Annotated in this window: 53 protein-coding genes, 3 pseudogenes and 1 riboswitch (2 of these 57 cut by a window edge); of the genes and pseudogenes, 27 read left to right on the top strand and 29 right to left on the bottom strand. The window is 72.1% G+C overall.

Features of this window, described 5'->3' with window-relative positions; translation table 11 throughout:
• The 5 genes from PSQ21_RS34495 to PSQ21_RS34520 all read left to right on the top strand — a co-directional run.
• Positions 1–2: a 2-nt sliver of a phosphatidylinositol-specific phospholipase C/glycerophosphodiester phosphodiesterase family protein gene (locus PSQ21_RS34495; protein WP_274035365.1), read on the top strand. The gene continues 877 nt to the left of window position 1, outside the view; just 2 of its 879 coding nucleotides fall inside the window; its start codon lies beyond the left edge, outside the window; only part of the stop codon is in view: it crosses the left edge, with 2 bases visible at positions 1–2.
• Between the two features lie 118 nt (positions 3–120).
• Positions 121–315 carry a hypothetical protein gene (locus tag PSQ21_RS34500; protein ID WP_097871981.1) on the top strand — a complete coding sequence of 65 codons (195 nt, stop codon included), beginning with the start codon at positions 121–123 and terminating at the stop codon, positions 313–315.
• A 102-nt stretch (positions 316–417) separates the two neighbouring features.
• Complete coding sequence (locus PSQ21_RS34505) at positions 418–1,158, top strand: hypothetical protein (RefSeq protein ID WP_274035367.1); 741 nt, start codon at positions 418–420, stop codon at positions 1,156–1,158.
• Positions 1,159–1,453: 295 nt separating this feature from the next.
• Positions 1,454–1,843, top strand: coding sequence for a hypothetical protein (locus PSQ21_RS34515; protein ID WP_030081948.1), 390 nt, complete (start codon positions 1,454–1,456; stop codon positions 1,841–1,843).
• A gap of 75 nt (positions 1,844–1,918) precedes the next feature.
• Positions 1,919–2,098, top strand: coding sequence for a hypothetical protein (locus PSQ21_RS34520; protein ID WP_274035368.1), 180 nt, complete (start codon positions 1,919–1,921; stop codon positions 2,096–2,098).
• Between the two features lie 217 nt (positions 2,099–2,315).
• Here PSQ21_RS34520 and PSQ21_RS34525 read toward each other — a convergent pair whose 3' ends face one another.
• Positions 2,316–2,987, bottom strand: a complete 672-nt coding sequence (locus tag PSQ21_RS34525) for an endonuclease (RefSeq protein ID WP_274035369.1) — start codon at positions 2,985–2,987, stop codon at positions 2,316–2,318.
• On the bottom strand, positions 2,984–3,166 hold the full coding sequence (locus tag PSQ21_RS37920) for a DUF6480 family protein (protein ID WP_397989471.1): 183 nt from the start codon (positions 3,164–3,166) through the stop codon (positions 2,984–2,986). Before PSQ21_RS37920 ends, PSQ21_RS34525 begins: the two co-directional genes overlap by 4 nt.
• A gap of 82 nt (positions 3,167–3,248) precedes the next feature.
• Here PSQ21_RS37920 and PSQ21_RS34535 point away from each other — a divergent pair.
• Both PSQ21_RS34535 and PSQ21_RS34540 read left to right on the top strand, forming a co-directional pair.
• Positions 3,249–3,635 (top strand): annotated as a pseudogene (locus PSQ21_RS34535) (hypothetical protein); the annotation flags it as partial.
• Positions 3,636–3,852: 217 nt separating this feature from the next.
• Complete coding sequence (locus tag PSQ21_RS34540) at positions 3,853–4,044, top strand: DUF6381 family protein (RefSeq protein WP_097872103.1); 192 nt, start codon at positions 3,853–3,855, stop codon at positions 4,042–4,044.
• A 103-nt stretch (positions 4,045–4,147) separates the two neighbouring features.
• On the opposite strand, the gene PSQ21_RS34545 is transcribed toward PSQ21_RS34540, so the two are convergent.
• The gene (locus PSQ21_RS34545) at positions 4,148–5,155 is read right to left on the bottom strand and encodes a PHP domain-containing protein (protein WP_274035371.1); all 1,008 of its coding nucleotides are present in this window, start codon (positions 5,153–5,155) and stop codon (positions 4,148–4,150) included.
• 118 nt (positions 5,156–5,273) lie between these two features.
• A complete protein-coding gene (locus PSQ21_RS34550) occupies positions 5,274–6,782 on the bottom strand; it encodes a helix-turn-helix domain-containing protein (RefSeq protein ID WP_274035372.1) in 1,509 nt (502 codons plus the stop codon).
• A 183-nt stretch (positions 6,783–6,965) separates the two neighbouring features.
• Here PSQ21_RS34550 and PSQ21_RS34555 point away from each other — a divergent pair, with 183 nt between their 5' ends.
• Positions 6,966–7,583 carry a hypothetical protein gene (locus PSQ21_RS34555; RefSeq protein WP_274035373.1) on the top strand — a complete coding sequence of 206 codons (618 nt, stop codon included), beginning with the start codon at positions 6,966–6,968 and terminating at the stop codon, positions 7,581–7,583.
• A gap of 160 nt (positions 7,584–7,743) precedes the next feature.
• Complete coding sequence (locus tag PSQ21_RS34560; protein ID WP_274036090.1) at positions 7,744–10,284, top strand: SpoIIE family protein phosphatase; 2,541 nt, start codon at positions 7,744–7,746, stop codon at positions 10,282–10,284.
• 29 nt (positions 10,285–10,313) lie between these two features.
• On the opposite strand, the gene PSQ21_RS34565 is transcribed toward PSQ21_RS34560, so the two are convergent.
• The gene (locus PSQ21_RS34565; RefSeq protein ID WP_274035374.1) at positions 10,314–11,705 is read right to left on the bottom strand and encodes an FAD-dependent oxidoreductase; all 1,392 of its coding nucleotides are present in this window, start codon (positions 11,703–11,705) and stop codon (positions 10,314–10,316) included.
• A 483-nt stretch (positions 11,706–12,188) separates the two neighbouring features.
• Positions 12,189–12,347: riboswitch (cyclic di-AMP (ydaO/yuaA leader) on the top strand.
• A gap of 3 nt (positions 12,348–12,350) precedes the next feature.
• Between PSQ21_RS34565 and PSQ21_RS34570 the strand changes: the two genes are divergently transcribed.
• On the top strand, positions 12,351–13,196 hold the full coding sequence (locus PSQ21_RS34570; RefSeq protein WP_274035376.1) for a transglycosylase SLT domain-containing protein: 846 nt from the start codon (positions 12,351–12,353) through the stop codon (positions 13,194–13,196).
• Positions 13,197–13,368: 172 nt separating this feature from the next.
• Here the strand turns inward: PSQ21_RS34570 and PSQ21_RS34575 are convergent, their stop codons facing one another.
• Complete coding sequence (locus tag PSQ21_RS34575; protein ID WP_274035378.1) at positions 13,369–16,320, bottom strand: CARDB domain-containing protein; 2,952 nt, start codon at positions 16,318–16,320, stop codon at positions 13,369–13,371.
• A gap of 164 nt (positions 16,321–16,484) precedes the next feature.
• Positions 16,485–17,423: a UbiA family prenyltransferase gene (locus PSQ21_RS34580; protein ID WP_274035379.1), complete on the bottom strand. Its 939-nt coding sequence runs from the start codon at positions 17,421–17,423 to the stop codon at positions 16,485–16,487.
• Positions 17,424–17,541: 118 nt separating this feature from the next.
• On the opposite strand from PSQ21_RS34580, the gene PSQ21_RS34585 reads away from it, so the two are divergent.
• From PSQ21_RS34585 to PSQ21_RS34620, 8 genes are all read left to right on the top strand, one after another.
• Positions 17,542–18,594, top strand: a complete 1,053-nt coding sequence (locus PSQ21_RS34585) for a type III polyketide synthase (RefSeq protein ID WP_274035380.1) — start codon at positions 17,542–17,544, stop codon at positions 18,592–18,594.
• A gap of 15 nt (positions 18,595–18,609) precedes the next feature.
• Positions 18,610–19,146: an isoprenylcysteine carboxyl methyltransferase family protein gene (locus tag PSQ21_RS34590; RefSeq protein ID WP_274035381.1), complete on the top strand. Its 537-nt coding sequence runs from the start codon at positions 18,610–18,612 to the stop codon at positions 19,144–19,146.
• On the top strand, positions 19,143–20,159 hold the full coding sequence (locus PSQ21_RS34595; protein WP_274035382.1) for an FAD-dependent monooxygenase: 1,017 nt from the start codon (positions 19,143–19,145) through the stop codon (positions 20,157–20,159). The genes PSQ21_RS34590 and PSQ21_RS34595 overlap by 4 nt, the downstream gene beginning before the upstream one ends.
• 157 nt (positions 20,160–20,316) lie before the next feature.
• Positions 20,317–22,014 carry an MFS transporter gene (locus PSQ21_RS34600; protein ID WP_274035383.1) on the top strand — a complete coding sequence of 566 codons (1,698 nt, stop codon included), beginning with the start codon at positions 20,317–20,319 and terminating at the stop codon, positions 22,012–22,014.
• Between the two features lie 3 nt (positions 22,015–22,017).
• On the top strand, positions 22,018–22,473 hold the full coding sequence (locus tag PSQ21_RS34605) for a VOC family protein (protein WP_274035384.1): 456 nt from the start codon (positions 22,018–22,020) through the stop codon (positions 22,471–22,473).
• Positions 22,474–22,567: 94 nt separating this feature from the next.
• Complete coding sequence (locus PSQ21_RS34610) at positions 22,568–22,966, top strand: DUF6221 family protein (protein ID WP_097868975.1); 399 nt, start codon at positions 22,568–22,570, stop codon at positions 22,964–22,966.
• Between the two features lie 344 nt (positions 22,967–23,310).
• Positions 23,311–23,514 (top strand): cold-shock protein, encoded by a 204-nt coding sequence (locus PSQ21_RS34615; protein ID WP_003964323.1) that lies wholly within the window; start codon positions 23,311–23,313, stop codon positions 23,512–23,514.
• A 180-nt stretch (positions 23,515–23,694) separates the two neighbouring features.
• Positions 23,695–23,823, top strand: coding sequence for an LPFR motif small protein (locus tag PSQ21_RS34620; protein WP_003964321.1), 129 nt, complete (start codon positions 23,695–23,697; stop codon positions 23,821–23,823).
• Between the two features lie 104 nt (positions 23,824–23,927).
• On the opposite strand, the gene PSQ21_RS34625 is transcribed toward PSQ21_RS34620, so the two are convergent.
• The gene (locus PSQ21_RS34625; protein ID WP_274035386.1) at positions 23,928–24,176 is read right to left on the bottom strand and encodes a hypothetical protein; all 249 of its coding nucleotides are present in this window, start codon (positions 24,174–24,176) and stop codon (positions 23,928–23,930) included.
• A 325-nt stretch (positions 24,177–24,501) separates the two neighbouring features.
• Between PSQ21_RS34625 and PSQ21_RS34630 the strand changes: the two genes are divergently transcribed.
• From PSQ21_RS34630 to PSQ21_RS34640, 3 genes are all read left to right on the top strand, one after another.
• Complete coding sequence (locus PSQ21_RS34630) at positions 24,502–24,729, top strand: DUF5133 domain-containing protein (protein ID WP_274035388.1); 228 nt, start codon at positions 24,502–24,504, stop codon at positions 24,727–24,729.
• Between the two features lie 26 nt (positions 24,730–24,755).
• A complete protein-coding gene (locus PSQ21_RS34635; protein ID WP_274035389.1) occupies positions 24,756–25,847 on the top strand; it encodes a glutamate--cysteine ligase 2 in 1,092 nt (363 codons plus the stop codon).
• Between the two features lie 83 nt (positions 25,848–25,930).
• On the top strand, positions 25,931–26,494 hold the full coding sequence (locus PSQ21_RS34640; RefSeq protein WP_274035391.1) for a type 1 glutamine amidotransferase domain-containing protein: 564 nt from the start codon (positions 25,931–25,933) through the stop codon (positions 26,492–26,494).
• Between the two features lie 8 nt (positions 26,495–26,502).
• Here PSQ21_RS34640 and bla read toward each other — a convergent pair whose 3' ends face one another.
• The gene (gene bla, locus PSQ21_RS34645; protein ID WP_274035392.1) at positions 26,503–27,468 is read right to left on the bottom strand and encodes a class A beta-lactamase; all 966 of its coding nucleotides are present in this window, start codon (positions 27,466–27,468) and stop codon (positions 26,503–26,505) included.
• 54 nt (positions 27,469–27,522) lie between these two features.
• Positions 27,523–28,551 carry a S66 family peptidase gene (locus tag PSQ21_RS34650; protein WP_274035394.1) on the bottom strand — a complete coding sequence of 343 codons (1,029 nt, stop codon included), beginning with the start codon at positions 28,549–28,551 and terminating at the stop codon, positions 27,523–27,525.
• Positions 28,552–28,700: 149 nt separating this feature from the next.
• On the opposite strand from PSQ21_RS34650, the gene PSQ21_RS34655 reads away from it, so the two are divergent.
• The 3 genes from PSQ21_RS34655 (at position 28,701) to PSQ21_RS34665 (ending at position 30,894) form a co-directional block, all read left to right on the top strand.
• Positions 28,701–29,594 carry a siderophore-interacting protein gene (locus tag PSQ21_RS34655; protein WP_274035396.1) on the top strand — a complete coding sequence of 298 codons (894 nt, stop codon included), beginning with the start codon at positions 28,701–28,703 and terminating at the stop codon, positions 29,592–29,594.
• Positions 29,595–29,821: 227 nt separating this feature from the next.
• Positions 29,822–30,379: an FABP family protein gene (locus tag PSQ21_RS34660; protein WP_274035397.1), complete on the top strand. Its 558-nt coding sequence runs from the start codon at positions 29,822–29,824 to the stop codon at positions 30,377–30,379.
• Positions 30,380–30,465: 86 nt separating this feature from the next.
• A complete protein-coding gene (locus PSQ21_RS34665; RefSeq protein WP_274035398.1) occupies positions 30,466–30,894 on the top strand; it encodes a DUF4190 domain-containing protein in 429 nt (142 codons plus the stop codon).
• A 599-nt stretch (positions 30,895–31,493) separates the two neighbouring features.
• On the opposite strand, the gene PSQ21_RS34670 is transcribed toward PSQ21_RS34665, so the two are convergent.
• From PSQ21_RS34670 to PSQ21_RS34705, 8 genes and pseudogenes are all read right to left on the bottom strand, one after another.
• Positions 31,494–32,483 (bottom strand): zinc-dependent alcohol dehydrogenase family protein, encoded by a 990-nt coding sequence (locus tag PSQ21_RS34670; protein ID WP_274035399.1) that lies wholly within the window; start codon positions 32,481–32,483, stop codon positions 31,494–31,496.
• Positions 32,480–33,364, bottom strand: coding sequence for a carbohydrate ABC transporter permease (locus PSQ21_RS34675; protein WP_274035400.1), 885 nt, complete (start codon positions 33,362–33,364; stop codon positions 32,480–32,482). The genes PSQ21_RS34670 and PSQ21_RS34675 overlap by 4 nt, the downstream gene beginning before the upstream one ends.
• Entirely contained in the window at positions 33,361–34,323 is a 963-nt protein-coding gene (locus PSQ21_RS34680; protein WP_274035401.1) for a carbohydrate ABC transporter permease, read from the bottom strand. Before PSQ21_RS34680 ends, PSQ21_RS34675 begins: the two co-directional genes overlap by 4 nt.
• Positions 34,320–35,687, bottom strand: coding sequence for an ABC transporter substrate-binding protein (locus tag PSQ21_RS34685; RefSeq protein WP_274035402.1), 1,368 nt, complete (start codon positions 35,685–35,687; stop codon positions 34,320–34,322). Before PSQ21_RS34685 ends, PSQ21_RS34680 begins: the two co-directional genes overlap by 4 nt.
• 148 nt (positions 35,688–35,835) lie before the next feature.
• Positions 35,836–36,597 carry a DeoR/GlpR family DNA-binding transcription regulator gene (locus tag PSQ21_RS34690; protein WP_274035403.1) on the bottom strand — a complete coding sequence of 254 codons (762 nt, stop codon included), beginning with the start codon at positions 36,595–36,597 and terminating at the stop codon, positions 35,836–35,838.
• Between the two features lie 338 nt (positions 36,598–36,935).
• The gene (locus tag PSQ21_RS34695) at positions 36,936–38,027 is read right to left on the bottom strand and encodes a Rieske 2Fe-2S domain-containing protein (protein ID WP_274035404.1); all 1,092 of its coding nucleotides are present in this window, start codon (positions 38,025–38,027) and stop codon (positions 36,936–36,938) included.
• 210 nt (positions 38,028–38,237) lie between these two features.
• Positions 38,238–39,137, bottom strand: coding sequence for a TIGR03620 family F420-dependent LLM class oxidoreductase (locus PSQ21_RS34700; protein ID WP_274035405.1), 900 nt, complete (start codon positions 39,135–39,137; stop codon positions 38,238–38,240).
• Positions 39,138–39,246: 109 nt separating this feature from the next.
• Positions 39,247–40,439, bottom strand: a pseudogene (locus PSQ21_RS34705) (erythromycin esterase family protein).
• 58 nt (positions 40,440–40,497) lie between these two features.
• Here PSQ21_RS34705 and PSQ21_RS34710 point away from each other — a divergent pair.
• A complete protein-coding gene (locus tag PSQ21_RS34710) occupies positions 40,498–41,238 on the top strand; it encodes a TioE family transcriptional regulator (RefSeq protein WP_274035407.1) in 741 nt (246 codons plus the stop codon).
• Between the two features lie 75 nt (positions 41,239–41,313).
• Here PSQ21_RS34710 and PSQ21_RS34715 read toward each other — a convergent pair whose 3' ends face one another.
• The 8 genes and pseudogenes from PSQ21_RS34715 to vph all read right to left on the bottom strand — a co-directional run bounded on the left by PSQ21_RS34715 (position 41,314) and on the right by vph (position 50,444).
• The gene (locus PSQ21_RS34715) at positions 41,314–42,972 is read right to left on the bottom strand and encodes an acyl-CoA dehydrogenase family protein (RefSeq protein ID WP_274035408.1); all 1,659 of its coding nucleotides are present in this window, start codon (positions 42,970–42,972) and stop codon (positions 41,314–41,316) included.
• Between the two features lie 82 nt (positions 42,973–43,054).
• Entirely contained in the window at positions 43,055–43,660 is a 606-nt protein-coding gene (locus PSQ21_RS34720) for a TetR/AcrR family transcriptional regulator (RefSeq protein WP_274035409.1), read from the bottom strand.
• Between the two features lie 171 nt (positions 43,661–43,831).
• Positions 43,832–44,863 carry a TolB family protein gene (locus PSQ21_RS34725; protein WP_274035411.1) on the bottom strand — a complete coding sequence of 344 codons (1,032 nt, stop codon included), beginning with the start codon at positions 44,861–44,863 and terminating at the stop codon, positions 43,832–43,834.
• Positions 44,860–46,167: an MFS transporter gene (locus tag PSQ21_RS34730; protein ID WP_274035412.1), complete on the bottom strand. Its 1,308-nt coding sequence runs from the start codon at positions 46,165–46,167 to the stop codon at positions 44,860–44,862. Before PSQ21_RS34730 ends, PSQ21_RS34725 begins: the two co-directional genes overlap by 4 nt.
• 145 nt (positions 46,168–46,312) lie before the next feature.
• Positions 46,313–47,599: a discoidin domain-containing protein gene (locus tag PSQ21_RS34735; RefSeq protein WP_274036092.1), complete on the bottom strand. Its 1,287-nt coding sequence runs from the start codon at positions 47,597–47,599 to the stop codon at positions 46,313–46,315.
• Positions 47,597–48,448 (bottom strand): annotated as a pseudogene (locus PSQ21_RS34740) (chitosanase); the annotation flags it as partial. The pseudogene PSQ21_RS34740 and the gene PSQ21_RS34735, both read right to left, overlap by 3 nt.
• 541 nt (positions 48,449–48,989) lie before the next feature.
• Positions 48,990–49,430, bottom strand: a complete 441-nt coding sequence (locus tag PSQ21_RS34745; RefSeq protein ID WP_274035413.1) for a hypothetical protein — start codon at positions 49,428–49,430, stop codon at positions 48,990–48,992.
• A 159-nt stretch (positions 49,431–49,589) separates the two neighbouring features.
• The gene (gene vph, locus PSQ21_RS34750; RefSeq protein WP_397989532.1) at positions 49,590–50,444 is read right to left on the bottom strand and encodes a viomycin phosphotransferase; all 855 of its coding nucleotides are present in this window, start codon (positions 50,442–50,444) and stop codon (positions 49,590–49,592) included.
• A gap of 1,052 nt (positions 50,445–51,496) precedes the next feature.
• On the opposite strand from vph, the gene PSQ21_RS34755 reads away from it, so the two are divergent.
• The gene (locus tag PSQ21_RS34755) at positions 51,497–51,874 is read left to right on the top strand and encodes an ArsR/SmtB family transcription factor (protein WP_274035415.1); all 378 of its coding nucleotides are present in this window, start codon (positions 51,497–51,499) and stop codon (positions 51,872–51,874) included.
• Positions 51,871–52,380, top strand: a complete 510-nt coding sequence (locus tag PSQ21_RS34760; protein ID WP_274035416.1) for an SRPBCC family protein — start codon at positions 51,871–51,873, stop codon at positions 52,378–52,380. Before PSQ21_RS34755 ends, PSQ21_RS34760 begins: the two co-directional genes overlap by 4 nt.
• 262 nt (positions 52,381–52,642) lie before the next feature.
• Here the strand turns inward: PSQ21_RS34760 and PSQ21_RS34765 are convergent, their stop codons facing one another.
• The 3 genes from PSQ21_RS34765 to PSQ21_RS34775 all read right to left on the bottom strand — a co-directional run.
• Positions 52,643–53,422, bottom strand: coding sequence for a S1 family peptidase (locus PSQ21_RS34765; protein WP_274035418.1), 780 nt, complete (start codon positions 53,420–53,422; stop codon positions 52,643–52,645).
• An 853-nt stretch (positions 53,423–54,275) separates the two neighbouring features.
• Entirely contained in the window at positions 54,276–55,085 is an 810-nt protein-coding gene (locus tag PSQ21_RS34770; protein WP_274035419.1) for an SAM-dependent methyltransferase, read from the bottom strand.
• An 89-nt stretch (positions 55,086–55,174) separates the two neighbouring features.
• Positions 55,175–55,900, bottom strand: the 3' portion of a protein-coding gene (locus PSQ21_RS34775; protein WP_274035421.1) for a SpoIIE family protein phosphatase. 924 nt of this gene lie beyond the right edge of the window; 726 of the gene's 1,650 nt are visible here — the last part of the coding sequence; the start codon falls outside the window, past its right edge; its stop codon occupies positions 55,175–55,177.

A 55,900-nucleotide genomic window follows, 5' to 3' on the forward strand; every position in this document is an offset into this window, starting at 1 on the left:
AACGCCTCCCGGCCGGAACGTACCCGTTCGGCGGACGCGCCAGTGCGCCGAACAGCTCCTCCGCTGCGCCACACTGGCGGCCGAATGCCGCAAATCCGGCGCGGCGGAGGAGGTTTGGCCATGGCTGTTTCGATCTCGGTGGTCCTGCTCATGCTGATCCTGGCAGTGATCTTCCTGCGCAACGGCGGGCTGAAGATCTCCCACGCACTGGTCTGTGTCCTGCTGGGCTTCTTCCTGGCCGGTACGAGCATGGCGCCGACCATCCACGACAGCGTCGGGGCCACCGCCGACCTGGTCAGCGGCCTCCACCCCTGACCCCGGGCCCCACCCCCTGGACGCGGACCCCCGCACGGTCCGGGCCCGGCCCGGACCGTCGGCCGGTCCCCGCCCGGCCCGGACATCCCGCACAATGGGCAGATGTCTTTTCCGCCCTCCGGCCGGCACGCGGGCGCCGCCCACCACGAATACTGCAACACCGGCCTGTGCTGCCGGTGCCAGATGCGGACCTGGACGACGAAGGCGGGCAACGAGCGGCTCTGCGGGCCGTGCGCGGCCTGCTGCCACGAGTGCGGCCGGGCGCCCGCGCCCCATCTGGACGGGCTCGACGGCGGGCTGTGCGCCGAGTGCCGCGGACTGTGCGGCCGCTGCCACGCCCCCAAGCGCCCCGACGGGTCCTGCGCCTGCGACCGCTGGCGGGAGAACGCCCGGAGCAACCCGCCCGGCTACGTCCTCCAGGCCCTGCCGCCCCAGCTCCTCCAGGCGCTCGGCGGCCGGCTGCCCAGCACCGTGCACGACCTGATCCACCAGGAACTCGCCGTCCGCAGCTCCGGCCTCCTGCGCGAACGCATCGAACGGCGCTGGAACCTGCGCTGGGCCCACGCGCTGGGTGAGAAGGACGAGGACGGCCGACGCCGGTGGAGCGCCCAGGACATCGCCGAACAGCTCCTGCGGCCCGGATCGTGCACCGACCCGCAGTGCGAGGACGGCTACCTCCTCACCACCGACGCTCCGTGCACCCGCTGCCGGCAGCCGCTGCACCGCTTCGTCACCTCGGTCGCCGACCACACGGCGACCCCGGAGCACGCACGTTCCACGGCGGCCGGAATCCGCCGGGCGATGCTGGAGAACCGCTCGCGCCCGAAGCGCCCGCCGCGCTGAACGACACCGCCTGCCGGCCGGACGGCGGTTCCCCGCATCGGCGTCTGGGGTGCGGAACGCACCGGCCGGACAACGCATCGGCGCGCTGCCGTCGGCCACCGCCCGACCGATGGAACATCAACGGGCCGTGGTCCGTCCGCGGCCGCCGCGGGAGACCGGCCGCGGGCGGTGTCGGCTCGACGGCGGGCGATTTCGGGTCACACTCCACGGACCTGCCCCTTCCCGGCCGCGGTGAGGCCGCGACAACCGGACGCAAGTCCACTCGACCGGACGTTGCGACCGGGCTGCACGCCCTATGCTCGCGCCCATGGAGCAACGGGAAGTCGTGAAGCGCGTGATCGGCATCCTCACAGAGGCGCGCGAAATGCAGCGTCTGCTGGAGGCGGACCTCGAACGGGAAGACCTGGACGCGGGAGCGGGCGCCGTCACCGCCCTGCTGAACGAGACGATGCCCCACATCGCCATCCCCGACGACTTCTCCGTCGAGGAGGTGGTCACCGTCGTCGGGCGCGAGGTCGGCGGTGCGGTCGAACAGCTCGTGAGCGCATTCACCCTCGCGTTCACGATGCTGGCCCAGGTCCACGACTCCGGGCAGACCGACGTGTCGTCGGCGGACGTCCTCCAGGACCTCGCGCTGCGGGTCGAGGGCGGCGGACCGGACGAGGACGAGGACCCTCTGCTGTAGCGGCCCGCGTTCTGCCGCGCGGGTATGCATAGTGGAGGGAGAAGCGCGTATCTCCCTCGCGGCATGGAGGCAGCTGTGGGTAAGGGCACCGACATCGCCCGCGCCAAGGCGCGGAGGCTCAAAGGCATGATCAAGGAATCGGACGGCATCGCCCTCGAGAACGAGTGGCTGAAGGCCCAGGGCAGGAAGGAACAGGCCGAGGCCCGCCGCGACGAGGCCCTGGCACGCGCGGCGCGGGCGGCCTCCGACCGCTGAGAGAGGCGAAGGCGCCCGTGGCCGTCGTGCACGGCACGGGCGCCTTCGCGAGCGAGCCCGCACGGCCCGGGCCTTCCCGCCGCGCGCGAATGCTGCGGCCCCTCCCGCTACCTGCGGACGCTGGGGCCCCTCCCGCTACCCGCGGACGCTGTGGCCCTCCGGCTGCCCGCGAACGCTCCGGGCCTTCCCGCCGTCCGCGAACGCTCGGGCGCGGGGTTCACTTCCGCGCCCGGGCGGCCTCTCGGACCCTCTCGACGACCTCCCGGTCCAGTGCCGCCCTGACCAGCGCCGCGGCGAACGCGGCCCGGTCCCGGCCGCGTGCCGCCTCCGCCAGCGCGCCGCTGGAGGTGGGCAGACCGAGCCGCTCGGCGCCCTGGAGACCCTTCGCACCGACCAGGAAACCGGTCTCCGGCCAGAGGTCCTGCACCTCGCGCAGGAAGATGTCGGCCCCGGCCGGTCCGATCCCCCGGACACGCCGGAGCTCCCTCCGCAACGCCTCGCCGTCGCCGTCCGCCTCCGCGCGCAGTCGGCGCAGGTCGCCCTTCCAGACGTCGAGGACGAGGTGCGCTCCCTCCCCGAGCTGGGTGGCGGTCCGCTCGTCGTAGCGGCGGTAGCCGCCCTCGCCCAACGCGTCCACGCGCCGCTGCCAGCTCGCGTCGGCCATCCGGCGTGGGGTGCGCAAACCGTCCGCGAACAACGCCCGCGCGGCCGCCACGGCCACCGACGCCCGGATCCGGGCGCTCAGCAGATGACTGAGCACCAGCAGCTGGTAGAGCGGCTGCGGAGTGTCACGCAGCCGGATGCCCGCCTCCGCCGCATACGTCCGCCCGTACGCCTCCAGCAGCGCGTCGGTGATCCGGCGCGCCGACGCGGACACCTCGCGGCTCATCCGTAACCGAAGATCCGGGCGAGGAAGAATCCGGCGACCACCAGCGCACCGACCACGATCAGGGTGATCCAGACGCCGGGGTGCTCCCACAGCCCTCCGTCCGCACGCTCTTCGTGGGCCTCCCCGATGGAACCCTCGGCCGGCGGTGTCTCTCCTGGGGGATTCAGTAGAACAGCCATGCCCCCAGGGTCTCTCCCTCCGGGCCCCCGCGCACGCCGTCGGGGGTTCCGCGCCCGGTTGCGGGGCCGTACGGCGGGGCCCTCTCCGGTGGGGCTGAGCTGGTGGAGCCTCGGCCTCACGATCTTCACCTCACTGCCGATCGGGCGGTTGGTCCGGGTCAACGAGTTCGTGCCCGAGGTGGCGATCAGCGCGATGCTGGTCCTCGGCGTCTCCCAGGTCGCCGACACCGCGTGGGACCGGGTGTGGGAGACCCTGATGGCCGCCCGGATGTGCACGATGCCGCGCGGCATGGGCGAGGAGGTCGTGGGGAACAACCCCGTGCCCAGGGCCGCCGCCCGGCTCCACGAGGCCCGGAGGCTCGACCACGACCTCGTGGAGGTCGACGCCTCCCTGCGGCAGGCGGAGGAAAGTCTCACCCTCAACCCCAGGGTGAGACAAGGGCTGCTCCACCGGGTCGTCCTGCGCACCGCACGCCTCGGCGAGGAGCTGGACCGCCGTTCGGCTCAGGCGCACGCGCGTCACCCCATAACGCGCGCACTCCTGCGGCGGCTGGGCCGGCAGCCTCCTGAACCGCCGCGGTCGGAGCGACACCCCGGTCCGGGCGCGTGCCCGGCCGCGCGGGATGCGGAGGTGGCCGGTCGCTGGTTCGCTGGGGGCAGAGGTCCCCAGCGTCCAAGGAGTGGTGATGAGCGGTTCGGACGAACCCGCCGACCTGGCTCGGCAGATGCGTGAGAAGGCCCAGCAGCTCGCGGAGGCCGCGGAGCGCGCGAGCGACCCGCACGAGCGCGAGCGGCTGGAGAAGAAGTCCCGGACCATCCGGGACCGGAGCGAGCAGCAGAGCGCCATGGAGGCCGGGGACATCTACCCCGAGAAGTAGCCCGGCCGACGTCTGCCCGCCACCCCGGAGGCTCTGCAGCCCTCGGGGCGGGCGGGCGGACGCGCGTGCGGACCCGGGCGGGCGCGTGTACCGGCCGCACGGCTCAGCCGGCCCACTCCAGGAGCCGTTCCGCGCTCCAGGTCGTCACCACCCGGTCGGCCGGCACCCCGCACTCCTCGGCCCGGGCGCACCCCGACCGCTGCCAGTCGAGCTGCCCCGGGGCGTGCGCGTCCGTGTCGATCGCGAACAGCGCCCCCGCCGCGACGGCCGCGCGCAGCAGCCTCCGGGGCGGGTCCTGCCGCTCGGGACGGCAGTTGATCTCGACCGCCGTCCCCGCACCGGCGCAGGCCGCGAAGACCCGGTCCGCGTCGAACCGCGACTCCGGACGGCCGCGCCCGGCCAGCAGGCGTCCCGTGCAGTGGCCGAGCACATGCGCCCGCGGATGGCGGACCGCCGCCTCCAGGCGCCGGGTCATCGGCTCCGGGTCCATCCGCAGCTTGGAGTGGACGGAGACCACCACCACGTCGAGCGCCTCCAGCAGCTCGGGCTCCTGGTCGAGCGAGCCGTCCGGGAGGATGTCGCACTCGATCCCCGTCAGCAGCCGGAACGGGGCCCACTCCTCGTTGAGCCGTGCCACCACCGCGAGCTGCTCCCGCAGCCGCTCCGGCGACAGGCCGCGCGCCACCGTCAGCCGGGGCGAGTGGTCGGTGAGGACGGCCCACGCGTGTCCCAGCTCCGCGGCGGTCCGGCCCATCTCCTCGATCGGGCTGCCCCCGTCCGACCAGTCCGAGTGCAGGTGGCAGTCGCCCGTCAGCCGGGCGTACAACTCCTCGCCCCCCTTGACGGGCGGCTCAACGGCGGCTTCCTTCTCCAGCCGGTCCAGATACCCGGGCGTCTCCCCGGCCAGCGCCTCGCGGATCACCTCCGCGGTCCGGGGCCCGATTCCGGCGACCCGCTCCAGGGAGCCCGCGGCCACCCGCTCCGCCGCCTCCCCAGCGGCCATCGCGTCCACGGCGGCCGCGGCCGTACGGAAGGCCTTCACCCGATAGGTGGCGGCCTGCGAGCGTTCCAGCAGGAAGGCGATCCGCCGCAGGGCGGTGACGGGGTCCATCGGCACCTCCACCAGGAGCGTCCGCGGTCCGCCGGCAGGCCGCCCGCCCCACCAGGATGGGCGCATCCGGCCCCGGGCGCATCCGGCCCCGGGCACCTCCGCGCCGTGGCCACACCTCTCAGGAGGCGGGCTCCCCGGTGTCCGGCACGGGCACCCAGCGGCCGGTGTCCGTGTCGTAGTCGAGTACGGGGCGCCCCCGCACCCCGGTCGTACGGAACGGCAGCCCACCGTCGTCGACGCGCACCGTGCCGGACCGGCCGCCGCTGCTCCAGGTCAGCTCCGCGAACCAGTCGCAGTCGCAGGAGACCGTGCGACCCGTGATCAGGAGGACCTCGGGATCGGTGACGGAGACGCTGTACGGGAAGGTGACCGCCTCGATGGGCTCGCCCGAGTCGTTGCCCGCGACCGAGCGGGCGGCGGGCCGGGGCATGTCGAGATCCACGTCGAACATCCTCGGAGTGAGGGACCCGCCGCAGCCGGAGCTCATCCGGTAGACCCGGCCCTCCGGCGGCGAACGGCGCTCGACCACCCGGATCCGCAGGGCCTCCAGCACCACGGCCCGCTCGTCCCGGCCCTGCAACGTGATCCGGACACCGGCCTCACCCGCGTGCACACCGCCGAGCGCTCCGGCCCAGGACTTCGCGTCCGCCTCCACCGGGGGCGGCGGAACGGCGGCCGGCGCCCGGTCGACGAGGTAGGAGTGGTCGCAGCCGTTCTTCCAGACATGGTCGTCCGCGGTCCAGGTGAACGGCGCCCGCCCGGCCTGCGGCCCCGGCGAACCCCCGGACGGCCGGGGGAGCGTCTCCTCGCGCGGTCCCACGCCGGGCGGCACGGCCGGCCGTGCGCCACCGGACGGCGTTCCGCGCGGGGTCCCGCCCGGCGTGCCGTGCGGCTCTCCGGGCGTGGGGGAGCCGGAACCGGAAGGCAAGGGCTCCGGGCTCTCCACCGGAGGCCCGCCCGGCCGCTGGGCCGACGACGGGCGCCGGTCCGGACCCGGGAGCGCCGTCCCTCCGAAAGCCGCGACCAGGGCCAGAACGAGGACGGCGGCGGCGAGGGCCCCGAGCCCCTGCCCGTACCGGCGTGCTCGACGCGACCGGAATTCCGGTCCCCGGGGAGACCCGCTCGCGAGCGTGGCCACCTCCCCGGCCGGGGCGTACACCGGCACGTCCTGCGCCGACACGTCCTCTGCCGGCACGACCTCCACCGGCATGTCCTCCACCGGTACGACCCCTACCGGTACGTCCTCCACCGCCACGGCTTCCGCGGGCTCCGCTTTCTCCGCGGCCTCCGCCGCCGCCTGCCGATCGAGGCGTTCGCGGTCCGCCACGATCCACAGGCGGTGCAGCGCCTCCCGCTCCCCGGCCGACGCGCCGCACAGGCGGGCCAGCCGCTCCACGGGAGCGAACTCCGCGGGCACCGTCCGCCCCGTGCAGTACCGGTGCAGCGTCGAGCCGCTGACCCCGATGCGGCGGGCCAGCGACGCGTACGTCCGGCCCGACCGCTCCCGCAGCGCGCTCAGCTGCTCCGCCAGCACCGCCCGTGCGGCCCCCTCGGCGTCACCCGACACGCTCGACCTCCCCCGCAGCCGTTCCAGGGCGTTCCAGCCCTCCGAGAACACCCACGTCACCAGGGGTGGGACGGTTCCAGCCCGGCGGGAAGCCGTGTCGCGCTTGTCCGGACCGGGGCGGAGGCCGACGCTGGTGCTCGTTCCCGTACCGCAGCCGTACGGCCCGTCGAGCGGGCTCCGTACACCTCGGCGCGACGGCGTACGACCATCCGACCGCACCACCCGAAACGGGGAAACCTCACCATGCGCACCCTTCGCACCGCACTTCTGACCGCCGCGGCCGCGGGCCTGGCCGTCGCCGCCCTGGCCCAGGCGCCCGCCGCCGCGGCGCCGGCCCTCGCTCCCGCCCCGCCGAAATTCCTGAGCGCGGGCCAGCTGCCCGCCTCCCTGACCCCCTGGACTGCCGGACCCGTACGCCAGGGAGTGCCCGCGGAGGGATCCGGATGCACCGCCGGCCTCGTCCCGGCGGCCGGCACCCGTCACCGGGACTTCCGCACCGAACTGGACACCGGCGCCCGCCAGACGGTCACGGTCGCCGCCAGCACCGCTCGCGCCAAGGCGCTCGCCGCCGAACTCCGGAGCGCGCTGGAGACCTGCCTCGACCGGCTGAAGGAGCAGAACCCCGGCCTGGAGGGGGAGGCGTTCTACCACGGGCGTGTCGACGTCGAGGAGGGTGCGCACGTCTACAGCATCGACACCTCGTACCCGGAGGTCGGCTCCACCGACATCGGGCTCTACTCCGTGGGCCGCGACGGCAGGGCCGTGACCGTCGTCGAGTGGGGACAGCTGGGCGACCTCGACGGCGCACCGCTGGAGGGCTTCAGGAAGACGACGCGCACCGCCGTCGCCAAGCTGTACTGAGGCCGCGCCCCGCGACCGGTCGCCGGGGGGCGGCCGGTCGCCGGAGGTGCGGGGCACCCCGCCCCGGGAGCATGCTGGCTGTGTGACCCGGCACGAAACGACCCGGCATCCCCCGCCCGCCGGAAACGGGGCCGCGGCCGGGGGGCACGAGTGCGGCCGAGTGCCCGACGAGCTGTCCCTCGTCCTCGCGCAGGCCCTCGTCGGCGCCGTCGAATCGAGCGACGCCTTCGCGGGCGGGATCTACCTCCGCGGCCGGACGCCCGGACTTCTGCGGCTCGCGGTGCTCGCCGGACTGCCGGGCCCGCTGTTCCGGCCCTGGTGGCGGGTGCAGGTGAACCGGCCCTTCCCGGTGTCCGAGGTCTACCGCACGGGGCGCCCCGTGCTGCTCGCCGACGCCGAGGAGTCGATGCGCCGGTTCCCGCAGCTGATGGCCGGGCTGCCGTTCCCGTTCGGGTCGTTGTGGGTGCCGATCACCGGGCCCCGGGGGAGTGTGGGCGTGCTGGCGGTCCTGCGGGCCTCCACCCCGGGGCAGCCCGTCGACCCCGCCGACGGCGACCGGCTGCACCGCCTGGGCCACCGGCTCGGCGGCGCGCTCACCGATCTGGAGCAGCGGGGCGTGGACTGCGTATGGGAGACCGAACCGGCCCCCGTGCGACTGCCCGCCGCCACGCCCCCGGTGCGGGTCGGCCGCTTCGACTGGGACCTGCACTCCGGGCAGGTCGCCGCCGACGACGAACTCTGCGCGATCCTCGGCTTCGAGCCCGCCGCCTTCCCGGGCACCGTCGACGCGCTCGCCGGACGACTGGTCCCGGAGGACGCGTACGGACTGTGGGCGCTGGCCCGTCGGACGGTGGAACCGGCCGGGCCGGCCGGGCCGGCCGTCCGCCGGATGCGGCTGCGTGGCCCCGACGGCCGGTCCCATCTGCTGGAGCTGTCCGGCCGCCGTACGCACCCGGACGGCGATGGGTCCCCCGGCCGTCTGAGCGGCTTCCTGGTCGACCTCGGCGCGGGGCCCGTCGTGCCGGAGGCCGCCGACCGGCTGCCCTGCGGCGTCCTCTCCCTCGACAGGCTGGGCCGCATCACCTACGCGAACGGCCTCGCCGAGGAACTGCTCGGCCACCCCGGGGCGGAGCTCGTGGGCCATGTCGTGTGGCAGGCCCTGCCGTGGTTCGGGCACGAGGCCTACGAGGACCACTACCGGGCCGCCCTGATGGCCGACGAACCCGTCCACTTCCGCGCCCGGCGCCCGCCCTCGCGCTGGCTGTCGGTGTCCCTGTACCCGGGCCGCGACGGGGTGACCGTCGTCCTCCGGGCGACCGACCGGCCCGCCTACGCCCCCGGCTCCGTCACCACGCCCGGCCTGGGCATCGGCTCGACCGCCGACCGCTCCTCGGCGCTGTACCGGCCGGTGGCCCTCGCCATCGCGCTGACCGAGGCGGTCACGGCCCGTCAGGTCTCCGCGGTGGTCACGGAGGAGCTGCTGCCGGCGTTCGGCGGCCGTCAGCTCGCCATCTACCTGCTGAACGAGCGCCATCTCCACCTGGCCTGGGAGACGGGCTTCCCGAAGGGCTTCCTCGACCGCTTCGACGGAGTCGGGCTCGACGTCAGCATTCCCGGGGTGGAGACCCTGACCACGGGCCGTCCGATCTTCTTCGAGTCCATGCAGCGCCTGGCCGAGGCCTATCCGGGCATCCCGATCGACGCGGATGTCGGCGCGCGCGCGTTTCTGCCGCTGATCGCCTCGGGGCGGCCCGTCGGTTCCTGCATCCTCGGCTTCGACCGGCCCCGCGGCTTCAGTCCCGAGGAGCGTACGGTCCTGACGGCGCTGGCCGGACTCATCGCCCAGGCCCTGCAGCGCGCCCAGCGCTACGACAGCGAGTCGGCCCTCGCCCGCGGGCTCCAGGACGCCCTGCTGCCGAGCCGGCTGCCCGAGGTGGACGGGGTGGACACCCTGGGGCGCTATCTCTCCGGCACGCAGGGCATGGACGTCGGCGGCGACTGGTACGACGTCATCGAGACCGGCCAGGAACTCGCCCTGATCATCGGCGACGTACAGGGCCACGGCGTCTCCGCCGCCGCGACCATGGGCCAACTGCGCAGCGCGGTGAGGGCGTTCGCACTGAGCAGCCGTGATCCCCAGGAGGTGATGAGCGGGACCAACCGGCTGCTCATCGACCTCGACCCGGGCCAGTTCGCGAGCTGCTGCTACATCGTCCTGGACCCGGTGACCGGAGTGGCCCGCGCCGTGCGGGCGGGGCATCCGCAGCCCGTGCTCCGTCGGCCGGACGGCCGGACGGAGGTGCTGGACCTGCCCGGCGGCATCGTGCTCGGGATCGATGAGGAGGCGTCCTACCCGGTCACCGAGTTGCGGCTCGAACCGGGGGCGATGCTCGCCCTGTTCACGGACGGGCTGATCGAGCGCCCCGGGACGGACATCGACGAGGGGATCGAGCGGCTGCGCGCCACCGTCGAACGGATCGGCGCGGTCCCCCTGGCCGAGACGGCCGACCAGGTCATCGGAGAGGCCCGGGCTGCCATCGACCGCCCCGACGACATCGCGCTCCTGCTCGCCGCCCGGTGGGCCGGGACCCCGGCGGTCCGGCGGCCCCGGGCGGGCCGGGCGCCCGGACCCGACCTGTGGCGCACGTTCGGGAGGCCGGATCCGGGGCGCACGGCGGGCGCCCCGGATCCGGCCTCCTGACGCGTGTCGCGGAAGGCGTCCTGTTTCCGTCAGGCGTCGGCGGCGCGTTCGGCCGGGACGAAGGCGCCGGAGGCCTCCAGCATGCCCTCGCGCTCCACGACCTTGACCCGCTCACGGCCCTGGGCCGCGCCCAGCGCCTGCTCGTGGGCGTCCAGCTTGTGCCAGCCCTCCCAGGTCGTGTAGCGGACCCCACGCTCCTCCAGGAAGGCGTCGACGGCCTCCGGCGCGGGCGTGGCCGGCTCGGCCAGACGGCCGGCGGCACGGTCCTCCAGCACGCAGGCGACCGTCTCGTTGGCATCGCCCTTGGTGTGTCCGATCAGACCGATCGGGCCGCGCTTGATCCAGCCCGTGACGTAGACCGAGGTCATGTGCTCGTCACCGGCGATGACGCGGCCCGCCTCGTGCGGCACGGTGCCGGAGGCCACGTCGAAGGGAAGCTTGGGCAGCTCCTCCGAGTAGTAGCCGACGGCGCGGTAGACGCTCTGCACGTCCCAGTCGGTGAACCGACCGGTGCCCCGGACGTTGCCGGTGCCGTCCAGCTCGGTGCGCTCGGTGCGCAGCGCCACGACCTTGCCGTCGTCGCCGAGGATCTCGACGGGGGACTCGAAGAAGTGCAGGTACAGCTTGTGCGGGCGGTCGCCGACGTCGCGGATCGCCCAGTTCTCCAGGGTCTGCGCGACCATGTTGGCCTGCTTGTTCTCCCGGCGGGTCGCGATGGAGCCCTCGTCGTACTCGATGTCCTCGGGGTTGACGATGACCTCGATGTTGGGGGAGTGGTCCAGCTCCCGCAGCTCCATCGGGCTGAACTTGGCCTGCGCGGGGCCGCGCCGCCCGAACACGTGCACCTCCAGCGCCTTGTTCTCCTTGAGGCCCTGGTACACGTTGTCCGGGATCTCGGTGGGCAGCAGCTCGTCCGCCGTCTTGGCCAGGACGCGGGCCACGTCCAGCGCCACGTTCCCGACGCCGAGCACGGCGACCTTCTCCGCGGTGAGCGGCCAGGTGCGCGGGACCTCGGGGTGCCCGTCGTACCAGGAGACGAACTCGGCCGCGCCGTAGGAGCCGTCCAGCTGGATGCCGGGAACGTCGAGCGCCCGGTCGGCCTCGGCGCCGGTGGAGAAGATCACCGCGTCGTAGAACGACCGCAGGTCGTCCAGGCCGATGTCGTGCGGGTAGCTGACATTTCCGAAGAGCCGGATCTGGGGCTTGTCCAGCACCTGGTGCAGGGCCTTGACGATGCCCTTGATCCGCGGGTGGTCGGGGGCCACCCCGTAGCGGATCAGGCCGAAGGGCGCGGGCATGCGCTCGAAGAGGTCGATGGAGACCCCCGGGTCCTGGCAGACCTCGGATTTGAGCAGCGCGTCCGCAGCGTAGATACCGGCGGGGCCGGCTCCGACAATGGCGACGCGGACGGGGCGTGTCATGGCGTGGTGATCCTTCGGGGCGGGCGAACGCGGGCAGGTACAGCGTACGTCGGAGGTAAGGGTTGGCTTACTAGTCTCCACCGCACACCGTAAGCGATCGCCTCGCGGGCCCCTCGACCGGCCCCGCCTAGAGTGCCCGATTAATCCGTTTTGCTATACCGATATGGTCGATTTGCTTCTTTTGCCTTCATGTTTCCCAAAGGGCTTGTTGGGCCTCTTTGAGGCATTTGCTTGACCCGGTTTTCACCGCCACCGCGAGGGAGTGGTGAGCGTCACGTCCGAGGGGGCGGACGGGGAAGCGGAGGTGTCGGTTCCCTTCCGTGCGAAGAAAGTTGACGCCGTGACGGAGTGGCCCGATCCGGTAATTCCATCACTCGATCTTGCGTGAAAAGGGGAATCCGGAATGCGGGGCTTGTTCTGTTCGGCGTTTCTCGCCTACGGTCACCGTCAATCCGGATGGAACGCCGAATCCTGCCGCCGTCCGGGAATCCGAAACCCACTCACGTACGGCAGGAGCGGGGGACCCAGGTAAGTCGCCGATCCGTCACCGGAACGGCTTGGGGTGAAGCCGCACGAGCGTGCGGCCAGACATCTCCCGTCTGAACCCGACAGCTCACCTCGCAGGCGCCGGAGAGGAAATCCCCCATGCCCGCACAGGGTAAGCACCGTCGTCCCCAGTCCCCCTCGCTGCGCCGCGGCCTGGCCGCCGTGACCACCGGCGGGGCCGTCCTGGCCCTTCCGGTGATCGGCGCCACCAGTGCCTTCGCGGCCCCCGCGCCCGCCGCCGCGCCGCAGCAGGCCGTGGCGTCCGCCCCGGTGTCCGCGCAGGCGAATTCCGTCCTGCGTGCCGCCCCTGCCCAGCATTCCGTGGTGGCCGGTGAAACGCTTTCCAAGATCGCCCGTGAATATTCCGTCAGTGGCGGCTGGGAGAAGCTGTACGAAGGCAACCGGAAGATCGTCGGAGAGAATCCCGACCTTATTCACCCGGGTATCAAGCTGACCCTCGGAATCAAGGCCGAGGCCTCTTCGGGCGACACGGCGGGCAAGGCCGCCAAGGCTTCGCCGTCCGCCGCGCGCGGCGCCGAGGCGGACCGCGCCGACCGTTCGGAGCGCGTCGACGCCGCCCCCGTGGCGAAGGCCGCCCCGGCCGCCGAGAAGGCCGTCACGTACACGAACGACCTCGACGGCTGGATCAAGGAGTCGCTGGCGGTCATGGCCGAACAGGGCATCCCCGGCACCTACGAGGGCATTCACCGCAACATCATGCGCGAGTCCTCGGGCAACCCGGCCGCGATCAACAACTGGGACTCCAACGCGGCCAAGGGCACCCCGTCCAAGGGGCTGCTCCAGGTCATCGACCCGACCTTCCAGGCCTACCACGTGCCCGGCACCTCGACCGACAGTTACGACCCGGTGGCCAACATCACGGCCGCGTGCAACTACGCCGCGGACCGGTACGGCTCGATCGACAACGTCTTCGGCGCCTACTGATCCTCCGTCCCCCGAGGGCCCCGGACCCCAGGTCCGGGGCCCTCGGGCGCGCCAAGAAGTCACCCCCGGGTTTCTCGTGACCCACCGGCAACTACGGCCGGCTGCGTCATCCGGGAGGAACGGGTGTTCCCGGGCCCGCGGTGGTCCGCCGGCCCGGGAACCGTGCCGCGGACTACCGCTCGGCGCGTGCCCCGTTCGGGGCTCCGGAGACGCTGAACTGCGAACCGGGCTCGATCAGTACATGGCCGTCGCGCGAGTCGGTGATCGTCACGTCCGTGAGCGTCGCGTTGCCGCGCGCGCCGCCCATCGCGAGGATGCCGGATCCGTTGTTGGACTTGTCGATCCGGACGTTCTCGATTCTGACGTCCGGCATCAGGCCGCCGCCCGTCTTGAACTGGATGCCGTCATAGGTGGAGTCGACGATGTCCGTGTCGCGGATCGTGACGCCGGGGATCGGCAGGTTCTGCGGGAAGAGAGTGATCGCGCCGAACTCCTGGTCCTCGTTCCAGAAGGCTCCACCGGTGCGGTGAAGGCCGTTGTTGGCGATCAGCGTCCGCCCGGAGAACGGCAGCGGGTCGTGGTCGGTCGCCAGCATGATGGCCGGGTAGTTCATCGTGTCGGAGATCAGGTTGTTCTCGATCGTGTTGTCGTAACCTCCGTAGATCGCGATGCCGTTGGCGCGCCACGGAAGCTGGATGGTGTTGTTGCGGAAGCTGTTGTCGTGGCCGATGTCGACGGACTGGTCCTTGACGTACTTGCTGGACCAGACCGCGAGCGCGTCGTCGCCGGTGTTGCGGAACGACGAGTTGTGGACCGTGGAGTTGCGGGTGCCGTTGGCGAGGTTGATGCCGTCGGCGTAGGTGTTACGGATCCGCATGCCGGTGAACTCGACGCCGTCGCCCGGGTTCCACAGTTCCTGGATGTTGGTGTAGTCGCGACCGGCCCAGACGCCCACGTTGGCGTGTTCGATCCAGACGTTGCTGATCTTCGTGTTCTTGCCGAACCGGCCGTTGAGCGCGACGCCGCCCTCGTGGTTGCCGTCGCCGCCGCGAATGGTGCCGGAGCCGAAGATGGCGATGTCGGAGATTTGCGTGTTGTCGTCGATGTCGAAACCGAAGTTGCCCTCGTGCGGGTGGTTGATCCCGCCCGCCTCGTGCGGCGGCGTGAGGGTGTAGAGCCGGGAGTGCCACATGCCCGCGCCCCGGACCGTCACGTCACGGATGCCGACCTGGTTCCACTGGCCCCGGTCGAGCGGGTCGTCCGTGAGGATCTTCTGCTCCTGGCGCCACTGCCCGGCCGGAATCCACACGCAGCCGATCTCACCGCTCTGGTTCGCCGTCACCGCGCGCTGGATCGCGGCCGTGTCGTCGATCCCGTCGTTCGCCACCGCGCCGTAGGCCGTGATGGACACGCACCCCGAGGGCTGCGACGAGGGCGCCGCCACCTGCTCCAGGTCGATCAGGTCGATGACGTGGAAGGCGGCGTTGTCGCTCGCGTCCCGCTGGAGACGGAACTTCGTTCCCGCCGGGTAGGTCCGCGTGAGCAGGGCGTGGGACTCGTCGAACAGCCGTCGGGCGTCGCCGCCGGGGATGTTGGTGAGCCCTTCGGGGCTGTCGGTGTTCCCGTACAGCCAGCTGTGCTTCGAGGAGAGGTCGAGCTTGCGGACGAACTCGCCGTCGGCGTACAGGCTGATGGTCGTCTCCCGGCCGCCACCGCCCGGCGCGTCCGGAACGGAGTTGCGTACGACGACGGAGTTCGACGGGGCGGTCGAGGTGAACTCCACGAACTCACCGGTGGCGTCGAGCCGCACCGACTCGCGGCCGGAGGACTCGGTGGCGAAGTTGGTGTGCCCGAAGGTGCGCTCGGCGTCGGACCGCAGCAGCGTGCCCCGGTAAGCGGCCTTCTCCGCCTCCAGTTCGGTGTACGGCACGGCCGCGCCGCGTCCGACCACGAGGGAACGGGCGAAGACGTTGTTGGTCTCGTTGGTCTCCGCCACCTGGTTCGTGGCATCGGCGGTGGCGGTCAGCGTCGCGCCGCCGCTCGCCGCCGTCCAGTTGCCGTCGATCGTGACGTTCGCGGTCGCGCCCGCGGCGATGGCCGGTGTGGTGCCGTTGAGCGTGGTGGAACCGACGGTCAGGCGGGTGACGGTGCCCGCGTTCACCGCGCTGGTGCCGCGGTTGCGCACCGTCACGGCGAAGGTGACCGCCGCGCCGACGGCCGGGTCGGCCGGGCTGGAGGCGATGGAGCGGACCTCCAGGTCGGGGCCGGGGCTCTGTCCGACCACCAGCGGGGAGGCGGTGGTCCGGCTGTTGTTGGCGTTGTCCGACTCGACGACCGTGTCGGTCGGGTCCACCAGCGCCGAGACGGTGTACGAGCCCTGCGGCCGCTTGCCGACCCCGACCGAGACCGGGGCCGAGGCTCCCGCGGCGAGCGGACCGACCGGCGCGCTGCCCACGGCCACGCCGCCCAGGCTCACGTTGACGGTCGTCGCGGGGGAGGGGGCCGAACCGGTGTTGCGGACGGTCCCGTCGATGGTGATGTCGTCCGTCTCGGACGGGGACGAGGGGCTCCAGGACAGAGCGCTCACGGTGAGGTCCGGGTGGGGCGCGGCCGTCCCCCGGACCTGGATCTCGCCGATCTGCGCGCCGGGCGCCCCGGTGTTCGCGAAGAACCTGAGCTGGAGGTCGGCGACCCGGCCGGCCACCGGGATGGTCACCGTGTTCTGGTTGCCGGCCGGGTGGAACGCGTAGCCGGCGCGGGCCCGGAGCGAGGTGAACGCGGTGCCGTCCTGGGTCCGTCCGAGCACCTGGATGTCCTGGGTCCGGCTGCCCCAGATCGGATCGGGATTGAGCTTGACCACCACGGACTCCAGGTCCGCGTCGGCGCCGAGCTTCACCGTGAGGTCGGCCGGCAGCCCGTTCGACTCCCAGTAGCTGTTGACGTTGCCGTCGTTGGCGTTGGCGGCGGAGAACCCACCGTGCGACCCGCTGGCGACGACGGGTTTGCCCCGGGCCAGATCGGTGGCCTCAGCCGCGCTCGCGGTCACGGGCAGGAGCCCGACGGAGACCATTGCGGCTATCAGCAGCCCGGTGATCGACGGTCCGAAGAGTCGTTTCCATCTCATGATGCCCTCTGCTTCCACAATATTTGAGCCGACAAGTCAATCTTTTGCGGTGAGAGGTTCATAGATTTCTGCTCAGCTTCTGCTTTGTCAACGGTCTTCGCATGGCCATGTCATTCGGATGCCTTGGTTGACGCTGCGTCAGATCGGTGATGCGGTGGGCCCGTTCAGGCCCCCGCGGCTCCTCTGGCCAGCAGCAGCGCGAGATCCACCGCCGCCACGGCCACCGCTCCCGCCAGGGCGGCCTTGCGCCACCGGCGGCCGAGCGCCGGACCCGCGAGCGACGCCGCACCGGCCAGGACGAGCGCCGTCGCACCCCCGGTGCCCACCGGCCCCGGCGGCCCGAACGCCAGCACGGCCGTGGCGCCGAGCAGCGGCACCGGCAGCAGCAGCCGGGTCCCCCTGACGCCCAGCCGGTGCGGGAGCCCCCGGACCCCGGCCGCCCGGTCCGCCGCGATGTCCGGGAGCGTGTCGGCCAGATGCGCCGCGAACCCGAGCAGGGACCCGGCCGCCACCACCCACCACCGCGGCCACGGCCCGCCGGGCAGGGAGAGGGCGACGGCTGCGGGCAGGGCGCCGAACCCGGCCACGTACGGCAGCCAGGACAGGACGGTCGCCTTGAGCCACAGGTTGTAGAGCCAGGCGGCGGTGACCGCGGCGAGATGCGCCGTACCGGCGAGCGCCCCGCAGGCCAGCGAGAGCGGCACACACAGGGCGGCCGCGACCACCGCCGCCGCCCACACCGCACGCGCCCCGACCGTGCCGTCGGCCGCGGGCTTCCCCCGGCGGCCCGCGTCGGCGTCACGCCGCGCGTCGTACGCGTCGTTGCACCAGCCCACCGAGAGCTGGCCGGTCAGCACCGCCGCCGTGACCAGCGCGGAGCGGGTGCCGCCGAGGCCGGAGCCGAGGGCGAGGGCGCAGGCGAGCGCGGTCACCGCGAGCGCCGGTCCCGGGTGGCACGCCAGCGCGAGCCCCGTGACCCGGCCGCGCCGCCCCGCACCGGTCGGGCCCGCGCCCGCCGGCCCCGACTCGGCCGGCTCCGCCCCGGCCGGCTCGGCGTAGGCCGGCCCCGCTCCGGCCGGGCTCACCCTGTCCACGGCGTCCATCCGGCGATCGTAGGGGCCTGGCGCCCCGTCAATGCGGCGACCGGGCGGGTCTTTTACGCCGATTCATTACCTTTTGTGGGCAGGATGGGGCCATGACGCCACCGAAGCAGGAGGCAGGATGACCCGCATCGCCGCGGTTCACGGGGCACTGCCGCCCCACCGCCACACCCAGCGCGAGGTCACCGAGATGGTGGCCCGCACCTGCCTGCCGCCCGAAGCCGACCGCCGTGTCCTGGACCGGCTCCACGAGAACGCCCGGGTCCGCACCCGACGCACCGTGCTCCCCCTGGACGGCTACCGCGACCTCGACGGCTTCGGCGCGTCCAACGACGTGTTCATCCGGTCCGCGGTCGACCTCGGCGCCCAGGCCGTACGCGGTGCGCTGCGGGCGGCGGGGCTGCGGCCCACCGATGTGGACCTGCTGATGTTCACCTCGGTCACCGGCATCGCCGCCCCCTCCGTAGACGCCCGGCTCGTGGCCCGCCTGGGGATGCGCTCGGACGTCAAACGGCTGCCCCTCTTCGGCCTCGGCTGCGTCGCCGGAGCCGCCGGGACGGCCCGGTTGCACGACTATCTCCTCGGCCGCCCCGACGACGTGGCCGTGCTCCTGTCGGTCGAGCTCTGCTCGCTCACCTTCCAGCGCCACGACGCGTCGCCCGCCAACCTGGTGGCGACCGCGCTGTTCGGCGACGGAGCGGCCGCCGTGGTCGCCCTCGGCGGCCGCCGGGCCGTCTCCGGGCCCGAGATCGTGGCCACCCGCAGCCGGATGTACCCGGACACCGAGCACGTCATGGGCTGGGACATCGGCAGCACCGGCTTCACGGTGGTCCTCGACCCGGCGGTGCCCGAGGTCGTACGGCGCTATCTCGCCGACGACGTAAGGGAGTTCCTCGACGAGCACGGACTCAAGCCGAAGGACGTCGCCCACTGGGTGTGCCACCCGGGCGGCCCCAAGGTGCTGGAGACCGTCATCGAGGTCCTCGATCTGCCCGACGGCGCGCTCGACGTCACCTGGCGCTCGCTGGCCGACGTCGGCAACCTGTCCTCGTCCTCGGTCCTGCACGTCCTGCGGGACACCATCGAACAGCGCCGGCCGGAGCCGGGCACCCCCGGCCTGCTGCTGGCCATGGGCCCGGGATTCTGCTGCGAACTGGTGCTGCTGCGCTGGTAGGAAGGAGAGACCCCCATGACCTCGACCACCTGGTACACCCTCCTGGTGCTGGCCGTCGCGGCCGAGCGCCTCGCCGAACTCGTCGTGGCCCGCCGCAACACCCGCTGGAGCCTCGCCCGGGGCGGCGTCGAATCGGGTCGCGGGCACTATCCGGCGATGGTCGCGCTGCACACCGGGCTGCTGGCCGGCTGCCTGGCGGAGGCCGGGTTCGCCGAACGTCCCTTCCCGCCCGTCCTCGGCTGGACGATGGCCGCCGTCGTCGTGGCCGCGCAAGCGCTGCGCTGGTGGTGCATCCGCGCGCTCGGCCCCCGCTGGAACACCCGCGTCATCGTCGTTCCCGGCCTCCCCCGGGTCGCCGGCGGCCCCTACCGGTGGATGGGCCACCCGAACTACGTCGCCGTCGCCGCCGAAGGCCTCGCGCTGCCCCTGGTCCACGGGGCGTGGGCGACCGCCCTCGTGTTCACCGTGCTCAACGCCGCGCTCATGGCCGTGCGGATCCGGTGCGAGGACGGGGCGCTCGCCCGCCTCCCGGCCGCGGACGCGCGCGCGTGATCGACGTCCTGGTCGTGGGCGGCGGACCGGCCGGACTGGCCGCCGCGATCCGGGCCGCCTCGGCGGGCCTGGAGGCGGTGGTGGTCGAGCCGCGCACCGCCCCCGTCGACAAGGCGTGCGGCGAGGGCATCATGCCCGGCGGCGTCGCGGCCCTGCGCGACCTCGGCGTCCGGGTCACCGGCCACGAACTGCGCGGCATCCGCTACACCGACGGCCGGCGCAGCGCGGAGGCGGCCTTCCGGGGCGGCCCCGGCGCGGGCGTCCGCCGCACCGAACTCCACGCCGCCCTGCACGAGCGGGCCGCGGCCCTGGGCGTACGCGTCGTCGGCGCGAAGGCGGGGGAGATCCGGCAGGACGAGGGCACCGTCACCGCCGCCGGACTCACCGCGCGCTGGCTCATCGCCGCCGACGGGCTCCACTCGCCGCTGCGCCGCGCCCTGGGCCTCGACCGGCCCGTCGCCGGGCCCGGACGCTACGGTCTGCGCCGCCACTACCCGCTCGCCCCGTGGACGGACCACGTCGAGGTGCACTGGTCCCGGCACGGCGAGGCATACGTGACCCCGGTCGGTGAGCGCCTGGTGGGGGTGGCGGTCCTGAGCCGCGAGCGTCGCCCCTACGACCGGCATCTGGCCGCCTTCCCCGCTCTCGCGGCCAGGCTAGCGGGCCACCCCGGGGCCACCCCCGTACGCGGGGCCGGTCCGCTGCGTCAGCGGGCGCTGGGCCGGCGGGCCGGGCGCGTCCTGCTGGTCGGCGACGCCGCGGGGTACGTGGACGCCCTGACCGGAGAGGGCATCGCCCTCGCGGTCGCCACCGCGACGGCCGCGGTCGACTGCCTGGCCACCGGTCGCCCCGAGGACTACCCGCGCCGGTGGGTACGGGTCACCCGACGCTACCGCCTGCTCACCGCGGCCCTGCTGGCCGCCGCGGGCCACCCGTCCTCGGGGCGGCTGATCGTCGCCGCGGCCCACCGGGCTCCCGCCGTCTTCCGTACCGCGGTCCACGCGCTCCAGTGAACCAGGCCGCCCGCGCGGGCGGCCGGCCGCCCGAATGGCGGGGCTCCGGGTTCCGGCATAACGTCGGTCGGGTGAACGCCCGCGTTCACCCGACCGACGCGGAGACCGGCAGCCCCCACCGGGCGCACCGCCCTCGGCACGAGAGACGAACTACACCATGACGGGCTCCCACGCGACACCCGCCGACACGGCCACCTCCGATCGGCACCGCGGCGGACTGGCACTGCTGGTCATCGCCTCGTGCCAGCTGATGGTGGTGCTCGACGTCACCATCGTCAACATCGCGCTTCCGCACATGCAGAAGGACCTGGGGTTCTCCACCGAGAACCTCTCCTGGGTCGTCAACGCGTACACGCTGACGTTCGGCGGCCTCCTGCTGCTCGGCGGACGCCTCGGTGACATCCTCGGCCGCCGCCGGGTCTTCGTCTTCGGCGTGCTGCTCTTCGTCTTCGCCTCGCTGCTCGGCGGACTGTCCCAGGAGGGCTGGCAGTTGCTGGCCGCCCGCTCGCTCCAGGGCGTCGGCGGCGCGATCGCCTCGCCCACCGCTCTGTCGCTGATCACCACCACCTTTCGCGAGGGACCCGAACGCAACCGCGCGTTCGGGGTGTTCGCGGCCGTCTCGGCGGGCGGCAGCGCGATCGGACTGCTCGCCGGCGGGCTGCTGGTGGAGTGGCTGGACTGGCGCTGGGTCCTGTTCGTCAACGTCCCGATCGGCCTGCTGATCGCGTTCGCGACCCCCCGCTACATCCCCGAGTCCGAACGCCGTCCGGGCCACTTCGACATCGCCGGGGCGCTCACGTCGACGGTCGGCATGGTGCTGCTCGTCTACGGTTTCATCCGCGCCTCCGAGGACGGCTGGACCGACGCGATCACCCTCGGCTCGTTCGCGGTGGCCGTGGTGCTCCTCGCGGTGTTCATCACGGTCGAACGTGGCTCGAAACAGCCCATCACGCCTCTGAGGATGTTCCGCGACCGCAATCGCGCCGGCTCCTACGCGATGATGCTCAGCCTCGCCGCGGCGATGTTCGGGATGTTCTTCTTCCTGACGCTCTTCGTGCAGAACGTCCTCGCCTTCAGCCCGCTGCGGGCCGGCCTCGCCTTCCTGCCGGTGAGCGCCGTCATCGCGGTCAGCGCCGGCCTGGCCTCCCAGCTGCTGCCCAAGTGGGGTCCCAAACCCTTCATGGTGGTGGGCGCCCTCCTGGCCGCCGTCGGTCTCGGCTGGCTGACGCTGACCGACGTCCACAGTTCGTACCTGGGCTCGATCCTCGGTCCGATGCTCGTGTTCGGCTTCGGCATGGGCATGCAGTTCGTGTCGCTGACCCTGATGGCGGTCTCGGGCGTCGCCCCGAAGGAGGCGGGCGCCGCCTCCGGCATCCTCAACGCCACCCAGCAGGTCGGCGGGTCCCTGGGACTGTCGATCCTCGTCACGACGTTCGGCACGGCCAGCCGCAACGAGGCGACCGACCAGGTGCCGAGATTCCTCCGGGAGGGCACGCCCGCCCAGCTGCTGGAGTTCCGCAGGACCGGTGAGCTGCCACCGCCCTGGGGACACGAGGTGCTCGCCTCGGGCGTCTCCAGTGCCTTCGTCGTCGCGGCCTGCTTCGCCGTGGTCGCCGCCCTGGTCGCCCTGTTCGTCATCCAGGTCAGGCCCGCCGACCTGGCCCGCCTCCAGGGCGGTGCGGCACCGCTCGCCGCCGAGGGAACGGGCGACGCCGCAACGGACACGGCAGGGCCGGGCACGGACGCTTCCCGGCACGGCGTGGACAAGTCACGGCCCGGCACGGACCATTCACAGCCCGGCATCGATGAGCCACGGCCCGAGCAGGGCCCCGAGCGGCCCGCGAAAGAGAGCTGACCCATGGACTGGACCCTCGAAGTGATCGTGCTTCCCGTCACCGACATCGACCGGGCCCGGGACTTCTACCGGGACAAGCTCGGCTTCCACGTCGACATCGACGCCGAGGTGATGCCGGGCGCCCGCGTCGTCCAGCTGACGCCGCCCGGATCCGGCTGCTCGATCGCCCTCACCGACGGCCTGCCCAACCCGACCGGAACCCCGCGACCGGGCACGTACCACGGCCTCCAGCTGTGCGTCACCGACATCACCGCCGCACACGCCGAACTCGTCGGCCGGGGCGTCGAGGTCTCCGAGCCGCAGCGGTACGCTCCCGACGACGGGGCGACCTTCATGTACTTCACCGATCCGGACGGCAACGGCTGGGCGGTGCAGGAGTACCGCCGCCGGGAGACCGAACCCCTGCACAAGGTCCTCGCCGACCTGGCCGCGAGCAACGCGGGGGACACGGTGGGGTGAACCGGATGCGGAGGTGGCTCGTGCCGCGTCCGGTCCACCAGAATGCTCCCCGTATCGAGTGCAGAGATCCGTCAGCGCAAGGGAGCGGCATCCAATGGCCGGCAACGCAGACATGGTGGCCTTCGTCCGGGCGCGGCTCGCCGACGAGGAACACGTCGCACTGGCCGCCGGCGGGGACCGATGGCGGTGCCCGGCCGATGTGCCGGGCGAGGTCCACGACCGCACCGGCGGGGTGGCGTTCACCGTACGGGGCCGGGGCTTCGACCAGCACATCGCCCTCCAGAACCCCGCGCGGACCCTGGAGCGCATCGAGACGAGCCGGGTCATGCTCGGCGAGTACGTCGAGGTGGCCGACCTGGACACCGACCGCCCGGCCGAGGACTTCCGCTCCGGCCGCGCGGTGGGCCTCGGCTTCGCCGTACGGCAGCTGGCCGCCGAGTACGCGGGCCACCCCGACTACCAGGCGCGCTGGCTGCCCCGGTTCATCCAGTAGCACCCGGGCTCCGCCTGCCGGACCACGCGTGCGCGGGGCGGGGCCGCGGCTGCTCCGGCGGCTGCCGGCGCGCTGAGGAGGCGTCGGCAGCAGCGGGTCGACAGGCCCTGAACGGACCGTAGTCGGTGTGGTACGAGCCGGTGACCGTGAAGGTGATCCACACCAAATTGGCGTTGCTCTCTGGTGAGGAGTGATCCCGCCGTGTAGCGTCGCCGGAAGATGTCGTGGTTCGCAGTACCTGCCCGCGCCTGGCGCGGGCGTTTTGCTGTGCAGTGCCTGAGAACCAGGGCGATCACCTCCGGGTCCGCGCGGTGCGGATCCGTTTACTGCTGAGAGGTACGGGCATGGCCAGCGGAACCGTCAAGTGGTTCAACTCGGAAAAGGGCTTCGGCTTCATCGCGCAGGACGGCGGCGGTCCCGACGTCTTCGCGCACTACTCCAACATCAACTCCACCGGCTTCCGTGAGCTTCAGGAAGGCCAGGCGGTGACCTTCGACATCACCCAGGGCCAGAAGGGCCCGCAGGCGGAGAACATCACCACCGCCTGATCCGGGTTCGACCGGCTCTGGAGCCCCGGAACGCGATCGCGTTCCGGGGCTCCAGAGCGTTCCGGGCCGATTCCCGACAGGGGCTGTCCGGTTGGGGCGGCGGGTGCCGGGTACGCGGTGGCTCTCGCACCGATCGTTCCGGAACCTCCGGAAGGTCCGGGCGGGAATGGAGGGCGACCCATGCTGAAGGCCATCGCAGACGTACTCCGCTCCATCGGCGGAGCCATCGCCACCGTGGTCACGCTGCCCTTCCGGGCACTGGCCAGGCTGTTCGGCGGCGCGTCGAGCAGCGCGCGCGGCCACCACTGAACGCACGGGTGTGTGCCCCGGACCGGAGAGGGCCGGGGCACACACCCGTGCGTTCAGTGGTGGGCCGTCCGGATTCGCGCCCACCGGGCCGGTGGGACCGGGGGCTAGCCCGTCGACTCGTCCGGGGTCGGGTGCTTGTCGGGATGCGCGCCCGCGTTGCGCGGGACCTCCCGGCCTGCGCCGGCCTCGTCCGGCTCGGGATGCCCGGCTCCGCGCGCCACCCGGTCCGGGACCGGTATGTCGAGCGCGTCCTCGCCCTCCTGCGTCTGCTGGTCCTGCATGTCCGCCGGAACGGGGGGCGGGCTGCCGGAAGCCCCGGTGTAGGCGGTGCCTTCCGGCCTGCGGTCGGTCATGTGAGCTTCCTTCCGTACTGCCCCGGTGCGACCGGGGAACGAGTGATGTGCCCTGGTGGGTACCCCCTGGCGGGCGAAGCACTCCCTGGATCCGACGAGGACCCGGACACAGGGCCCGCACGCATGCCGAGGGGCGGAGAAGATGCGGAGGCCAGGCCGCCCGGCCATATTGGAGCTCCGGCGACCGGCCGGGGCGCGTCGCCCGGTACGCGGGGGACGATGCGACGCCCCGGTGTGTGTGGCTCGCCTGTGGGCGGGTACCCGGGGCGGTGCCCCACCCGGGCACAGGACGCCACCCGACGAATCCGGCGGAAGGATGACCCGCATGCTGATGGCCCACCCCACGGTGCTGTGCAACCTGGTCGAGCAGTACGAGGCACTGCGTGTGCTGCACGCGGAGAGCGGCGGCGAGGAGGCCCGGCAGCGCATGGACGACGTGGCGTACACGCTGTGCGTGTCGACCGGCACGGCTGACGTCGACAGCGCGCTGGTTGCCGCCCGCCACCGGCTGCCCGGCGCCCGGCCCGAGGACGACTCGGTCCTCTCCCCCTGACCGTTGTCGAAGGCGAAGGGGGCGCTGTGGCCCGCACGGTAGGAGTCGAGGAAGAACTGCTGCTGGTCGACGCGGCCGGCGGAGAGCCACGGGCCCTGTCCTCGGCCGTGCTGGCGGTCGCGGAGAAGGAGGCGGGTGGGCAGGCGTCCTTCGAGGCGGAACTGCACCGCCAGCAGCTGGAGTTCGCCACGGATCCCTGCGCGGACATGGACGAACTCGCCGCCTCGGTCCGCCGGTGGCGTGCGGCGGCGGAACGGCACGCCTCGGACGTCGGGGCGTCGGTCGTGGCCCTGGCGACCTCGCCCCTCCCGGTCAGCCCGAAGATCGGCACGGGTGAGCGCTACCGGTGGATGGCGGAGCGCTACGGGCTGACCGCCCAGGAACAGCTGACCTGCGGCTGCCACGTCCATGTCTCGGTTGCCTCGGACGAGGAGGGGGTCGCCGTGCTCGACCGGGTGCGCCGCTGGCTGTCGGTCCTGCTCGCCCTGAGTGCCAATTCTCCGTTCTGGCAGGGGCAGGACAGCCATTACCGCAGCTACCGCAGTCGGGTCTGGGGGCGCTGGCCGTCGGCCGGCCCGGTGGAGGTCCACGGCTCCGCCGCGGAGTACCACGCGCGCGTGCGGTCGCTGATCGGCACCGGGGTGCTCCGGGACGAGGGGATGGTCTATTTCGACGCGCGCCTCTCGCACCGCTACCCCACCGTGGAGGTCAGGGTCGCGGACGTCTGCCTGGACCCGGCCGACACCGTGCTGCTGGCCACGCTGGTACGAGGACTGGTGGACACGGCCGCACGCGAGTGGCGGGCCGGTGAGCAGCCCCCGGACATCAGCACGTCCCTGCTCCGTGCGGCCTCCTGGCAGGCGGGCCGCGCGGGCCTGGAGGGCCGGCTGGTCCACCCCCGCACCCTGCGGCCGGAGCCGGCCACCGACGTCCTTGGGGCCCTGTTGGACCATGTGCGGGACGCACTTGAGGAGAACGGGGACCTGGAAGCCGCGGAGCGGGCCCTGGCCGCCGTGGAGCGGCGTGGCAACGGCGCACGGCTCCAACGCGAGATCCTGGCGCGGACGGGGAGCCTGCGCGACACCGTCGCCGAATGCGTCCGGATCACGACCGGATGAACTGCCGGCCCGAAACGACCTATGAGACCTGACCCACTGGACGACACGACCGCATGAGCGACAGCACAGGAACGGAGCAGCCCATGTCCACCACCGCTCTCGACGACCGCCGGATCCTGGCCATCGTCACCAACTACGGTGTCGAGCAGGACGAACTCGTCGTCCCCCTCAAGCACCTGCGCGGACACGGGGCGCAGGTCAGCGTGGCGGCGGTCTCCACCGACGGGATCCGCACCCTCGTCGGCGACCGCGATCCCGGCGAGACCGTGCGGCCCGACCTCACGCTCGACGACGTCGACCCCGCCGCGTACGACCTGCTGCTGATCCCGGGCGGCACGCTGAACGCCGACTCGTTGCGTCTGGAGGACGCCACCACCCGGATCGTCAGCTCGTTCGCCGCTTCCGGCCGGCCGGTGGCAGCCATCTGCCACGGGCCGTGGGCGCTGGTCGAGGGCGGCTACGTCCGGGGCAAGACGCTGACCTCGTACGCGTCGTTGCGGACCGACATCACCAACGCGGGCGGCACCTGGGTCGACAAGCCGGTGGTCCGCGACGACGCGTCCGGATGGCCGCTGATCACCTCCAGGAACCCCGGTGACCTGGACGATTTCCTCGGCGAGATCGACGCCGTGCTCGACGAGGCCTGAGCCGTCCTCTACGGACGGTCCCGCTGCCCGGTGAGGGCGGCGACGGCGGCGGACGCGGCCTTCGCGATCAGGGTGTTGTCGAAGTCGGCGTCCGCCTCCGTGCGGTTGGAGAGCACCGCCAGCACCAAGGGCGACGCGTCGGGCGGCCACGCCACGGCGATGTCGTTGCGCGTCCCGTACGTACTGCCCGCCCCCGTCTTGTCGCCGACGGTCCACCCCTTCGGGAGCCCGGCCCGGATCAGCTCGCCGCCGGTGGTGTTGGTGGTGAGCCACTGCTTGAGCCGGGCCCGCTCGGGCCCGGCGAGGGCGTCGCCCAGGACGAACGCCCGCAGATCCCCGGCCAGTGCCCGGGGGGTGCTGGTGTCGCGGGTGGCACCGGGAGTCCACTCGTTGAGCTCGGTCTCCCGTCGCACCATCCGGGTCACGTCGTCCCCCAGCTCCGCGAGCACCGCCTGCAGCTTCCGGGGCCCACCGACCGCGTCGAACAGCAGATTGCCCGCGGTGTTGTCGCTGAAGCGCACGGCGGCGTCGCACAGATCGCCCAGGCTCATTCCGGTGGCCACGTGCTTCTCGGTGACGGGGGAGTGGTCGACCAGATCCTCACGGCGGTACGTCACGACCCGCTCCAGCCCGGCCAGCCCGTGCTTGCGCAGCACTGCCCCCGCCGCCAGCGCCTTGAACGTGGAGGCGTAGGCGAACCGCTCCCCGTCACGGTGGGCGACCGTGCGCCCGGTCCCGGTGTCGAGCGCGTACACGCCGAGGCGCGCCGCGTACTCCTTCTCCAGCGCCGCGAAGGCGCGCCCGGCATCCCGCGCCGAGGCCGAGGGCGAGGGCGATCCGGCGGGCTTCCCGGCGGGCGAGGGCGCGGGGGAGTCGGCTTCCGTGCCGCAGGCCGTGAGCGGCACGGACACGAAGGCGCCGCCCAGCAGGCGGAGCACAGAGCGTCGGGCGTGGGGAGGTGGCAGTCGACTCATCCCGCCATGCTAGGTCGTGTCCGCTTCCTGGGGCGCACGCCGTCCGGCGGTGTGTCAGTCCAGTGTCTGCGTCAGCTCGCTGCGCGTCGACGTGTGGACGACCCGGCCGCGCGCCCCGTTGACCAGGGGGAGGTAGGGCGGCACATGGCCGCACTCGACGTCCGCGACGATCGGCACCCGCAGCGGTCCGAGCGCGTCCAGCACGGCCTGCCGCTGGGTAAGCGAGCTGGTGTCCGGGGCCGAAGTCCGGCCGACGAGAACGGCGTTGGCCGCGTCGAAGAACCCGGCCAGTCGCATCCCGTGCAGATTGCGGCAGATGGTGAGCGCGTCGTGGCCGCCGGCCTCCACATATACGAGGAGGCCCTCCGGGGCGTGGGTCCGGGCGAAGGAGGAGGTGTCGAGGTAGGGCGTCCCGGTGAGGTTGCTCAGCATCTCGATACAGCCTCCGATCAGCCGCCCCTCGACGTCCACGTCGCCGTCCCCGTCCAGCCTCGTCCAGCGGCCCGGGGTGTCGAGCGTGAACGTGCGGACGTCGGGATGCTCCGCGTAGTCGTCGTAGCCCGTGGCCCGGTGCCGCTCCGGCGGAAGCTGGGTGAAACGGTGGCCCGGCGGCGCGGCGACGACGTCGAGCCAGGACAGCAGTCCCTCCGGCACCCGGTAGGGAGTGTCCATCAGGTTGTTCCCGTGCACGGTCGCAGCCCCCGTGAGAAGGGTCAGCGGTGTCATGACGGTCGACATGTCCGAGTAGCCCACCACCCAGGTGGGCTCCGCCGCCCGCAGCCGGTCCCAGTCGAGCAGAGGCAGCAGGTCGATCGCGGTCTCCCCGCCCCACGGCGGCACCACGGCCCTGATGCCGGGGTCCGCCAGCATCGCCGTCAACTCGGCGGCCCGGACGGCCGCCGGGGCGCTGATGTGCCCGTCGCCGTCCATGCACCGGCCGGTCACGACCTCGTATCCCCGCGCCTCGACCTCACGCACAGCGACGGCGAGCCGCTCGCGCAGATCCTCGGGAACGCCGCTGGACGGGGAGGTGACCCCGACTCGGTCCCCGGGACGCAGCGGGCGTGGGTATCGAATGAACATGGCGGATTCTTGCACGGAGTCCGATCGTGTGGTCGAGGCCCTGTCGAACCGACAACCGTGGAAGGTTAGGCTGACCTAAGCAAATTCGGTTCCCTCGTCCCGGCGGGCGAGGCGCTCAGGCCGATCACGCGTACGAAGGGGCAGAGTCCATGACGATCCACCGAGCCGTCGTCGCCCGGGTGCAGCCGCTCACCGGAACCATGACCCGCGTCACGCTCCACGGGGACGGCCTGGCCGGCTTCAGGACCACCGGGGTCGGTGACGAGTACGTGCGGATCTTCCTTCCGCACGGCCCGGACCGCACCGACGTCTCCCTGCCCCGGACGACCGAGCAGGGCGGGTGGGAGACCCCTGAGGGGCAGCCCGTCGCCCCGATGCGTACGTACACCATCCGCGACGTGCGCCCGGACGCGGGCGAGGTCGACATCGACTTCGTCCTGCACGAGGGCGGCGTGGCCTCCGGCTGGGCAGCCGGGGCGCGCCCCGGGGACGTCGTGGGCGTCAACGACCCCACCGGCCTCTACAGCCCCCCGGCCGATCTCTCCTGGCAGGTGCTGGTCGCCGACCAGACCGGTCTGCCCGCCGCCGCCCGCCTGCTGGAGAACACGCCGGACCATGTCAGGACCCGGGTGGTGCTGGAGGCGCCCGCGCCCTCGGCCGTGCTCCCCCTGCGGGAGCACTCCGACTCCAAGGTGACCTGGACGTACGGCGGGAACGGTCATGGCCCGAGCCGGCTGGCCGACCTGGTGGCCGCCGCCGTTCCGCCCGGCACGGACCTCGCGGGCGGATACGTCTGGGTCGCGGGGGAGACCAACGCCCTGCGCTCGGTGCGCCGTTACCTCCGTCGCGACCTCGGGCTCCCGGCGGACCGCTTCAAGGTCGTCGGCTACTGGATACCGAACTCCGACACCTGGTCCGAGCGGTACGAAGCGCTGCCCGACGCCGTGCGCTCCGAGCTGGAGGCCCTCTGGGACAACCCGGCCGGCGACTCCGAGGACCTCACCATCCGCTACGAGGCCCGTCTGAGCGATCTCGGGCTCTGACCGGGCCCGCCCGGCCCCGGCGGCTCCGCCCGCATGAGCGACACGCACCGCGTCCGCGGGCCGGGCTCATGCGGGGTGACCACCGTGCGCAGAGCGCGAAGCGCATTCCGGCGCCTTGTGATCGCACGCACCGGACGCCGCGCGGCCGCCTACGGGCGACGACGGCAGTCTGACGACAGGACCTAGGCTGCGACCCTGTACCGGCACCGACCCAGGAGCGCACCCCCATGCACGACCCCGTCTCCGAACTTCCCTTCCCCGACGCCCTCCACCCCGATGCGTCTCCCGCACCGCATCCGCTGCTCGCCCCGGTGACCGGATACATCGGCACCTGGCGGGGCACGGGCCGCGGCGGATATCCGACACTGGAGGCGGACTTCACCTACGCGCAGGAGGTCACGTTCAGCCACGACGGGCGGCCCTTCCTCGCGTACGAGGCCCGGGCCTGGCTGCTCGACGCGGACGGGAGCCCCCTGCGGCCGTCCGCCCGCGAGACCGGATGGTGGCGCCTGCAGCCCGACGGGCGGGTGGAGGCCCTGATCACCCAGCCCACCGGTGTCGCCGAGATCTCGGTCGGCCACGCCCGGAACGGTGTCGTCGACCTCGCCACCGAGCGGGTGTCCCTCACCCCCACGGCCAAGGAGGTCGACGCGACCCGCCGCCGCTACAGCCTGACGGACCGGGACACGCTCGCCTTCGTCCACGATCTCGCCGCGGTCGGCCGGCCGCTGCAGCACCACCTGTCGGCGCGGCTCCGCCGAGAAGCTCCTGGCCAGGGCATTTAGTTGCCGGAGTGTGACCAAGGCGGCGCATGGAGGGCGGACCACGGGGCAGGTGCACGGGAAGCCAGGAGAACAGGAGCGCCTCCCCGATGTCCTATCCGTCTTACCCCGATTCCCCGTACCCGGGACAGCCGGCGGCCGATCACGACCCCTACGGCGGCCAGGTGCCCGCACGGACGAACGGCTTCGCGGTCGCCGCACTCGTGCTCGGCCTCATCGCCTGCCTGTTCTTCTGGACCGTGGTGGGCGGGCTGCTGCTCGGTCTGCTCGCCATCGTCTTCGGGATCATCGCCGCGCTCCGCACCCGCCAGGGCCGTGCGCCGCGCCGTGTGATGGCGATAGTCGGCGCCGCGTTCGGGGCGCTCGGACTCATCGGTTCCGCGATCGTCCTCGTGGTGGCCATCTCCGTGTTCGACTCCCAGGAGTTCAAGAACCTCGAGGACTGCATGAACCGGGCCAACGGCCAGGCGGCCGAGGACCGGTGCGCGGAGGACTTCGTCGACGAGCTGATCAACTGACGGACGAGGGCTGTGAGCGCCCCGGGCCACGGCTTCCGCACACCTGTCCGTCCGTGGCCCTCGCACACCTGTCCGCGCCCGCCCCGCGGCGCGCCGCCGGTTGCACCCGCGCCGGGTGTTTGCCACGGTGTCCCTGGGTAGGCGGCCCGGTGATCACCGGGCCGCGCCGCCCGATGGGCCGCCCGCAACGGAGTACACAGCAGAGAGAAGGAGGGTTCGATGTCATCGAAGCGACGTCGTAAGAAGAAGGCCCGCCGCAAGAACGCCGCGAACCACGGCAGGCGTCCGCAGAGCTGAGGCGACGCCGCGGCCCCACCGGGCGGAGGAGCCCGGTGGGGCCGCGGCGGTTTCCATGGGCCGGGGGAGGGCCGTGCGGAACTCGGGTCCTTATGGTGATTCCCGATGGGCCCACGGTTCACACCCCGAGCGGGGCCGTGGGATCGGTTCCCGCCCCGGCGCAGACCGACGCGGCCGTCCCGGCGTCGCCCTTCGGGTGTCCGGGCGGCATGGCCGGGTCCCGGTCGCCTCCGCCCCCGGTCAGGTCGGCATCCCGGCCATGAGCGCGTCACCCGTTCCGATGGTGGTCAGCGAAGCGTCCGTCACGGCTCCACCACGATCTTGCGGCCGATCCCCGCCCGGAAGCGCTCGATCGCCTGCGGATACTGCTCCAGCGGCAGCCGGTCGCTGATGAACACCGACGCGTCCAGCACCCCGCTCTCGAAGAGCGCCGCGGCCCGCTCGTAACTGTGCAGGACCGCCATCGAGCCGGTGATCGTGATCTCCTGGTTGTAGATCCTGTACGGCTCGATCACCGCGGTGGTGGCGTAGTCGGAGACCCCGAACTGAAGGAACGTGCCGCCCTTGGCGACCCTTCCCAGGCCGTCCTGGATGGCCCCGGCGTTGCCGGTGGCGTCGATCACGACGTCCCAGCCGCCCGGACGCTCCAGCTCTTCGGCCCGGGCCGCCGCGCCCGTGCAGCCCAGGGTCGTCGCGGTAGCCAGCCGCCGGGCGTTGACGTCCAGCATGTCCACCGACGCGGCGCCGGTGCGCTTGGCCAGTTCCAGCATCATCAGACCCATGGTTCCGGAACCGTAGATCAGCACCTGGGCGCCGAGGTTGCCGTTGAGGACGTCGTAGCCCCGTACCGCGCAGGACAGCGGTTCGATCAGCGCCGCGTCCCGGACGTCGATGTGCTCCGACAGGCGTACGCAGTTGGCGACGGGCGCCACCGCGAACTCGGCCGCGCCCCCGGGCACGGTGACGCCGATCGCCGCCCAGTTGTCGCAGAGGTTGCCCCGGCCCGAACGGCAGTAGCGGCACTCGTGGCAGTGCAGCGAGGGGTCCACGGCCACCTTGTCGCCGAGGGAAAGCTCGGTGACGTCCGCACCGAGACCGACGACCTCCCCGGCGAACTCGTGTCCCGGCACGATCGGCAGCGTCGGAGCGAACTCGCCCTGGAGGATATGGAGATCGGTGCCGCACAGCCCGCACGACGCCACCTCGACGACCACGTCGCGGGGGCCGGGCGTGGGGTCCGGGACGGTGGTCACGGAGACCTTGCCGGGGGCTTCGACGATGGCTGCCCTCATTTGACTGCTCCCAGGGAGAGGCCCTGGACGAGTTTGTCCTGGGCGGCGTAGCCGGCGACGAGCACCGGCAGGGACACGACCACGGACGCCGCGCACAGCTGGGCGAGGAAAAGGCCCTGACTGGTGACGAAGGTGGTCAGATGGACGGGTGCGGTCCCGGCGACCACGCCGGTCAGCACCCGCGCGAACAACAGCTCGTTCCAGCTGAAGATGAAGCAGATCAGGGCGGTCGCGGCGATGCCGGGACCGGCGACCGGGGCGACGACCCGGCGCAGCACCGTCGGCAGCCGTGCCCCGTCGACCTGCGCGGCCTCGATGATGGAGACGGGAACGTCCGCGAGGAAGGACTGCATCATCCACACCGCGATCGGCAGGTTCATCGAGGTGTAGAGCAGCACCAGCAGCCAGATGTTGTCCAGCAGCCCCGTGTTCTTCGCGAACAGGTACACCGGCAGCAGCCCGGCGACCACGGGCAGCATCTTGGTGGACAGGAAGAAGAACATCACGTCCGTCCACTTGCGCACCCGCCGGATGGACAGCGCGTACGCGGCCGGAAGCGCGAGCAGCAGTACCAGCACGGTCGAGAAGAACGAGGCCGCCAGCGAGTTGACCAGCGGGGGCCACGGCGTCGGGCCGCCCCCGCCGCCGAAGAAGGTGCGGTAGCCGTCCAGCGTCAGCGCGGCGGCGAGCGCCGGCGGGTTGGTGGCAGCGTCGGACTCCGCGTGGAAGGACGTCAGTACCATCCACAGGGCGGGCAGACAGAAACCGATCCCCACGGCCCAGGCGGCCACGCCCAGCGCGGCCGAGCGCCGACGGGCCCTGCGCGTGGAGGCGTTGACGGAGGCGGACGCGGCTGCGGATGTCACGGTCGAGGCGCTCATGCGCGGCTCGCCTCCTCGCGGAAGAGGGACGAGACCACCCGGAGCGCGAAGGTGGCGATGACGATCGTGCCGATCACCACGACCACGCCCGCGGCCGACGCCAGCCCGTACTCATGGGCCCGGTAGAAGGTCTCGTAGATGGTGTACGGGAGATTGGCGGTGTCGAGACCGCCGGAGGTGATCGTGAACACCGCGTCGAAGTTCTGCACGATGTACACCGACCCGAGCAGGATGCCGAGTTCGAGATAGCGGCGCAGATGCGGCAGGGTCAGATGGCGGAACATCTGCCAGGGGCCGGCCCCGTCCAGCCGCGCGGCCTCCATGATCTCGGCCGGCCGGCTCTGCAGCCCGGCCAGCAGGATCAGCATCATGAACGGTGTCCACTGCCACACGAGCGACGCCTCGATGGCGATCAGCGGCATCTCGGACGTCCACTCGGGCTGCGCGACGCTTTCGATGCCGAAAAGTTCGCCGAACCAGGTGAGCGCCCCGTTGAACAGCCCGTACTCGGGGTTGTAGAGGGCGTGCTTCCACAACAGCGCGGCGGAGACCGGCACCAGCAGGAACGGGGTGATCAGCAGGGTGCGCACGAACCCCCGGCCGAAGAACGCGCGGTCCAGCAGCAGGGCGAAGACGAGCCCCAGCACGACGCTGGCGATCACGACGGACGCGGTGAGGACGACGGTCGTCACGACCGATTCGCGCAACGCCTCGTCGGTGAAGACGGAGGCGTAGTTGGAGAACCCGGTGAAGTGGCGCTTCTCCGGCTTGAGGGAGTTCCAGTCGAAGAGCGAGATCACCAGGGTCGCCACGAAGGGCAGTTGGGTCACTGCTATCAGGAAGACGAGCGCGGGCAGTAGCGGGGCGCGGGTCGCCCAGGCACGCCGTCGGCCGCCGCTGCCCGGCTTCTTCGCCGGGGCGGGCGGGGATGTGGTCTCTCTGGTCGCGGTGACGGTCATCGGTACTCCTCCGCGACCTTCTCGGCCAGTTTCTGGGAGGCGGCGAGTGCGGCGTCCACCGACTGTCGGCCCGCGATGGCGGCGCTGATCTCCTGCGCCACGCGGGTGCCCAGGTCGGTGAACTCCGGTACGCCGACGAACTGGATGCCCGCCGTCGGGCGGGGCTGGGTGCCCGGATTCTTCGGATCCGCCTCGGAGATGGCCCGCTCGGTGACGTCCGCGAACGCGCCCGCCTCCGCCCGGTAGTCGGGGTTGGCGTAGGTGGAGGCCCGTTTGCCGGCGGGCACGTTGGACCAGCCACTGGTGGCCCCGACGAGCTCCTCGTACTCCTTGCTGGAGGCCCAGGAGACGAACTTCCAGGCGTCGTCCGCCTTCTTGGACGCCTTCTGCAGACCCCAGGCCCAGGTGTAGAGCCACCCGGAGCTCTCGGTCCGCTCGACGGGGGCCGGGACGTAGCCGATCTTCCCCCTCACCGGCGAGCCCTTCGCCTCCAGGGACCCGGCGCCGGCCGTGGCGTCGTACCACATGGCGGTCTTGCCCTGGGTCATGTTGTTCAGGCACTCGGCGTATCCGGACTGCGGAGCGCCGAGCTCTCCGTGCTTCCGCACGAGATCGACGTAGAACTTCGTCGCCTTCCTGAACTCCGGTGCGGTCAGGCGCGGTTCCCAGTCCTCGGTGAACCAGGTGCCGCCCATCGTGTTGACCACCGTGGTGAGCGGGGCGATGACCTCGCCCCAGCCCGGCAGCCCGCGCAGACAGATGCCCTTCATCCCGCGCTCCGCCCCGTCCGTCCGCTCGGCGAGCTTGGCCACCTGCTCCCAGGTCGGCTTCGCGGGCATCGTGAGGCCCTGCTTCTCGAAGACGTCCTTGCGGTACATCAGGAAGGACGACTCGCCGTAGAAGGGCTGGGCGTAGAGCTTGCCGTCCTCGGCGGTCAGCGATTCCCGCAGCGGCTGGAGGATGTCCTCCTGGTCGAAGGCGATGTCGGCCCTCGCGTAGTCGTCGAGGGGGTGCAGCCAGCCGTTCTTCGCGAAGAACGGCAGCTCGAAGTTGCTGATGGTGGCGACGTCGTACTGACCGGCCTGGTTGGAGAAGTCCTGGCTGATCTTGTCGCGCACATCATTCTCGGGCAGCACGGTGAAGTGGACCTTGATGCCGGTCTCCTTCGTGAAGTGCTTCGCGGTGAGCTTCTGCAGTTCGACCATCTGCGGGTTGTTCACCATCAGTACGTTCAGTGCGTCGCCGCCCCCGAAGGAGGTCCCGCCCGCTCCGGCGCAACCGGTGGCGAGCAGGGCCAGTGCGGCGGTCACGGCGCAGGCCCGACCGCGTACACGTGGTCGGCTGCGGCGTCCTGGATGGGGCATGGGGGCTCCTGATCAGTCGTAGCGGCTCGGTGATCGGGTCGTTGCGGGCATGGCGAACCTGGCCCCGGCGGTGAGGTGGAGCGGTGGTGCGGGTGCGGGAGCCGCGCGGTCGGCGGTACGGACGGGCCGGTCGGACGGCTGGGGCCGGTCAGACGCGGATGACCTGGGGCCCCAGCAGGGAGTAGCGCTGGGCCTCCGCCGAGGAGAGCCCCGCGTCGGTGACGATCGCCTCGAAGTCGCCGACCCCCGCGAACCGGCAGAAGCTCACCGCCCCGAACTTGCTGTGGATGCCGACGAAGATCCTGCGCCGGGAGCTGCGCAGCGCCTGCGCCTTCACCTCGGCGACGGCGGGGTCCGGCGTGGTGAGGCCGTACTCGCGGGAGATGCCGTTGGCTCCGAGATACGCGAGGTCGATGACGAAGTCCGCGAGCATCCGGGAGGCCCAGTGGTCGACGGTCGCCATGGTCGAGCCGCGCACCCGGCCGCCCAGCAGCAGCACCGAGGTCTTCTCGGTCCCGGCGAGGGAGGTGGCGACGGCCAGGGAAGCGGTGATCACGGTCAGCGGCCGGTCCTGCGGGAGCGCCTCGGCGACGAGCTGCGGGGTGAAGCCCTCGTCGACGAAGACCGTCTCGGCGTCGCCGAGCAGATCGGCGGCGGCGGTCGCGATCCGCGACTTCTGCGGAACGTTGCGCGTGGTACGGACGGCGAGCGTGGTCTCGAAACCGGCCGACTCCACCGGGTAGGCGCCGCCGTGGGTCCGGCGGACGAGTCCGTGCTCCTCCAGCACACGCAGGTCGCGGCGGACGGTCTCCTTGGCCACCTCGAACAGGTCCGCGAGGGCGTTCACCCCGACCGCCCCCTCCCGCCGGGCCGTGTCCAGAATTCCCCGACGGCGTTCCTCGGTGTCCACGGTGCACTTCCCTGGTCGCTGCTGGGCCCGTTGCGGGCGGAGCCCGCTTGTCCGTTCGGGCTCATGTGTCGTTTGTACAAGCACTCCCGGGGCGACTACCAGCCGCTTCACCAGATCCCCTCAGCCCGATCGTGCCCGTTTCCCGAGAATGACGGTGCTGGTCACGCCCAGGACGGTCACCGGTCCGGTCGCCGGGGCTGCCCGCTTTCCCGTGTTCGCCGCCCGTTTGACGCCCGAAGTGCGGAGCCCCGGCGTCCGCGGTGCCGAGAAGGAGGCACGCGGAGGCCGGGGCAAGGGGCGTGGGCCGAGCCGGACAGGATCAGGCCGCTCAGGTCACGTCAGGAGAGAACGGCGCTGTCGCCCTCGCCGCGGTGGGGGCGGGTCAACGCAACCCTGCCGGGCGTCTCCGGGTAGAACCGCTTGGCCCAGCGCCGGAACGGGCCGATCGGTCCGTCACCGGAGGCCAGCCGGGGCGGCTGCTGGTACTGCTTGTGGTGCCAGATCGGGAAATCGGCGGCGGTGAACTCGCAACTGGACCGGAAGACCGGGCGGTCCAGGAGCCGGGCCGCGGTACGGCTGACGATCCGGGCGAGCCCGGACGGCAACCGGCCCGGCTCGTCGAAGGCGATGCGGTTCAGCTGCCGGAACTGCATCCGGTTGGGCCCGATGGCCGTCGGCATCACCATCGTGCACATCCGCAACCCGAAGCGGGGCGTGTGGACGTCGGCGTGCAGGCAGCCCAGACCGTAGCCGTCCACCTTCACATCGACGGTGAAGTCACCCATGAGCGGCGCCGACTCGTGGGCCCGCATGGCGACGTTGAACGTCGCGTCGTCGTACGTCACAGGACCGTCGATCTCGGCCTTCGCCCAGCCGTGCAGGGTGGCGAAGTGCCCGAGGTCGACCGAGTTCTCGATGACCTCCTGGACGTTGCCGGCCAGCTCCCAGGCGGCCGTACGCGCGGGCCTGTGCCCGATCTCGTGCCACTGCGGGATGGCCCAGTCCGGAGCCCTGCCGTCATGGTGCCGCCAGACGAAGACGGCCCCGTTCACCTCGTGGACGGGCAGCCGCGTCAGCGGGGACCGCGGCGGCGGTGTGCCGTACCCCGTGCGCACACAGGTGCCGTCGGGGCCGAACGAGAAGAAGTGGAAGGGGCACGTGAGATTCTCCCCCTCGACCTTCGCCAGGCCGAGATGGGCCCCCAGGTGCGGGCAGTAGGGACGGACGGCGCGGAGCACCCCCGTGCCGGTGCGATACAGGACGACGTCGCGCCCGGCGAGCGGCCGGGTGAGGACGGTGCCCGGTCGCAGCTCGTGCGAGAAGGCCAGCGCGGACCAGCCGCTCGGCCAGGGCAGGGCGGGCGCTCCCGCCACATCGGCCGGTGTCGGACCCTCACTGATGGCGCGACCGTACTCACGTGCCACTCCCACGACTCCCCCTTCACGATTGGTCGCACGAAGGCTGCCCAGCGCCGCACCGGGATCCTCCCGACACACCGCACATCACCCGAACGGTGCGACACGTGCGAGGCGTTGACGAACAGGGTGAAGAGGGAGAAGTGAGAGGTGGGCGGAGGAGGAGCGGGGGAGAGGCCGGAGAAGGGCCGAGGGCGGGCGCGCTCCGGAGCGCGCCCGCCCGCCTCAGAGCTCGTCGCCGAAAGCTTCGGCCAGCTCACGCCATGCGGCTCGCGGCAGGCCGGCGCCGCCCTCGTCGGCGGTGAGCACCTGCAACGCGACATGGTCCGCGCCGGCGTCGAGGTACGCCCGGGTCCGACGCCTCACCTGCTCGGCGTCGCCCAGCGCGAAGAGCGCGTCGAGCAGACGGACGCTGCCGCCGCCGTCGAAGTCGCCTTCCGTGAAGCCCAGCCGCAACAGGTTGTCGGTGTAATTGGGCAGCTGCAGATACATGCCCAGCATCGTCCGCGCGGTGGTGCGGGCCCGGTCGAGATCGGTGTCCAGCACCACGGTCAGCTCCGGGGCGAGCAGCGCGTCGGGGCCGAGCGCCTCGCGGGCCTCCGCGGTGTGCTCGGTGGTGACGAGATAGGGGTGCGCCCCCAGCGACCGGCCGGCCGCGAGCTTCAGCATCTTCGGCCCGAGAGCCGCCAGAACCCGGTGGCCGGAGCCCACGGACGGTTCGGCGGCGTCGAGCGCGTCCAGGTAGGACACCATCGCGCTGTACGGCTTGGCGTACTGCGGCACCATCGGCCCGTGGCTGACGCCCAGACCGAGGACGAAGCGACGGCGCGCGTCCGGATCGATCGCCGCGATCGCGGCCGCCGCCTCCTCGGCCGTGTGGTTCCAGATGTTCAGGATGCCGGTGGCCACCGTGATCGACCGGGTGGCGGCCACGACGGCCGCCGCGTCCCCGGGCGTCGGACTGCCCCCGATCCAGACGGCGCCGTACCCCAGCTCCTCGAGCTCGGCGAGCGCCTCTGCGATCGCCTTCCTGCCCGCGTCGTCCACCCGCGAAGCGTGCAGGGCCCCGCTCCAGATCCCCACCCGTCCGAATGTTCTGCCCGTCCCGGAATTCTCAGAAGTCATGGTCCGTCAACAACGGGCCCTGACCCGGCTATTCCTGGCCTGACGTCGGTTCACCCGTCCGGCCGCGCCGAGCGTCCGATGGGCGCCCCGCCGGGCTTCAGGAGCGTCTTCAGTCCCCCGGGACGTCCTTCATGAACACGACTCCGTCGATGCGGGCCAGGTGTGCCGGGTCGAGCGGGGCGTAGCCGAAGTACGGGGAGTCGCGCCGGACGAAGCCGGTTGCGGCGGCGGGCTCGGAGGCGTCCACCAGGCAGGACTCCTCCGGGAGCGCGTACAGGGCTCCTTCGAGGGTGTCCGGCGGCGGAACGTCGACCCCGTGGTGCCTCATGGTGCCGAAGGCGGTGGCCAGGAATCCGTACCCCTCGCCCAGGCGGGCGTTGACGACGGCGCCCGCGCTCCACCACTCCAGACGTCGGCCGCCCATCCGCATCGAACTCATGTCCCGCTGGAGATGGCTGTTGTGGGCGTGCACCAGAACCGGCCCCCGCTCGGCGAGCGCGAGGAGATTGCCGGCCATCATCTGGTCCCGCAGGCCCGTCAGCCGTGACAGCCGGTTCGGTGACGTGTCGGCCATCCAGAAGTGGTATCGCAGGAGCCCCTTGGCGGCCCGCGCGTACACGAGCGCCCGGTCGAACGCGTCCCGCGAGGCCACCGCGATCAGGTGCGGCGTCCACGCGTCGAGCAGGGCGCCCAGATCGTCGGCGAGCAGGCGCAGCTGCCCGGCCTCCGCCGACCGTCCGAAAGAAGCGGACGGGTCCAGCATCGCCGCCGGGTCGGTCCACCGGCCGTCGGCGCCGAGGAGGCGGTCGAGCGTCTCGGCGGTGCAGGGGAGCAGGCCCGGGTCCACGTGGTCCGCGAGAACTCGATGGAGCGAGGTGAGGGCCTCTCGAGGGCTCGCGGCGTAGGCCATCTCCAGCGGGCCGTCGAAGCCGGCGAAGCGGACCCGGTCGGACGCGGGCCGGCCGTCGTTGAACGCGCGCATCCAGCACACCAGCTCACGATGGGCCGTGGATTCCCCGAGGCCGTGGCCGAACCCCCGCTCCATCACCTCGTCGAGCGTGCCCGCGCCCGTCGTCACGTAGTCGTCCACGAGCAGCCCCGCCACACAGTCGCTCTCGATGGTGATGGTCCGGTAGCCCTCCCGCTCGACGAGCTGCCGGAAGAGTGCGTTGCGCAGGCGGAGGGGGCCTCCACCCCGTGGGTGGGCTCGCCCAGGGCCAGCACCCTGGGCGGGGAGGCGAACAGCCTCATGACGGAAGCCGCGTCGACGGCGTGGGCGATGGTCCTGATGTCGTTGGCCATGGCTTCAACCGTATCTTTGAACCCTCGGTTGAGGCTTTTGCGCGATAGCGTGGGTCACATGAGGCAGAACCCTCAAACAGCAGGCAGACTCCGTCCGGTCGATCTGGCCCGGCGGCACGGTCTGTCGACGCAGGCCGTCAGAAACTACGAGGCGGCGGGGATCCTCCCGGCCGCCGGGCGCACCCCCCAGGGCTACCGCACCTACGCGCCCCTGCACGCGCACGCCCTCGCGGCGTTCCTCGCACTGGTCCCCGGCCACGGGCGGGGGACCGCGGAGTCGATCATGCGGGCGGTGAACCGCGACGATCCGGAGGAAGCGTTCCGCATCGTCGACGAGAGCCACGCCCAGCTCCTGGCGGACCGTCGGACGCTGGAAGCGGTCGAGAAGGCCCTCCGGGACCTGGGGTCCGGCGCAGTGCCCGCACCCGGTGGCGCGCCGAGCACCGGCGGGATGTTCGTGGGACCGCTGGCGGGGAAGCTGGGGATCAGGCCCGCCACGCTGCGGAAGTGGGAGCGCGCCGGTCTCGTGACCCCGCGCCGCGACCCGCGGACCGGCTACCGGGTGTACGCCGAGGCCGACGTGCGGGACGCCGGGCTGGCCCACCAGCTCAGACGGGGCGGCTACCGGCTGGAGCAGATCGCCCCGCTGATCGCCCAGGTGCGTGCGGCGGGCGGTCCGGAGCCACTGGCGGCCGCCCTGCGTGACTGGCACGCCCGGCTGGCCGCCCGCGGGCGGGCGATGCTGGCCGGGGCAGCCGAGCTGGACGCCTACCTCCGCCTGGCACACGACGGTCACTGACCGGACGACCGCGGGCCGGGCGGCACGGGTCGACCACGGGGCGGCGGTGCTTCCCGTCGCCCATCCGCTGCCCCGTCAGACGGGCAGCCGTCCCAGCAGAGCCGCGAAGTCCGTCTTCGCGGGGAGCGTGCCGAAGGCGAGCCCCTGGTCCCCGGCGAGGCGGGTCGCGCAGAACGCGTCGGCCACCGCCGCAGGGGCGTGGCGCACCAGCAGGGAGCCCTGCAGCACGAGAGCGGCCCGTTCGACGACCCGGCGGGCCCGGAGCTGCGCGTCCTTCGTGCGTGCCAGCTCGGTCCGCAGCTCCCGCCACGCCGCGTCGAGACGCGCGTCCGCCCCGGTCGCCGACTCGATCTCGGCGTGAAAGGCCTCCAGTGACGCGGGCTCCCGCGTCAACGCCCGCAACATGTCGAGGGCGTTGACGTTGCCGGAGCCCTCCCAGATGCCGTTGAGCGGGGCCTCGCGGTACAGCCGCGGCATCCCGGACGCCTCGTCGTACCCGTTGCCGCCGAGGCACTCCAGGGCCTCGGCGACCGCGGCGGGCTGCCGTTTGCACACCCAGTACTTGCCGATGGCGGTGGCCAGGCGGAGGAAGGCGCGCTCCCCGTCGTCGCCCCGGTGGGCACGGTCGGCGGCCCCCGCCAGGCGCAGGGCCAGGGTCGTGGCGGCCTCCGACTCCAGGGACAGGTCCGCCAGGACGTTGCGCATCAGGGGCTGGTCGATCAGCCGGGCACCGAACACGGAGCGGTGGCGCGCGTGGTGGGCCGCCTGGGCGAGCGCTCCACGGGTGCCCGCGGCGGACCCCAGCACGCAGTCGAGACGGGTCATCGTCACCATGTCGATGATGGTGCGCACGCCCTTGCCCTCGTCACCGACGAGCCAGGCCACGGTGTCGTCGAACTCGGGCTCGCCGGAAGCGTTGGAGCGGTTGCCCAGCTTGTCCTTGAGCCGCTGGATGCGGAACGTGTTCCGGCTCCCGTCCGGCAGCACGCGTGGCACCAGGAAGCACGACAGACCGCTGGGCGACTGGGCGAGGACCAGGAAGAGGTCGTTCATCGGCGCGCTGGTGAACCACTTGTGCCCGCGCAGCCGCCAGGTGCCGTCGGCCTGCTCGGCGGCCGCCGTGGTGTTGGCGCGCACATCGGTGCCGCCCTGCTTCTCCGTCATCCCCATACCGGCGAGCAGGCCGCGTTTGGCGGTGGGGGCGCTCAGCCCGGGCTCGTACACCCGGCTGGTCAGCAGCGGTTCGTACGTCTTGGCGAGGTCCGGCGAGCGGCGTAGTGCCGGGACGACGGCATACGTCATCGAGACCGGGCACAGGTGGCCCTGCTCCAGCATCGTGGCCAGCATGAAGCCGCCGGCACGAGCGACATGGGCCCCGGGGCGATCGTCGGCCCATGCGGCGCCCGCCAGACCCGCCCGCACGGAGGCGTCCATCAGGCAGTGGTAGGCGGGGTGGAACTCGACCTCGTCGATCCGGTGGCCGAAGCGGTCGTGGGTACGCAGCTCCGGTTCGTGGCGGTTGGCCTGGTCGGCCCAGCGTTGCGCCTCCTCGCCGCCGACGTAGCGGCCGAAGCGATGGAGTTCGTCCAGGTGCCATGCGGCGCCCTCGCGGCGCACCCCTTCGAGCAGCACCGCGTCGTCGGCGGCGTCGTGACCGGTGAGCGGAGGCGGCTGGTTCGTCACCTCGTGCGTCACGGCGGTCGGGTTGCTGCGGGGTGCGGCGGGCGCGGGCATCGGTTCTCCTCCGGGAGTCGGGACGGCGGGTGAGGCACAGGGGCGGGGGTGAGGGCGCCGGGGTTGAGGGGCGCGGCCCGGGTCAGGGAGGCGCGCCCGCGCAGCGCAGGGCCACGGTGGTGAGGCAGGTGACGAGCCGGTCCGTGTCGTGCGCCGCCGAGGTGCTCAGGGGGTGGACGAGGACCTCGCCGATGGCGCCGGTCAGCGCGGCGGCGGTGATCTCCGCGTCCTGGTCCGGCAGCAGCCCCGCGGCGGCCCCCTCGCCGATCACCGCGGCGAACAGCGCCCGGTAGCGGCGCCGGAAGACGAGACGTTCCGCGCCGACCGCCGGTTCGGCGGGCGCCGCGAGCAGCGCGTACGCCAGGCCGTGGTTCTCCAGGGCGCGGCGGGCGAACACCTCCACACCCCTGCGCAACCGCTCGGCGGGGTCGCCGTCGCCCTCCAGCACCTCGCCCAGCACGTCCACCTCGCGCTGCGCGGCGCGTCGGAAGACCTCCACGGCCAGCGCGGACTTGGACGAGAAGTGCTGGTAGACGGAGCCGGCCGCGATCCCGGCCGCGTCGGCGACAGCGGTCACGGACGCCTGAGCCCAGCCGACCTCCGCCACGACCTCGGTGGCGCGGACGACGAGATGCTCCCGGGCGGCTTCGAGCCGACGGATTTCGGCCGGGGTTTTACGGTAGGCCATGAATGAAGTGAACCATCATTCAGAGTTTCCCGCCATGCCCGGTCGGCGTCGACTGCCGGTGCGGGCCCCGGGTCGGCATCGCCGTCGGGGGTGTGCCGCACCCGACGAGACCGCCCGGGGCGGCAGCGGCCCTCGGCGCACCAGCTCGTCACCGCGCGGCCGCCGCCCTGATCAGCGGACCGCCGCGACCATGGAAGGTGACGACGCGTCGCGCAGGAGGAGTCTCGGCTCGGCGGCCGAGGTGCCGACGGGGACGGCCCAGATGTCCGAAGTGCCCTTCGCCCGGCCCGGAAGGGCGTACGCGAGGGTCGAGTCGTCGAGCCACGCCGCCTGGTCGTCGACGCTGCGGGTCTCGGCGACGGGAGTCTCCCGCATCGTCGCCACGTCCAGTACGTGCAGTCGCCACGGATTCTCGGCGCCCTCGCGGACCCTCTTCTTGAAGGCGATCCGGGTGCCGTCGGGCGAGAGGGACGGGCATTCGACGTTGCGGCGGAGTGTGCGGGCCTTCCACGTCCTGATGTCGCCCTCGACGAGATACGTCTTCCCCTTGGTGGCCACCGTCGCGTAGAAGCGGTGGTCGTCCACGAAGGTGACGCCCCAGTAGTTCACGTCCGGTGCGTGGTAACGCCGCCCCTCCAGGTAGAGCTGGAGGGTCTCCACGTTCTTGACCAGATACCCGGTCCGGGTGTCGAGGATGCCGGTCCTTGTCGAGAAGGAGGACGAGGCGTACGAGTCGCCGCTGACGAACAGCGTCCAGGCGACCATCCGGCCCGAAGGAGAGACCCGCGCCCGGTTGGGGATGCCGCCGACCACGACGGTCTTCCGGGTGTTCAGCTTCCGGTCGAGGACACGCACCTTCGTCTTCTGCGAGATCCCGGGGTGGCTCGCGATACAGACCGCCGACTGTCCGCTCGCGTAGAAGCGGTCGCACGACAGCCCGGTGTTCCTGCTCCGTGCGTCGTCGGCGCCTCCTCCCGTACCGGAGGGGCTGTACGGCGTCGAGCGCACGCTGCCCTTCCGTGCCGCGTGGTACAGGCCGGGCGCCTCGTCGAGTGTGAGGCCCGGAGCGGCGACGGACTCCGGCGACCGGCCGTCGCCGTCGGCTGCCGCGACCGTGTAACCGACGGCGACGGTCGCCAGTACGGCGGTGGCCGCCGTGAGCGCGGTGATCCGCGCGCGCAGGGAAAGAGGAGGCAGGGTCATGAGGGCTCCGGGGCGGTTGCGGTTGCGGGGCCGGCGGGCGTGGGCGCGGCCGGCAGGAGTACGCAGGCGAGGGCGAGGACGGCGCCGAGTGACGCGGCGGCCAGGACGAGGGCGTGGTCCATGCCCCACAGCGTCCAGACGGCTCCGAACCCGACGGACGCGAACAGACGGCCCAGACTCTGGCCCGTCTGCAGCAGTGCCATCCCGCCCGCGCGCCGGTCCGCCGGCACGACCGGGCCGCCGAGCGCCATGAGGACCCCGTCGGTCGCCGCGTAGAACGTGCCGTGCAGGACGAGTACCAGGATCGTGAGCGGCCATCCCCCCACCGGGGAGAACAGCGCGACGTACACCCCGAGCAGAGCGACATGCCCCAGCAGGTACGGGACGCGGCGGCCGATCCGGTCGGCGGCCCGGCCGAAGGGGACGGCGAGCAGGAGATAGACCGCCGCGCTGCCGAGCGGCAGCAGCGGGAAGAACTCCACGTCGAGGGCGAGCCGCTTCTGCAGGACCAGGTAGAGGAGTCCGTCGCCCACGCCGACGAGGCCGAGCGCCGTGGCCGCGAGGAGGATCCGGCGGAAGGCGGGGACGTGGAAGAGCCGCAGGGTCTCCCGCAGTGTGGCCGCGGCCCTGCCGGGCGGGCGCGCCGGTCGGGCCGCGCGGCCGGGGACGAACGCGAAGAGGATCAGTACCCCCAGCAGGCCGAAGCAGAAGCTGACGACGAAGACCGCGTCGTAGGCGTCGACGGTCGCCCACAGGACGGCGAAGGCGACGAGCGGTCCGAGCATCGCGCCCGTGGTGTCCATGGCCCGGTGCACCCCGAAGGCGCGGCCGAGGTCCCGCTCGTCGCAGCTCAGTGAGATCAGGGCGTCGCGCGGCGCCGTCCGCACGCCCTTGCCGACCCGGTCGGCCGCGAGGGCGGTGGAGAGGGCGGGGGTGGAACCGCCCGCGAGGAGCAGGCCGAGTTTGCAGACGGCGGACAGCGCGTAGCCGCTTCCGGCGACGAGCCTGTGCCGCTGCCAGCGGTCGGCGGCGTGCCCGCCGGCGAGTCTGACGAAGGCGGTGACCCCGTTGTAGAGGCCGTCGAGGAAGCCGAACTGGAGAGGGCTGAGCCCCAGGCCCAGGACGAGGTAGAGGGGCAGTACGGCGGTGACCATCTCGGACGAGATGTCGGTGACGAGGCTGACCGCGCCGAGCGCGACGACGGTGCCGGTGAGGCGCCTTCGGCCGGCGGGCCGTACGGCCGAGGGGGACCGGTCGGGGGCGGTTCCGTCCGGCGGACGGGTTCTGCCGACGGCAAGGTACATACAGACGCTCCTGGTACGCGGTGCCCGGAGCTCCGGCTGCACAACCGGTGCTCCGGGCGGCTTCGCAGGCCGGGCACGGCCGGCCGCCGGGGCACGGCGGCCGGACCACGACGGACGGCGCGGGGGTGGGTGACAGGCGTGGAGATCAGTGGCAGCTGTACGTCGGGCCGGTGTCCAGGACCGTTCCGTCGGTACCGACGAACTTCGAGGTGAAGGTCGTGTCGGTGAAGTCGAGCTGCATCACGCCGAACTTGTCCCAGATGCGCTTCTGGCTGTTCTTCTGCACGGTGTCACCCTGGCCGTACAGGTCCTTGCCGCCCATACCGCCGAGGATCTCGACGATGCCGTTCGGGTCTGCCCGGCCGTCCGGGCTCTGCGGGGCGAAACGCTCGTAGTGGTGGTCGTGGCCGCTGAGCACCAGTTCGGCGCCGGCTGCCTGCAGCATGGACCAGACCGGCTTGCTCACGGGGTCGTTGCCGTGGCTGCCGGAGCTGAACAGCGGGTGGTGGAAGTACGCGGCGACGCACTTCTTGCTGTTCTTGGCGAGGTCGGCCTTCAGCCAGTCGAGCTGTTCGCGCTCGTCGAACCGGTTGGAGTTGAGGGCGACGAAGTGCCAGTTGCCGTAGTCGTAGCTGTACCACATCTTGCCCTGGGGGGTGGCGCGGTCACCGAAGTACTGCCGGTAGGCGACCTCGTCCTGGTTGTCCCAGTCGTCGTACGCCTCGTGGTTGCCGGGCACGGGGTGGGTCTTGTCCTTGAACTGGCCCCAGGACTTGTCGTAGTAGTTGCGGAAGTCCTCGATGTGGGCGTCGTCGTACTGATTGTCGCCCATGGTGATGTAGAAGGCCGGGTCGATCGCCATGGCGCGTGCGGCGGTCTTGAAGTGCTGGCACCCCGGATCGGTCCGATTGCACCGGTCGGCGATGTCACCGGCACCGACCACGGTGAACGCGCCCTGCGGGGGCGGGTCGGTGGGGGTGGTGCCCCCGGCGGTGCCGTACACGTCGGCCTCCCACAGGGAGTACCCGTACGTGGTGCCGCGCGCGGTGCCGTACACGCGCAGGTAGCGGCCCTTGCCGGTCAGACCGGTCCAGGTGTCGGTCCCGCCGTTGCCCGCCGTCTCCGTGGCGAGGCGGGTCCAGTCGGTGCCGTTGGGAGAGATCTCCAGCCGGTACTGCTTCGCGTACGCGGCCTCCCATGTCAGCTCGACGCGGGAGACGGACGCCCCTTCGCCGAGGTCGATGCGGAGCCACTGCGGGTCCGATCCTTCGGCACTGGCCCAGCGGGTGGTCGCGACGCCGTCGACGGCCTTGCCGGGGGTCAGGGTGGAGGTTTCGGACGAGGAGGCGGTGGCGGGCCTGCCACGCGATATCAGCGTCTCGGACCCGGAGGGGTCCGTGGGTTCCGGGCCCGGCCGGGGGTCGGTGTCGATACGGAAGTCGTCGCCGTAGACGGCCCAGGCCAGTGGCGTGTCGAGGTCGAGATTGCCGTTCCTCAGGAACACGCGCTGGGCGGTGTCGACACGGCTGGTGTCCTCGTGCGCCGCCTCCTTCTTCATCTCCATGACCCGGGCGTCGAGGAAGGCATCGAGGTACCGGGTTTCGTCGCCGCCCTCGGCCGGTGTACGGGCGTCGCTCCGGGCCTCGGCGCGGATGCTGTCGAAGCCCGACTGTCCGTGCATGACGATGGCGTCGTAGTAGGCGAACTGGCCGAGCACCCGCAGTCCGTCGCTCTTCGCCCGGGATACGGAGGGGTCGAAGTAGACGCGGTCACGCTCGTGTTCCTGGGCCGCGCGGAACTCGGGGGTGGCCGCGGCCTGCTGCCACGCGGTCGTGAAGCCGGGGTCCAGGCCTTCGTGGGAGTCGCTCCCGTCGACCGCGCGGAGCGCCGGGAGGTACTTGGCCAGCGGATTGCCCGGCACCTTGCCCGTGTAGTACTCGACGAGTTCGAGCATGTCGTGCGTACCGGAGCAGAAGCCGACGACGCCGGCCGTGTAGCCGCGCCCGTCGCCGATGTCCTCGATGTAGTCGAACTGCTCGCGCCACTGGAGCGAGGAGTTCTCGGCCGTCGAGACGATCTGCATGGCGATTTCCTTCTTCACCGGATCGTCGAGGCCGGAGGCCACGGCCGCCTGTCCGGTGTTGAGGGCGATCACGGCGGGGATCGCGGTCAGCGCCATGGCCAGGGCGATCCGCACGCCGGTGCGACGTCGGCGGTGCACGGGCCGGGGCGGTCGTTCCGAACGGGAAACGCGCCGGGAAACGCGGTGGGGCATGCGCATGCGCACGTGGGTCTCCGATCTCTTGCGACATGCCGGACGCCGGACGCACAGAGGCGTCGTGGAGGGCGTACGGACACAGCTCAGCCGGGAGGAAGCTCTATTAGGAAAGTTTCCTTTCCATTGAGTCGCGTCCATTGGAGCGCGCCGCTCCTCTTCTTGCAAGGGTCATGACAACAACAATCGGAGAGAGGTGGTGCGTCCTGCGGGAGGTCGGGACCGAGCGACGCGCACTCGACCGCAGTCTCCCGATGGGGCGGCGCCGCGGACGTGGACGCGGGCGCGCCGAAGCTCTCCGCGTCGCACCGTCTGCCGTACGTGAGCTCGTTGAGGCCCCATGAGGTCGTGCGTACGGGGGGGTGTCGGCTTCGACGGGGTGGTGTCGGCGTCGACGGGGGCGCCGTCCGTACCGACAGGCGTCAAGGCGTGACGCTCGCCCCCACTGGCGGAGCGTGAGGATGACGAGAAGGCTGGGGCACGACCTCGGCGTACGGGCGGAGCCCCGACGGGTCCGCCCGCCGCGGCCCGACGGGGTGTTTTCCGGTCAGCGGCGGCCGGCGGCGAGGACGACGAGGAACTGGCCGCCGCCCGGCTCGATGCCGGCGGTCACCGGCAGCCCCGGGGTCAGCCGGGCGAACCGGTCCACCAGCCAGTCCGCCGCTTCTTGGGCGTCCTGCCTGGTCGGACAACGGCCCACCATCTCGCGGCCCCCCTTGCGCTCCAGCCGGGAGGCCACGGTAATCAGCGGTGCGGGATCGACCACGTACAGGCGGTCCGGCCAGGCGATGGACACCTTGACCGCGCCCTTGCGAGAGTTGCACCCGCGGTGCGCGAGCCGCTCGGCGACCTTGGCCTTCCGGTCGGCGGTCCGACTGTCGACACTGGGCCCCTGCGGGTCGTTCACCGACTTGTCGGGGTCGACCGGCTCGTCGCACACCCAGCACCGCCAGCCATCGCGCTCGGCCACATCATGGAGAAGGCTCATCCGAGCAAAGTAGCTCCTCCGGCCGTGGCCCTGTGCACCAGGGCCACGGTGGGGTCGGCCCGGTTTCCGGCGGCGGACCGGCGACCGCACCGTTTCCGAACTGCACCCTTGCACCCTTGTTCCCTCGCGGGCGACGCGTGATTTCACCGGCGCCCCCACCTACCGATAGCCGGCGAGGCCGTCCGCCAGCTCCTCCTCGTCACCGTCGCGCTGTGCGTAGAGGGCCTGTTGGAGGGCGAAGGTGCCGCGGATCGCGGCGATCCGTCTCACCGTCGAACTGTCGCCCCAGCCGCCGAGCGCCAGCACCTGGGCCAGCAGCTTCTCCCCGTAGGCGGCCCCGACGGCCGCCAGGTCCTCGGCGGGGTCACCCAAAGTGACCTGGTCCCAGTCGATGACACCGTTCAGGCGCGGCATACCGCCCGAGATCACCCACAGGACGTTCTCACCGCCGAGGTCGCCGTGGACCACAGCGGAAGTGAGCGGAGGAAGGTCCTCTAGTGCGGCGAGTTCGCGCGCGGCACGCTCCCGGCCGCCGTCGGACATCAACGGGAACAGCTCGGCGCGCACTCCCGCCGCGAACTCCTGCCACTGGCGCGCGGGGGTCGCCGGAAGCGCGGCGTGCACCCTCTCGTCCTTGCCCGCCACGCTGAGCCCGGAGAGGAGTTCGGTGAGCTGCTCGGCCGCCGCCTCGGCGGCCTCGGGGCGTTCGAGTGTGTCGTCCTCCAAGGGCGCCCCGAAAATCCGGCTCAGCACCAGGTAGGGCGGTTCCCCCGTGCCAGGCCCGCCGCCCTGGGCGAGCGGGCGCGGGGTCCGGAAGCCGAGGCCGAGCCCGGCGAGGGTGCTCAGTACGGCTGCCCGCGCCGGCAACCGTGCCGCGGCTGCCTCGGTGCGGGCGAAACACACCACGCGCTCCGAGCCGACGACCACGTGGTGGAACTGACCCCGGCGGGCGAAGAGCTCCTCCTCCTTGTCGTCGGGCAGCAGACGGCTCACCAGGTCGCGCTGCGCGTCCATCACTTCCACGGGGGTGAGATCTCCATTTTCTCAGGCTTTCACGGACTGCCGAACGCGAGGCTGCGTGTCCGAGGCGCGATCCCTCGGCCGTGAGGAACTCGGCGCCCCCGGGCGAGCTGCCGGCCTGGAGACAGGACACAACGCCCTCAACTCCGCACATCACGAACGATGCTGATTAATCATTAGCAGATTTCCGCCCCGTGTCCGCAGCTCAAGCGCTACTCTCCGAGTTAATGCGCGGCGACGGGTTGCGCGCTGGCATGCGGATGGGGAGAGCAACGATGCCCAAGGGACACAAGTGCCCGGTGTGCGGTACGAACACGGTGCACATGACGAGCACCAACAAGATGCAGTGCTCGAAGTGCAAGTCGCGTTATGACAAGAGCGTCTTCGGCCTCTGAGTCGGAACGTCACGGGCGGGGCTCGCTACTGGGGCGAGCCCCTGGCCTCCCAGGCTTTCACTTGGATCTGCCCGGATCATGGGCGCGAACCCGAACGTGACTTCGGGATGACGCCGGCTGACGGCGGTGGGGCCATCGCGGATCCGGCCGTGCCGCGCGACCACAGCGAGGCGTTCGGCCACATCGCCCCGACACCGACGGCCCGGCGGCCGGTGGCCAGTGGCTGCCGTCGGCGAACGCGTACCTGACCGGTCACCTTCTGCTCGGACGATGCGCGGTCACCGAACCGGCCCTCCGTGCGCTCCGGGCCCCTGGCCGGGCAGGCCCGGCGCCCCGCACTTGACCAGAGCGGCACCCTCCGCGAGTCCGTCGAGGCCGCCGTACCGGCCGGGATGACCGCCTTGCCGGAGCTCCGCCTCCGGGTGGATCAACGCCCTCGCTCCGGCGGCATCAGCCCGCAGCCACATTCCATCGCCCGGCCGCACTGCCCCGATCCGCCGGCGGGCCGGCTTCTTCCCGGCCAGTCAGGTCCGAATGGCAGTGGAGAACCCGGCCACCGCGCCGGGTCGCCGTCGCTTCCTCGTTCCGGACATGCAGGAGCCGTGAGGCCGAGAACTTGTCAATTGGTATCCCGTGAGTTACCAATAAGGGGTGGACCCGTTCGTCGCACTGGCTGACCCGATACGCCGTGATCTGCTGCGCGCACTCGCCTCCGGCCCCGCCCGGGTGGTCGACCTCGCGGCGCGCTATCCCATCAGCCGGCCCGCTGTGAGCAAGCATCTGCGACTGCTCACCGAGGCCGGGCTGGCCACCGTCGAGGACCGAGGTCGCGAGCGCCACTACGCGCTCGCCCGCCCCGGCCTCGCCCCGGTCCGCGCGCTGCTCGACGAGCTCGCCGGGCAGCGCCCCCCGGTCCCCGAAAGCGCCTTCGACGCCCTCGACCTGGAGGTCCGCAGAACCGTCCATGAACGCCGGGCCGGCACCGACGCCGCTCCCGGCACCGGCAGACCTCAGGAGGAATCCGCATGACCAGCACCCCCACCGGGCGTCGCGTGAGCATCGACGGCCTGGACAGCATCGCCTTCGACCGTACGTTCCGGGCCGGCGTCGAGGACGTCTGGGCGGCGGTCACCGAGCCGGACCGTCTGGCCCGTTGGATCGGCGAATGGACCGGCGACCCGTCGACCGGTTCGGTCGACTTCCGGATGCTCTACGAGGGCGACGAGCACCAGACCGAACGCCTGACCATTCAGGAGTGCCGGGCCCCGCACCGTCTGGTCCTCACGTCGCAGGTGCCCGGCCAGGAACTCATCTGGCACATGACGCTCACGCTCGTCGAGCACGAGGGCACCACCACGCTCACCTTCAGTCAGTCCGTCGGCGACGACCCGGCGATGGCGGGCGGCGTCGGCCCCGGCTGGGACTACTACCTCGACCGGCTCGTCGTCGCCGAGGCCGGCCGTGACCCGGCATCCGTCGACTTCGGCGACTACCACCCGGTCCACGCACAGCACTACCTCGACATGTTCAGCTGAGCCCGACGGGGGCGCCGAGTGCGAGGGTTCGGTTCCTGTCGGTCCGCCTGCGGGCCGAGCATCTCGCGCCTCGCACCGGTGGAGGTCGGGATCGCGGATCCCCGTGTACCGATCTTGCCCCTGCTGTCCGGCGGATCCTGGATCGCGGCCACGGGCGAGCCGTCGGAGGAGCTGGGCCCGGGGGCGCCCGTAGGGACGGGCGCCCCCGGGATGGTTCAGCGGTGATCACCCGAGAACGGTCGGGCGGTGGTGGAGCGGGGCGTCAGAGCGTGCGGGCCGCTGAGGCGATGTCGGCCGCGAAGGTCGAGACCTCGGTGTAGACGCCCGGGTAGCCGGGCCGGGCGCAGCCGTAGCCCCAGCTGACGATGCCGACCTGGAGCCACTCACCGGCGTTGTCCTTGCGGAACATCGGGCCGCCGGAGTCGCCCTGGCAGGTGTCGACGCCACCGGTGTCGGGGTATCCGGCGCAGATCTCCTCGTCGGCCACCAGGTCATTGCCGTAGGCGGAGCGGCAGGTCGCGTCGGAGACGAACGGGACGTTGGCCTTGAGCAGGTAGCGCTGCTGGCTGCCGCCCTCGCGGTTGGCGCCCCAGCCGGCGACCGTGAACGTGCCCTGGTTGTAGGCGGTGGTGGTGGCGATCTTCAGCGTGGGCTGGTTGATGGGCTGGGCGAGCTTGACGAGCGCCCAGTCCTTGCCGGTGCCGTTGTAGCCGGGGGCCTGGAGGACCTTGGTGGAGCGGACCTTGATCGCGTTGGACGACCGGAGGTCGACGACGCCGCCGGTGGCGGTGATCGAGGTGTTGTTGCCCGACCCGCTCACGCAATGGGCGGCGGTGAGGACGATGTCCTGGGTGTAGAGCGCACCGCCGCATCCCATGGAGAGCCGGACCATGAAGGGGAACTCGCCTTGGGCGGCGCGGACTCCGCCGACTACGGGGTTGGGGGCGGCCGAGGCGGTGACGGGCTGGAGGCCGACGACCGCGATGGCGACGGTGGCGACGATGACGGAACATCTTTTCAGCGCACGCAGGAATTGCTTCACGGGCTGCCTACTTTCGTGGGGGCCGCTGGGGGGCCTGACGGGGTGCGGCGACACTATGGTCATGCACCCGTCAAGATGCTCCGATTGTCGGGAGCGAGTGGCCGCTGCCACAAGACGTACATTTCGGCCAATCCCATACGCGGCCGTCTCGCCCGTCCGACGCGCCCGCCCGGCCTCCGTGCCCGACGCTCACATCCGGCTCCGGCTCCGGCTCCGGCGCGGCTCCGGATCCCTGCTCCGGCTCCGGATCGCCCACGCGCTTGCCGCGGATGTCCGCCGCCCCTGGGGGAATCCGCCGGCCCCGACCGGCTCGCCCGGGCCCCGCGTGAGGGCCGGCTATCGCGATTCCGGCAAAGGGCACTGCAGAGGCGAGGCGGTGTGTCGGCTGCCCTGGTGGAAGGGGTTCGAGGAAAAGCCGGCCCCAGGCTTTCCCGTGATGCTGCGAACGCTCCGGCCACGCCAGGCAACTGCGCGGATCTCACCAACGCCCGCCAGTCAGGGCTGAACGCAGCGCGTCATGCTGTCCTTGGCGGCCGAGACCGTCTCGAAGGAACAGATGGCCCGCACGTATGGGAACTGATGCTCGACATAGGCTCGGTGATCGACCAGGTGAACGCACTGACGCGCCGTAGGCACTCCCCACCCCCTACGGAGACGTAAGCCACCCGCGCCGAGTGCCACCGACCGTGTGCCGGCGGTGCGCGGGGAGGAAACACTCGGGCGCCGAACCCTTCCGGACGCGAATCCGCCGCTCTCCGCGCGCGGAGAGCACGGGGCCCGCGACGGCGGGGCCGGAACGGGCCAACCCGACAGACGGTCGCACGGCCGGGACGGCGCGACCGCGGGAATCGCTTCAGGGCTTTCTGGCGACTGCCCCGTACATGGCGATGTCGCGGCCGTCGATGTCTTCCTGTTCCGGGCCGGGGCGCCAGGAGTGCACTTGGGTGACTCCCGGGTCCTGGAGCTCCAGGCCGTCGAAGAGCGAGGTGGCGGTGGCCAGTTCACGCAGGACGAAGGGCATGCCCTGCTGGCGGTACTCCTGGGCGACCTGGTTGACCTCCTCGGGTGCGAAGTCCGCGGTGCCGATGGTCATCGCCAGGTAGCTGCCGGAGGGCAGCGGGTCCAACAGGCGTCGTACAAGGTCCCGGTCGTCCGGGGGCAGGATGAAGTGCATGATGCCGATCACCATGAGGCCGACGGGCTGGCTCAGGTCGATCAGCTCCCGGAACTCGGGGCTGTCCAGGATGGCGTCGGGGTCGTGCATGTTCGCGTCCACGTAGGCGGTGGCGCCCTCGGGTGAACTCTGCAGGAGGGTGCGGGCGTGAGCGAGGACGATGGGGTCGTTGTCGACGTAGACCACGTGCGATTCAGGAGTCACCTCCTGCACGATTTCGTGCAGGTTCGGCGACGTCGGCAGACCGGTTCCGACGTCGAGGAACTGGCGTACGCCCCGTTCCTCTGCCAGGAAGTGCGCGGCACGGTGCATGAACCGGCGGTTCTCCAGCATGTGCACGGGCAGGGCGGGCCAGTGCCGGGCCATGGCGTCGCCCGCTTCCACATCCGCGGGGTAGTGGTCCTTGCCACCCAGGATGTAGTCGTACACCCGGGCGGAGTGGGCCCGTGAGGTCGCCAGGCCGCTCTGACGGTCGTTCGGCGTGTTCATGCGGGGCCTTTCGTCCGGGGACGGGCGTTCTCGACGGTATAGAGGCACTGTTCCGGGCGCAAACGATGAGGTTGTCGATGCGGGCGGGGTCATGAGTCCGGCCGGGCTTGCAGGGCGATGATGGCGATGTCGTCCCGGCGGTGGTGGAGAGGCGGGAGAAGGCCGCGGATCAGCGAGCGCAACGGCGGGCGCCGGCGGGCCAGCGCGTCGGTGCGTGTGCGCAGCAGTCGGAGGTTGTCGCCGATGTCCGTGTCCGGCGTCTCCACCAGCCCGTCGGTGTAGAACACGAGGATGTCGCCCGTGTGCAGGTCCGCGTGGAGGGTGGCGCGGGTGAGGTCGTCGGTGACGCACAGGGGCGGGTCCGGGGCCGTGACGTCGCCCAGATACCGCGATGGCGCGTCCGCCGGGATCAGCAGCGGCGGCGGATGCCCGGCGTTGGACAGAGCGACGTGCCAGCTGCCGTGCGTCCGCCGGCGCAGGACCGCGTGCACCGCCGTGACCATCAACGGGCTGTCGAGCGCCTGTACGAGGCGGTCGAGACGGCTCAGAGTGTCCCCGGGACTGCCGGCCGGGCCGCTGTCGTACGCGAGCCCCCTCAACATGCTGTTGACCCGTGCCATGGCCATGGCGGCATCTAGGTCGTGCCCCGCGATATCACCGATGGACAGGGCGAGGGCGTCGGGGGAGAGCCGCACGGCGTCGTACCAGTCCCCGCCGACCTCCGCCGCCGAGTCCGCCGGATGGTAGAGGGCGGTGATCGTGAGACCGTCGATGGTCGGCGGGGCCGCCAGGAACGACTGCTGCAGTGCGAGCGC

This window comes from Streptomyces sp. MMBL 11-1, from assembly GCF_028622875.1.
Lineage (GTDB): Bacteria > Actinomycetota > Actinomycetes > Streptomycetales > Streptomycetaceae > Streptomyces.

Coding starts and splice junctions, on each gene's coding strand:
- PSQ21_RS34500 (WP_097871981.1), top strand. CDS start 121: ATGGCTGTTTCGATCTCGGTGGTCCTGCTCATGCTGATCCTGGCAGTG.
- PSQ21_RS34505 (WP_274035367.1), top strand. CDS start 418: ATGTCTTTTCCGCCCTCCGGCCGGCACGCGGGCGCCGCCCACCACGAA.
- PSQ21_RS34515 (WP_030081948.1), top strand. CDS start 1,454: ATGCTCGCGCCCATGGAGCAACGGGAAGTCGTGAAGCGCGTGATCGGC.
- PSQ21_RS34525 (WP_274035369.1), bottom strand. CDS start 2,987: ATGAGCCGCGAGGTGTCCGCGTCGGCGCGCCGGATCACCGACGCGCTG.
- PSQ21_RS37920 (WP_397989471.1), bottom strand. CDS start 3,166: ATGGCTGTTCTACTGAATCCCCCAGGAGAGACACCGCCGGCCGAGGGT.
- PSQ21_RS34540 (WP_097872103.1), top strand. CDS start 3,853: ATGAGCGGTTCGGACGAACCCGCCGACCTGGCTCGGCAGATGCGTGAG.
- PSQ21_RS34545 (WP_274035371.1), bottom strand. CDS start 5,155: ATGGACCCCGTCACCGCCCTGCGGCGGATCGCCTTCCTGCTGGAACGC.
- PSQ21_RS34555 (WP_274035373.1), top strand. CDS start 6,966: ATGCGCACCCTTCGCACCGCACTTCTGACCGCCGCGGCCGCGGGCCTG.
- PSQ21_RS34565 (WP_274035374.1), bottom strand. CDS start 11,705: ATGACACGCCCCGTCCGCGTCGCCATTGTCGGAGCCGGCCCCGCCGGT.
- PSQ21_RS34570 (WP_274035376.1), top strand. CDS start 12,351: ATGCCCGCACAGGGTAAGCACCGTCGTCCCCAGTCCCCCTCGCTGCGC.
- PSQ21_RS34575 (WP_274035378.1), bottom strand. CDS start 16,320: ATGAGATGGAAACGACTCTTCGGACCGTCGATCACCGGGCTGCTGATA.
- PSQ21_RS34580 (WP_274035379.1), bottom strand. CDS start 17,423: ATGGACGCCGTGGACAGGGTGAGCCCGGCCGGAGCGGGGCCGGCCTAC.
- PSQ21_RS34585 (WP_274035380.1), top strand. CDS start 17,542: ATGACCCGCATCGCCGCGGTTCACGGGGCACTGCCGCCCCACCGCCAC.
- PSQ21_RS34590 (WP_274035381.1), top strand. CDS start 18,610: ATGACCTCGACCACCTGGTACACCCTCCTGGTGCTGGCCGTCGCGGCC.
- PSQ21_RS34600 (WP_274035383.1), top strand. CDS start 20,317: ATGACGGGCTCCCACGCGACACCCGCCGACACGGCCACCTCCGATCGG.
- PSQ21_RS34605 (WP_274035384.1), top strand. CDS start 22,018: ATGGACTGGACCCTCGAAGTGATCGTGCTTCCCGTCACCGACATCGAC.
- PSQ21_RS34610 (WP_097868975.1), top strand. CDS start 22,568: ATGGCCGGCAACGCAGACATGGTGGCCTTCGTCCGGGCGCGGCTCGCC.
- PSQ21_RS34615 (WP_003964323.1), top strand. CDS start 23,311: ATGGCCAGCGGAACCGTCAAGTGGTTCAACTCGGAAAAGGGCTTCGGC.
- PSQ21_RS34620 (WP_003964321.1), top strand. CDS start 23,695: ATGCTGAAGGCCATCGCAGACGTACTCCGCTCCATCGGCGGAGCCATC.
- PSQ21_RS34625 (WP_274035386.1), bottom strand. CDS start 24,176: ATGACCGACCGCAGGCCGGAAGGCACCGCCTACACCGGGGCTTCCGGC.
- PSQ21_RS34630 (WP_274035388.1), top strand. CDS start 24,502: ATGCTGATGGCCCACCCCACGGTGCTGTGCAACCTGGTCGAGCAGTAC.
- PSQ21_RS34640 (WP_274035391.1), top strand. CDS start 25,931: ATGTCCACCACCGCTCTCGACGACCGCCGGATCCTGGCCATCGTCACC.
- bla (WP_274035392.1), bottom strand. CDS start 27,468: ATGAGTCGACTGCCACCTCCCCACGCCCGACGCTCTGTGCTCCGCCTG.
- PSQ21_RS34650 (WP_274035394.1), bottom strand. CDS start 28,551: ATGTTCATTCGATACCCACGCCCGCTGCGTCCCGGGGACCGAGTCGGG.
- PSQ21_RS34655 (WP_274035396.1), top strand. CDS start 28,701: ATGACGATCCACCGAGCCGTCGTCGCCCGGGTGCAGCCGCTCACCGGA.
- PSQ21_RS34660 (WP_274035397.1), top strand. CDS start 29,822: ATGCACGACCCCGTCTCCGAACTTCCCTTCCCCGACGCCCTCCACCCC.
- PSQ21_RS34665 (WP_274035398.1), top strand. CDS start 30,466: ATGTCCTATCCGTCTTACCCCGATTCCCCGTACCCGGGACAGCCGGCG.
- PSQ21_RS34670 (WP_274035399.1), bottom strand. CDS start 32,483: ATGAGGGCAGCCATCGTCGAAGCCCCCGGCAAGGTCTCCGTGACCACC.
- PSQ21_RS34675 (WP_274035400.1), bottom strand. CDS start 33,364: ATGAGCGCCTCGACCGTGACATCCGCAGCCGCGTCCGCCTCCGTCAAC.
- PSQ21_RS34680 (WP_274035401.1), bottom strand. CDS start 34,323: ATGACCGTCACCGCGACCAGAGAGACCACATCCCCGCCCGCCCCGGCG.
- PSQ21_RS34685 (WP_274035402.1), bottom strand. CDS start 35,687: ATGCCCCATCCAGGACGCCGCAGCCGACCACGTGTACGCGGTCGGGCC.
- PSQ21_RS34700 (WP_274035405.1), bottom strand. CDS start 39,137: ATGACTTCTGAGAATTCCGGGACGGGCAGAACATTCGGACGGGTGGGG.
- PSQ21_RS34710 (WP_274035407.1), top strand. CDS start 40,498: ATGAGGCAGAACCCTCAAACAGCAGGCAGACTCCGTCCGGTCGATCTG.
- PSQ21_RS34715 (WP_274035408.1), bottom strand. CDS start 42,972: ATGCCCGCGCCCGCCGCACCCCGCAGCAACCCGACCGCCGTGACGCAC.
- PSQ21_RS34720 (WP_274035409.1), bottom strand. CDS start 43,660: ATGGCCTACCGTAAAACCCCGGCCGAAATCCGTCGGCTCGAAGCCGCC.
- PSQ21_RS34725 (WP_274035411.1), bottom strand. CDS start 44,863: ATGACCCTGCCTCCTCTTTCCCTGCGCGCGCGGATCACCGCGCTCACG.
- PSQ21_RS34730 (WP_274035412.1), bottom strand. CDS start 46,167: ATGTACCTTGCCGTCGGCAGAACCCGTCCGCCGGACGGAACCGCCCCC.
- PSQ21_RS34745 (WP_274035413.1), bottom strand. CDS start 49,430: ATGAGCCTTCTCCATGATGTGGCCGAGCGCGATGGCTGGCGGTGCTGG.
- vph (WP_397989532.1), bottom strand. CDS start 50,444: ATGGACGCGCAGCGCGACCTGGTGAGCCGTCTGCTGCCCGACGACAAG.
- PSQ21_RS34760 (WP_274035416.1), top strand. CDS start 51,871: ATGACCAGCACCCCCACCGGGCGTCGCGTGAGCATCGACGGCCTGGAC.
- PSQ21_RS34770 (WP_274035419.1), bottom strand. CDS start 55,085: ATGAACACGCCGAACGACCGTCAGAGCGGCCTGGCGACCTCACGGGCC.